The organism is Catellatospora bangladeshensis, assembly GCF_016862575.1.
Lineage (GTDB): Bacteria > Actinomycetota > Actinomycetes > Mycobacteriales > Micromonosporaceae > Catellatospora > Catellatospora bangladeshensis.
In genome coordinates, this window is the sequence record NZ_BONF01000030.1 from 1 (window position 1) to 55,615 (window position 55,615).

The window sequence follows — 55,615 nt, forward strand, 5'->3', positions numbered from 1 at the left end:
GGCGCAACCCCGTAAACGGACTACAACCCCTCAGCAACCGAAGCAGCAATACGCAGCCACGCATCCTGGGACTCCTCGCTGAGGCGCGCGTAGTCGATCGGTTCGCCGGAGTCGAGCATGCGCTCGTAGGGGGCGATGAGGACGGCTCGGGTGCGGGCGGCGAAGTGGCGTTCGATGGCGGGGATGTCGAGTTCGCGGCGGCTCGGGGGGAGGCTGACGATGGTCACTGCCTGGCGTACGAGTCTGCTGCGGCCTGTCTGCTCCAGGTGGTCGAGCATGCGTGCGGCTGTCTCCGCGGAGTCGTTTCTGGCCGACATGGTGACTACGAGCTGGTCTGTGGCGTCTATTGCCGCCTGCCAGTTCTCTGCTCGTACGTTGTTGCCGGTGTCGACCATGATCAGTTTGTAGAAGCGGCTGACGACTTCGCGGATCTCGGCGAAGGCGTGGGCGGTCAGCATCTCGCCCGCTGTCGCTGATTCGTCGGAGGCCAGTACCTCGAACATGCCGTCGCCTTGTGCGCGGACGTACTGGGAGAGGTCGCCTACGCGGCTCTGGGCGCCCTGGAACTGGTGCAGGTCGCGGAGCAGGTCGCGGACGGTGCGGGAGTGGAAGTCCTGCTGGGAACGCATGCCGAGGGTGCCCTGGGTCTCGTTGTTGTCCCAGGCGAGGACGTAGCCGCCGCGTTTGCGGCCGAAGGTCATGGCGAGCAGGAGGACGGCGACGGTCTTGCCGGCGCCGCCCTTGGGGTTGACGACGGTGATCTGGCGCAGGCCGCCGAAGTTGCGGCGGACCAGGTCGGTGGCGCGGCGGACCTCCTGCTCGCGCTGGCCGGGGCTGAGGTTGACCAGGCCGAACGTGGTCTTGCGCAGCGCTGCCTGGATGCCCATGTGGGCGACGGGGTCGGCGGGGCGCTGGGCGCGGCGGCGGGCGAACTCCTCGGCGGTGGGCAGGTAGACCTCGCCTGCGGCGGTGGGCTGCTGCGGGTTGCCGAACTGTGGTGCCTGCTGCGGGGTGGGGGTGGCCGGCATGGGAGGCAGCGGCGGGACGTGCGGGTTCTGCTGGGAGGCGACGGGCCATACGCCGGGGGCGGTCTGTGGCGGCGGCACGGCGGTGACGGGCGGGCGCTGCGGCGCGGGGGTGGCCGGCGGGGCCGGGACCGGCGGCAGGCCGCCCTGCTGGTCGGCGGGGCGCTGGGGCGGGGCCGGGATGGCGCCGCTCTGCGGGGCGGGGACCGGGGGCGCGGGGATCGGCGCGGAGCCGGTCTGCGGCAGCGGGATCGGGGCGCTGTGCGGCTGGACCGGCACGGCGGTCGGTGGCAGCGGCACGGGCACCGAGCTCTGGCCGCGTGGCGGCAGCGGCACGGGCATGGTGGCGGTCAGGTCGGCACCGCCCGCCACGGGCTGCGGCCCGGCCAGCGGGATGCCCGCCTGCGGGGCCGGCACCGCGATGGGCACCCCGGCCATCGGCTGGTCCGGGCGCGGGACGGGGGCGGACGCCCGGGTCCCCTGGCCGCGCGCGGCCGGCTTGCTGTCCTCGCCAGGGCCGCTGATCTCGTCCGGCGGCCACTCCCAGTCCGTCATCGCCCTCTCCCCAGTGCGGTGTGCCCTGCAGCCTAGTCAGTGTGTACGAGCCGTGGCTCCTCCGCGATGGCCCGCTCTCGCTACGGCCGGCCGCGGCCGATCACGTTCCCGCAGGTGTCACCCGGTGTAGACGGCCCAGGCGGCGGGCTCGATCCACCAGGAGCGCTTGCGGCTCAGCTCACCCGATACCCCGTCGTCGGTGAACGGCACCTCGGTTTCGCGGGGCGTGACGGAGACCGCACGGCCCCGCGCCCGCCGCACCTCGATGCGCAGCCGCGCGGCGCCGAACAGTGGTTTGTGGCGTACCGGCACGGCGACCGCGACGTCGATCACACCGTCGGCCGGGTCGGCCGCGGCGACCAGCGGCAGGCCGTCCAGGGTGGTCGCGCCGGCCGCGTTGGCCACGGCCACGGCGAGCAGCGGCTCGCTGCCGTCGGCGAGCAGCGCGTCGTCGACCTCGACCCGGCCCTGCCACTGCACGGGCCGCCCGTCCTCGGTCGCCCCGGCGAGCAGTACGCCGTCGAGCGTCACCGAGCCGCCGTCGTGGCGCAGCAGGTCCAGCCGGCGTACGGCGTCGCCGAGCACGGCCGCGGCCACGGCGGCGGGCTCGCGGGGCAGGCCGAGCTGGGCGGCCAGGTCGCCCTGCCCGGCGGCGTCGAGGGGGAGCACCGCCAGCGGCGGCAGGTCCGGCACGGTACGCCCGGCGGGCAGGTCGGCGGGGCGCTTCGACGGCGCGGGGGCGTAGCGGCGGACCAGCCGGCGCAGCACGTGGCGCAGCTGCGCGTCACCGGTGACGGCGATCACGAGCCGGGTCTTGCCGTCCGCGTCCGGCCAGCTCAGGCCGTCCTCGCGGGGCGGCGCGTCGAGCCGGGCCAGCGCGCCGTCGATCTCGGCGTCGGTGCAGGCCACCACCGTCTCCACGCGGGCCCCCGCGGCGCGCAGCGCGTCCGCGCAGTGCAGCACCGGCACCCGGGGACGCGGCGTGGCCGGGGCGTCCGCGTGGCCGGTGCCGCAACCGCCGCTGCCGCAGCAGCCGTCTTCGTCGGGCTCCGTCATGCTCAGCAGCACCACGTCGTACAACTGTGTCCTCCTGGGTTCCGGGAAAGCCCCGCCATGGGCCCCCGATCAAGCTGTTAGCCTGGCACCCCGGGGTCACCACAGCCGTGGGCGGCCCGCGGCTCGCCTAGGAGGCGAAGGAAAGATGCCAGCGATCGTGCTTCTCGGCGCCCAGTGGGGCGACGAGGGCAAAGGCAAGGTTACCGACCTGCTCGGATCACGAGTGGACTACGTCGTCCGCTTCTCCGGGGGCAACAACGCCGGCCACACCGTGGTCACGCCGGACGGCCAGAAGTTCGCCCTCCACCTGATGCCCAGCGGGGCGCTGCACCCCAACGCCGAGATCGTCCTCGGCAACGGCGTGGTGATCGACCCCAAGGTGCTGCTCGCGGAGATCGACGGGCTCGCCGAGCGCGGCGTCGACGTCTCCCGGCTGCTCATCTCCGCCGACGCGCACCTGGTCATGCCGCACCACCGCGCGCTGGACCGGGTCGTCGAGCGTTACCTCGGCACCGCCCGCATCGGCACCACGGGCCGCGGCATCGGCCCCGCGTACGGCGACAAGGTCGCCCGCATGGGCATCCGCGTGCAGGACCTGCTCGACCCGGGCATCCTCCGGCAGAAGCTGGAGCTGGTGCTGCGCGAGAAGAACCAGATCCTGTTCAAGGTCTACAACCGCAAGGGCTTCGACGTCGACGCCGTGGTCGAGGAGTACCTCACCTACGCCGAGCGGCTCAAGCCGTTCATCGCCGACACCCGCCTCCTGCTCAATAAGGCGCTGGAAGAGGGCAAGACCGTGTTCATGGAGGGCGCGCAGGCCACCCTGCTCGACCTCGACCACGGCACGTACCCGTTCGTGACCTCGTCGAACCCCACCGCGGGCGGCGCCTGCGTGGGCGCGGGCATCGCCCCCACCCGCATCACCTCGGTCATCGGCGTCATCAAGGCGTACACCACCCGCGTCGGCGCGGGCCCGTTCCCGACCGAGCTGCACGACGACATGGGCGAGCACCTGCGCAAGACCGGCGGCGAGTACGGCACCACCACCGGCCGCCCGCGCCGCTGCGGCTGGTTCGACACCGTCATCGCCCGCTACGCCGTCCGCGTCAACGGCATCACCGACCTCGTCGTCACCAAGCTCGACATCCTGTCCGGCCTGGACCAGGTCCCCATCTGCGTGGGCTACGAGGTCGACGGCGAACACCTCGACGAGATGCCCATGACCCAGACCGCCTTCCACCACGCCAAGCCGGTCTACGAATACCTCCCCGGCTGGTTCGAGGACATCTCCAAGGCCCGCGACTTCGCCGACCTCCCCCTGAACGCCCAGCGCTACATCGAACGCCTCGAAGAGCTCTGCGGCACCCGCATCTCCATGATCGGCGTAGGCCCCGGCCGCGACGAAAACGTAGTCCGCCACAACATGCTCCCCTGACCCGCTTCACTGCGTTGATCATGAACTTATGGCACGGCTCGACGGCGTGTTCTGGCCGTAAGTTCATGATCGACGAGGGGGCCGCCGTGGTTGTCCACAGGGGTTGTCCACAGGGGTTGTGAGCGGGGGCGGCGCGGCGGAGGCTGGCGGCCGTGCTTGCTGTGCAACGACTGGCCGAGCGCCAGGACGGGCTGATCACCGCGGCCCAGTGCCGGGAGCTGAGACTGTCCGCAGCCACGGTGAAGGGGTTCATCCGGCAGGGTGTGTGGCGAGCGCTCAGCCGCGGCGTCTATCTGGTGGATGCCGATCTGCGGGGCGTGCCCGACTCACCTCGGGCGCTGGTCCGGGCCGCGTTGCTGAGTTCCGGGCCGAACGCCGTCGCCGTGCTGGAGAGCGCGGCCGCCGTGCACGGCCTGCACGGATTGCGGCCGCAGACGCGGTTGCACGTCAGCCTGCCGGGCAAGCTGGCCGTGCCGCGCCGCCTCACTGAGGCGACGGTGGTGCCACACCAGCTCACGCTCGCGCCCGAGGACGTGATGGTCGTCGAAGGGATCGCGGTCACGACGCCGCTGCGTACCCTCGCTGATCTGCTTTTGCGGGTGGACCGCCTGGCCGCGGTATCGGTGCTCGACTCGGCGCTCCACCAGCGATTGATCACGGAGGAGGAGCTGGCGGAGTTGCCGCGCCTGATGCGCGGCCGCCGTGGCGCGGTGGTCGCGCGGACCTGGATCGAGCAGGCGGACGGCCGCGCCGAATCGCCGTTGGAGACCAGGTCCCGGCTGCGCTGCACCGACGCCGGAGTGACTCCCGACGATCTTCAGGCGGAGATCGTCGACGATGCCGGTCGGCTGCTGGCACGTGTCGACATGCTCTGGCGCGCCGCCCGGCTGATTGCGGAGGCCGACGGCGGCGAGGTCCACGACCGCCCCGAGGCGGTCTTCCGGGACCGCCAACGGCAGAACGACCTGACCAACGCCGGCTACCGCATCATCCGCTTCACCTGGCCCGACACCCTCGACCCAGCCACCATCCCCCGCGTCGTCCGCCGCGCCCTGGCCCGGTCCGCTGGAGTCGATCAGGAAGCTCTGGACATGAAACACCGTCGACCCGTGCCATAAGTTCATGATCAACGGGGAGGGTAGGGTGGGGGCGTGCGGGTACTGGTGGTCGGGAGTGGGGGGCGGGAGCACGCCCTGGTGCTGGGGTTGGTGCGGGATCCTGGGGTCGGCGCGGTGATTGCGGCGCCGGGGAATCCGGGGATTGCCGGGGTGGCGGCTGAGGTGCGGGATGTGGACATCCTGTCGCCGGAGGCGGTGGCGGCCCTGGCTGTTGAGGTTGAGGCCGATCTCGTGGTGGTGGGGCCGGAGGCGCCGCTGGTCGCGGGGGTCGCGGATGCGGTACGCGCGAAGGGTGTGCCCTGTTTCGGGCCGTCGGGCAGCGCGGCTCGGCTGGAGGGGTCCAAGGACTTCGCGAAGCAGGTCATGAACGCGGCGAAGGTGCCGACGGCACGGGCGTTCACGTGCACCACTCCGGAGGAGGCGGCACGGGCGCTGGACGCGTTCGGTGCGCCGTACGTGGTGAAGAACGACGGGCTCGCCGCGGGCAAGGGTGTCGTGGTGACCGACGACCGGGACGCCGCGCTGCGGCACGCCGCCGACTGCGGCCGGGTGGTGATCGAGGAGTACCTCGACGGGCCCGAGGTGTCGCTGTTCGTGGTGACGGACGGGGAGACGGCGCTGCCGCTGCTGCCCGCGCAGGACTTCAAGCGGATCGGCGACGGCGACAGCGGCCCGAACACCGGCGGCATGGGTGCGTACGCGCCGCTGCCGTGGGCGCCGCCGCAGCTGGTCGAGCACGTGATGGCGACGGTGGTGCACCCGACGCTGCAGGCGATGCGCGACGCGGGCAACCCGTTCGCGGGGCTGCTGTACGTCGGCCTGGCGATCACCGCCGACGGCCCGAAGGTGATCGAGTTCAACGCGCGCTTCGGCGACCCGGAGACGCAGTCGGTGCTGTCGCTGCTGGAGACGCCGCTGGGCGGGCTGCTGTACGCGGCCGCGACCGGCAAGCTGGCCGAGCACCCGGAGCTGCAGTGGGAGGACGCGTACTCGGTGACGGTGGTGCTGGCCAGCGCCGGCTACCCGGCGAGCGCGCGGACCGGCGACGAGATCACCGGGGCCGAGGGGCTGATCCACTCCGGCACGAAGCGGGACGCCGACGGGGTGCTGCGCTCGGCCGGCGGCCGGGTGCTGTGTGCCACCGCGAACGGGCGTGACCTGCACGCGGCGCGGGCGGCGGCGTACGAGCTGGTGTCGCACGTGGAGCTGGCCGGTTCGCAGCACCGCACGGACATCGCGCTGGCCGCCGAGGAAGGTCGCGTCGTCTCCCCCTGGCGCTGACGCTCCGGCATCGGCCTCGCGCCGGGCCACCAGTGCGAGCACGTCGTGAGGCGGCCGCTCCACCTGCGAGACGTTAAGAAGGGCACCTTCTACAACGCATAGCGTTAAGAAGGTGCCCTTCCTTTCACATTGGGTGGAGGAGGCGGGGGATCACCTTGCCGGTGGCGGTGCGGGGGAGTTCGGGCAGGAAGTGGACGTCGCGGGGGACGCTGAAGCGGGCCAGGTAGTGGCGGACGTACTCGCGGACCTCGTCGGCGTCTAGGGTCTGGCCGGGGTGCAGGACCAGGTAGGCGGCGAGGCGCTGGCCGTACTGGGCGTCGGGGACGCCGACCACGGCGACCTCGCGTACCTGGGGTAGCTGGGCGAGCAGTTCCTCCAGGGGGCGGGGGAAGACGTTCTCGCCGCCGGAGACGACCATGTCGTCGGCGCGTCCGTCCACGTGGAGCAGGCCGTCCGCGTCGAGGTGGCCGAGGTCGCCGGTGCCGAGCAGGCCGCCGCGCAGGTCGGCCGCGGACGGGTCGCCGGGGCCGCGGGTGTACCCCTCGAACAGCATCTCGTTGCCGACGTGGATCTCGCCGATCTCGCCGCGGGCCACGGGGCGGCCGGTGGGGTCGAGGATCGCGATGCGGGTGCCGTGCGGCGGGCGGCCCGCGGTGCGGTGGTCGCGGCGCAGGTCGGCCGGGGTGGCGATGGACGCCCAGGACGCCTCGGTGGAGCCGTACAGGTTGTACAGGCAGTCGCCCCAGGCGTTCATGAACAGGGTGGCCAGGCCGCCGGGCAGCGCCGAGCCGCTGACCGCGGTGATCCGGGGCGGCCGGGCGGGCACGGCGCCAGCCTCGACCAGGCGCTGCAGCATGACGGGCACGGCGAACAGGGCCGTGCACCCGTGCGTGTCGACGGCCTGCACGGTGGCCGTGGGCTCGAAGCGGCGCTGGAGCACCACGGTGGCGCGCATGGCCAGGGCGAGCTGGAGCGCCGCGTACCCCCAGGTGTGGAACAGCGGGGCGGAGATCAGGATGCGCTCGCCGACGTGCAGCGGGATGCGGTCGATGATGGAGACGAGGGGGCCGAAGCCCTTCGGGGTGGGCCGCCGGGCGCCCTTGGGCGCGCCGGTGGTGCCGGAGGTGAGCACGATGGTCCGCCCGGCCCGGTTCACCTCGTGCCGGCGCTGCTGCGGTGTCTCCGCGAGCAGCGCCTCTACCGAGGACTCGTCCAGGCGCTCGCAAGCGGCCGCGGCGGCGGTCGGCGCGAACTCCCGGTCGTGCAGGAGCAGGCGGAGTTGCTGCTGCTCGGCCACGGCGGCGAGCTGCGGAGCGGACAGGGCGGTGTTGACCAGGACCGCGTCCGCGCCCAGCAGCGAGCAGGCGACCATGGCCTCGACCAGGCCGGCGTGGTTGCGGCACATCAGGCCGACGCGTACGCCGGGACCGACGCCCCGGGTCGCGCCGAGCGCCGTGGCCAGGCGCTGCGCCCGGCGCATGAGCTGGCGGTAGGTGATCGGGCCGCGGTGCTCGTCGATGATCGCGATCCGGTGCGGGTCGCGGGCCTCGGCGGCGCGCAGCTCGCCGGCGAGCGTGAAGCCCCACCGGCGCAGCGCGTTGAGCTGGTCGGCCACGCGGTTGGGGCTGCCCGGCTTGAGCAGCCCGCGGCGGGCGAGGGTGCGGACAATGAAGAGCAGGTCCACGGGGTGAGCCTCTCTCTGTCAACGTCAGGTGTCCCGCATATTACTCATCGGTAACCATGATGTGAAGACGGCGGCCCACCGTAAGGGTGGACCGCCGTCGATGAGGTAACGGTTCAGCGCAGCGACGCGCCGGTGATCGCCCGTGCCACGACCAGCCGCTGGATCTCGCTGGTGCCCTCGAAGATGGTGTAGATCTTGGCGTCGCGGTACCACCGCTCCACCGGGTGCTCGCGCAGGTAGCCGGCGCCGCCGAGGATCTGCAGCGCCTTCTCGGTCACCGAGACCGCGACCTCGCCCGCCTTGAGCTTGGACATCGAGCCCTCGCCCGCGGTGAACGGCCGGTTGTTGCGGCCCATCCACGCCGCCCGGTAGACCAGCAGCCGGGCCGCGTCGATCTCCATCCGCATGTCGGCCAGCGCGAACGCGACCGCCTGGTTCTCCACGATGGGCCGGCCGAACTGCACCCGCGTCTTCGCGTACTCCAGGGCGTACTCGTACGCCGCCCGCGCGATGCCCAGCGCCTGCGCGCCGACCGCAGGGCGGGACAGCTCGAACGTGCGCATCGAGGCCTGCCCCGACGAGCGCTGCCCGGAGCGGGCCCGCGCCAGCCGCGCGTCCAGCGCGTCCTTGCCGCCCAGCAGGCAGCGGCCGGGCACGCGCACCTCGTCCAGGAACACGTCCGCGGTGTGCGAGGCCCGGATGCCGAGCTTGCGCAGCTTGCGGGCGGTGTGCAGGCCCGCGGTGCCGGGCGGCACGATGAACCCGGCCTGGCCGCGCGAGCCCAGCTCGGGGTCGACGACCGCCGTCACCACGTGCACGTTGGCGATGCCGCCGTTGGTGGCGTACGCCTTCTGGCCGGTGAGCACCCACTCGTCGGTGGCCGCGTCGTACACCGCGCGGGTGCGCATGGCGCCCACGTCGGAGCCCGCCTCCGGCTCGGTCGAGCAGAACGCGGCGACCTTCGGGTCGTCCTTGGTGCCGAAGCACTGCGGCACCCACTCGGCCATCTGCTCCGGGGTGCCCGAGCCGAAGATGCCCGCGACCGCCAGCGAGGTGCCCATGATGGCCAGGCCGATGCCGGCGTCGCCCCAGAACAGCTCCTCGCTGGCGATGCACATGGACAGGCCGCTCGGATCCGCCCACAGGTTGGCCAGGAACTCGAAGTCGTAGAGGCCGATCTTGGCGGCCTCCTGGATGACGGGCCAGGGAGTCTCCTCCCGCTCGTCCCACTCCGCCGCGGCCGGGCGCACGACCTGCTCCGCGAAGCCGTGCACCCAGTCGCGCAGATCCCGCTGCTCCTCGTTGAGGTCGAGGGAGAACTCCAACGAGGACATGACTAGGCCTTCGGGATGTTGAACAGGTTCGCGATGTTGGCGGCCAGCGCCAGGTCGCCCTTGGCCTTCAGCTTGCCGGTCATGAACATCATCACCGGGTTGCCGTTGCCGGAGACGACCTTGAGGAAGTCGGCCGGGCCGACCGTGACGGCGAGCTTCGGCTCGTTGGCCGGCTTCTCCGACAGGGTGCAGGCGCCGTTGGCGATGACCAGCTCGTACGTGTCCGAGCCGCCGTCCGGGGCACCGGTGATGATCCAGTGGATCACCGCTTCGGTGTTGCCGGCGCGCTCCGGGCGGAACAGGCCGGGCATCCGGCGGAAGATCTCGTCCAGCACCTTGGTGCGCAGGTCGCCGCTGAGCACCTCGGTCAGCTGGGCGTCCGAGGCGTTCTTGACCAGCGACGCGAACTGCGCCGGGTCGAGCGAGCTGAAGTCGGACAGGTCGAGCTCGGCCATGATGTCCTCCGTAATACCTGGAAACTTACTCGTGCGTAACATTACGGCGGAGTAGGTAGGCTGGCAAGGTGCAGAGCAGTCCACTCACTCCAGGTGACCCCGCCGCGGCCCGTGCGGACGGCGGCCGGACCGGCCGGGTGCCGCGCGCGGAACGCGAGCAGCAGATGCTCGACGCCGCCGTGCTGGTCTTCTCCCGCCGCGGCTTCCACCACGCCAACATGGACGAGATCGCCGAACTCTCCGGCGTGTCCAAGCCGATGGTGTACGCGTACCTCGGCACCAAGGAGGAACTCTTCATCGCCTGCCTGCGCCGCGAGTCGGCCCGCCTGGTCAGCGGCCTGGCCGCGGCGGCCGATCCCACTCTCCCTCCGGACCAGCAACTGTGGCGGGGACTCAAAGGTTTCTTCGAGTTCGTCGGCGCACACCGCGACGGCTGGTCCGTGCTCTACCGGCAGGCCCGCACGCAGCAGCCGTTCTCGGCCGAGATCAGCCGGATGCGGGAGGCCGTCGTCGAGGTGATCACCGATCGGCTGGACGGCGCGCTGCGCCAGGAGGGGCGGCAGGTCAAGCCGGACGATCTCACCGCGATGGCGCTGACCCTGGTCGGCGCGAGCGAGTCGCTGGCCGACTGGCTGGCCGACCACCCCGACGAGGATCCCGGCCGCACCGCCACCCGGCTCATGAACGCCGTCTGGCTCGGCGCCGACCAGCTCATGCGCGGCTCGACCTGGCGCCCGCCCACCCCCTGACCGCGCCGCGGCCCGATCTTGCCCACCCGGGCGGAGACCCCGCCACGCAGGGAGCCGGCCCCAGGGGCACCGCACGGGGGAACGGCGCACACCGGGGCCGGCTCGGTCCACCGAACCCGCCGGGAGAGATGCGGTCAGCTCACCGCCGGGCTCGGCGTGGCGGGCCGCAGCACGGCACATGCCTGCAGCGCCTCCGCCACCTTCGGATCGGCGGTGGCGAGCTGCTGCCCGGGTGTGAAGTCCACACCTCGTTCAGCCAGGCAGTTGCGGTACGCCGCGTTGGCGCCGTTCTCGCCTCGGTTACCGCCGAAGCCGCCCGGGCCACCGCTGGGGCGCACCGCTGCGCAAGCCTGCTGTGCCTGCTGCCATTGCTCGGCCGTCACGCCTTCCGGCAGGCGCATACCCCCGCCGGGGCCGCCGAAACCACCGGGCTGACCGCTGGGGCGTACCGTCGGCCGGTTCGTCGGCATGCCGGAGGGCCGGGCCGTCGGCCGCCCGGACGGGCCACCGCGGCCGAAGGTGTCCCCCAGGTCGATGCCCTGCTCCTTGAGGCAGGCGCTGTACGCGGCGAACCCGTCCGCGGCGCCGCCGCTGCCGGTGTTCTGGCCGGTGTCGCCCTCGTCGGCGGCGCCGCAGGCTGCGGCGAGGCCGAGCACGGCGACGGCCACGGTCGCGGTGAGCGCGGCGCGGAAGTTTCTCATCGGCGTCTTCACCTGCGCGAGCCTGCGCGAGCGGCCTCGGTGCCCGCTCGACCGGACCTCAGGATGAGCTGGGAGTGCGCGGGCGCCCCCCGGCTTTGAGGTGGCTCCGAGGTGGTGTGAAGCGATCGCCGAGCGGCGCCCGCGAGACTCCCCGGCCATGACGTTCGTGGTGCGCGGAAGACGGCGCCGGTGGCTGGCTGCGGGCTCGGTGGTGCTGGTCGGCGCCGTGGTGGCGACGGTGCTCGGGTTGCGGGGCGGTGATCCGGCCCCGGCGGCCGCGGCGACGACGGCCGTGCAGCGTGGCGAGGTCACCTACTCCGTGGCCGCCTCCGGGAAGGTGGCCCCGGTCGCCACCCGTGAGCTGGCGTTCTCCGTGTCGGGCACGCTGACCTCGGTGAAGGTGAAGCCCGGCGACGAGGTGCTCCCGGGTGAGGAGCTGGCCGCGATCGACGACGCCGACGCGCGGGAGGCCCGCGACGAGGCCGCCAACGCGCTCGCCGAGGCGGAGCAGGCCCTCACCGATGCCGAGTCCGCGGACGGCGACACCAGCTGCGACACGGCGGTACGGGCGGCCGCGGCGGCTTACCCCGGATCCCCGGCGGCCGCCGAACCGGCCGCCTTCGCCGCGGCAGGCTCGTCGAGCGCTTCGCCGAGCAGCTCACCCAGCGCCGCCCCGAGCCCGAGCGCGAGCCCGTCGGCCGGCCCGTCGCCCTCGCGGACCCCGGGCGCCCGGCCCTCCCCGTCGCCGACCGCGGGCGCGGGCGGTGGCTGCCAGGGTAGCGGTGGCAGCTCCGGCGGGCGCGGCGGCGCGGGCGGAGACGCGATCTACTCCGCGCAGGTCGCGGTGAACCGGGCCGTGGCCGACCTGGCCCGCGCCGAGCGGGAGCTGGCCGGCACGGTCATCACGGCGCCCGTCGCGGCGAAGGTGCTCGCGGTCGAGGGCCGGGCCGGGGACGCGGTGGGCACGGCGACGTTCATCAAGCTCGGGGTGACCGCCACGATGATGGTCGAGGCCGAGTTCGCCGAGGCCGATGCGGTGAGCCTGGCGGTGGGCCAGCCGGCCACGGTGACCCTGGCCAACCGCCCCGATGAGACGCTCGCCGCGACCATCGCCGAGGTCGCCGCGACCGGCACGGCCAGCGGCACGCTGGTGCGCTACCGGGTGCTGCTGGCGTTCGACGGCTCGCCGGAGGGGCTGCTGATCGGGCAGAGCGCCACCGCGGGCGTCGTGCTGAACCGAGCCGAGAGCGTGCTGCTGCTGCCCCAGTCGGCGGTGCGCATGACCGGCGACACCGAGGGCGAGGTCAAGCTGCCGGACGGCACGGCCCGCCAGGTCAAGGTCGGGCTGCGCGGTGACGGTGACGTCGAGATCGTGGCGGGGCTCACCGAGGGCGACAGCGTACGCGTCAACGCCCGCTCGTGAACTGAGCCTCTTCCATGCTTCTCTCACCCGGCTCCGAGGAAACTCCGAGGCAGGATGGATACAACCAGCTCACAGCTTGCTTTGAGCGAAGGGGGAGCCGGTGACGCAGCAGGAGCGGCCGCGGACCAGGGTGCTGGTGGTCGACGACGAGACGAACATCTGTGCGCTGCTGTCGGCGACGCTGCGCCTGGTCGAGTTCGACGTGCGGGTCGCGCACACCGGACGGGACGCGCTGATCGCGGCCGAGGAGTTCCAGCCTGACCTGGTCGTGCTCGACGTGATGCTGCCCGACCTGGACGGCTTCGAGGTGGCCCGGCGGTTGCGCGCCGACGGCCGCGGCCCGGAGAACGCCCTGGTGCCGGTGCTGTTCCTGACCGCCCGCCACTCCGTGGAGGACCGCATCTCCGGTCTGACCGTCGGCGCCGACGACTACGTCACCAAGCCGTTCAGCCTGGAGGAGGTCGTGCTGCGGATCCGGGCCATCCTGCGCCGCAGCCGCCCCGGCGGCGAGCCCGCCGACAGCGGGGTGCTGCGCTACGCCGACCTGGAGCTGCACGAGGACGCGCACGAGGTGCGCCGCGGCGGCAAGCTCGTCGACCTGTCCCCGACCGAGTTCAACCTGCTGCGCTACCTGCTCGTCAACGCGGGCCGGGTGGTGTCCAAGGCGCAGATCCTGGACCGGGTGTGGAGCTACGACTTCGGCGGCGACGGCCGCATCGTCGAGTCGTACGTCTACTACCTGCGCAAGAAGGTCGACAAGTGGGACCCGCCGCTGATCCACACGGTGCGCGGCGTCGGGTACGCGCTGCGCCTGCCCCGGGGTGATCAGGAATGATCCGGCCACCGTGGCGGCGGTGGACCCTGCGTACCCGGATGGTGGTCGCGGTGGTGGCCCTGGCCGGAGTCGCCCTGCTCATCACCGACTTCGTCGCCGCCACCACGCTGCGCCACTACCTGGTCCAGCGCTTGGACGAGGACGTGCTCCGGCTCAGTGGCCCGCGCGGCAACGGCGGCAACTGGTTCGGCTCCGGCCAGCCCGCGCAGCCGGGCACCGTCCCGCAGCCGAGCGCGAGCGCCGCGCCGTCGGCGACGGCCCCGGCCGAGGTCGTCTGCTCGTGGCCGGAGTTCGCCACCGGGCGGTTCGGCGCACCACCCGGGCCCACCGACGCCATCCTGCTGACCTACGACGCCGCGGGCGACGTCATCTCCTGCAACTCCAGTGACATCAGCTACACCGAGCGGCCACGGCTGACTTTCGACGAGATCAAGGCGCATGCCGACACTAAGCCGGGGCCCGGCCGCCCGTTCAGCGCCAGCAGCCTCTCCGGCCAGGAGTTCCGAGTGGCGGTCAGCCGCGCGCCCGAGGAGCGAGGCGGTGGGTACCGCGTCTCGGCGATCTCGACCGCGCGAGACGACACCACCGCGAACCTGATGCTCATGATCGTTCTCGGTGTCGGCGCGGCGGTGCTGCTGGTGCTCGGCTTCGTGGCGTACAGCGTGGTCCGAGTGGGGTTGCGGCCGCTGACGAACATGGAGCACGCCGCCGCGCAGATCGCGGGCGGTGATCTCACCGCCCGGGTGCCCGATCCCGACCCGCACACCGAGCCCGGCCGGCTCGGTCTCGCGCTCAACACCATGCTGTCCCGCATCGAGGCGGCGGTGACCGCGCGTGCCGCGTCCGAGCAGCGGCTGCGTCAGTTCCTCGCGGACGCCTCGCACGAGCTGCGCACCCCGCTCACCTCGATCCGTGGCTTCGCCGAGCTGTACCGGCGCGGCGGTGCGCCGCCCGGCCCGGAGCTGGACGAGACGATGTCCCGCATCGAGCAGGAGGCGGGCCGGATGGGTCTGCTGGTCGAGGACCTGCTGCTGCTGGCCGCGCTGGACGAGGAGCGCCCGCTGCAGCAGTCCCGGGTGGACCTGCTCGCCGTCGCGGCCGACACGGTCCGCGACGCGCACGTGCGCAACCCGCAGCGCACCGTGGAGCTGGCCGGGTTCGAGCCGGTCTGCGTGCTGGGCGACGAGCATCGGCTGCGCCAGGTCGCCACGAACCTCGTCGCCAACGCGCTCCAGCACACGCCCGCCGACGCCCGGGTGACCCTGCGTATCAGCCACCGGGGCGGCGAACCCGCCGACGAGCCGTTCGAGCTGCCGGTGGCCCGGGACAGCGGCCCGGTGGTGGCCGCGGTCGGCGCCGAGCTGGACCCGGAGCTGCCGGTCGCGGTGGTCGAGGTCAGCGACACCGGGCCGGGGGTGCCGCCGGAGCACGCGTCACGCATCTTCGAGCGGCTGTACCGCGCCGACCCGCACCGGGCGCGCAGCCACGGCGGCGCGGGCCTGGGCCTGGCCATCGCCTCGGCGATCGTGAAGGCGCACGGCGGCCGGATCGAGCTGGCCACGGCACCGGGCGCGGGCTCGACGTTCCGGGTCCTGCTGCCGCTGGCCGCCTGACGCACTCGTCGGCCCGGTCTGACGCTGCACGCGCTTGCTACTTTATGCACAACGCGGCCGTTGTTTGATACTTCAAGGCCTCTAGGTATCAAACAACGGCTCCTTTGATACCGAAGAACCCCGCAGGTATCAAGGGAGTGGCAGTGCGGCGTGACCAGTTCCTCCCCGCTCAGCAGGCCCACGTGGTGCGGGCGGAGCGAAACTACCTTGCCTTCCTGCCGCCCCCGCTGCCACCGGAGATCGTCCTCGACAGCTCCTTGCTAACCCGGCTCTCGGCGGCGGTCCGGTGGCACCGGGCCCCGACCCCGGCCCGGATCGCCCTGGTCAAGCCGTAACCGGCGCGCCGACGGCACCTCCCAGCTTCCTCCGAGGTCGGCCGGAGGTCCCGTCGAGGGCGTGCCGCCACGATGCTCGCCATGCGATTGCGGCGAGCCATCCCGCTCGGGCGCACCGCCCTGCTGAACAGCGCCCTCGGGGTGCTGCTCGCGGGCGGCGGCACCTGGGCGTACTTCATGATCAGCGGCGACGCGGAGCCGGCCCAGGGCAGCACGGTGCGCACCGTGGCGGTGGCGCAGGGCACGGTGACCGCGACGGTGACCGCCGACGGCACGATCGAGTCGGCGAACACCATGTCGGCCGACTTCACCACCGGCGGCACCGTCACCGCGATCAAGGTCAAGGTCGGTGACAAGGTCAAGAAGGGCGCGGTGCTCGCCACGGTCGACGCGACCGAGGTGAACGAGTCCCTGGACACCGCCGAGCGCAACCTCGACGCCGCGCGCGACGCGCTGGACCGGGCCGAGGACGGCGGTGACGACAGCACCGTCGCCAACGCCGAGAACCAGGTGGACCAGGCCGAGTCGGCGGTGGCCGCGGCCAAGCGGGCGGTGAACGGCACCGTGCTCAAGGCGCCCATGGCGGGCACGGTGGTGGCGATCAGCGGCGCGGTGGGCGGCTCCTCCGGCGGCTCGTCGGGCGGCGGCAACGGCTCGTCGTCCTCGTCCTCCTCCTCGGGCTTCATACAGCTCGCCGACCTGACGAAGCTCCAGGTCGCGGCGGGGGTCGCCGAGGCGGACGCGACCCGGCTCAAGACCGGGCAGAACGCGACCGTGGCGTGGAACGCGCTGACCGGCGCGACCGCGACCGGCAAGGTGTCGGCGATCTCGCCGACCGCGTCCGACGGCAACACCGTGACGTACCCGATCGAGGTGCTGCTCGACAGCATCCCGGAGGGCGTCCGGCTGGGGCAGACGGTGAGCCTGACGGTGACCGTGGACGAGGTCGCCGACGCGGTCTACGTGCCGGCCGCCGCGGTGCGCACGGCGGGCGGGCGGACCACGGTGACCGTGGTGAAGGAGGGCGTGCAGGAGACCCGGTCGGTGGAGATCGGGCTCAAGGGCGACGCGTACACCGTGATCGTGTCCGGGGTCGAGGTGGGCGAGCAGGTCGTGCTGGCCACCGTCACCGGCGGCACGAACAACCAGCAGCAGTTCCCGGGCGGGCCGGGCGGCCTGACCGGCGGCGGCTTCGGCGGGGGCGGCTTCGGCGGCAACGGCGGCAACCGTCCCGCGGGCGGGGGCCGGTGATGGCGGCGTACGGCAGGGACGGCCGCCCGGTCCTGGAGGTGACGGACCTGGTCAAGACGTACGGCGAGGGCGAGACGGCGGTGCACGCGCTGGCCGGGGTCAGCCTCGTCGTCGAGCCCGGCGACTACGTCGCGATCATGGGCTCGTCGGGCTCCGGCAAGTCCACCCTGATGAACATCCTCGGCTGCCTGGACGTGCCCACGTCGGGCACCTACCGGCTGGACGGGGTGGACGTCAGCGAGCTGAACGAGTCGCAGCTGGCGCTGGTGCGCAACCGCCGGATCGGGTTCGTGTTCCAGTCCTTCAACCTCATCGCCCGCACCAGCGCGCTGGCCAACGTGGAGCTGCCGCTCGCGTATGCCGGGGTGAGCCGGGCCGAGCGGCGCGAGCGGGCGCTGGCCGCGCTGGACATGGTCGGCCTGGCCAACCGGGCCGACCACGACCCGAACCAGCTCTCCGGCGGCCAGCAGCAGCGGGTCGCGGTGGCCCGCGCGCTGGTGAGCCGGCCCGCGCTGCTGCTGGCCGACGAGCCCACCGGCAACCTGGACAGCCGCTCCACCCGCGACGTGCTCGGCATCCTGGACGGGCTCAACGCCCAGGGCCGCACCATCGTGCTGATCACGCACGAGGACGAGGTGGCCGAGCACGCCCACCGCACGATCCGGCTGGTCGACGGGCAGATCGTCACGGACGAGCGCCGCCGCTCCATCGACCGGCAGGCGGTGGCCGTATGAGCGTCTTCGAGGTCTTCGGCTTCGCGCTGCGCGGCGTCGCGGCGAACAAGCTGCGCTCCGGGCTGACCGTGCTCGGCATCCTGATCGGCGTGGCCGCGGTGATCCTGCTGGTCGCGGTCGGCAACGGCTCTGCCAAGCAGGTCGAGGACAGCCTGGCCGCGCTCGGCACCAACACGCTGACCGTGCAGGGCGGCCGCGGCGGCGACACCGGCTACCGTACCGACCTGACCCTCGACATCGTCAAGGCGCTGCAGGACAGGGACTCCGCACCGGACGTGAAGAGCGTCTCGCCGGTCGTCAGCTCGTCCCAGACGCTGACCTTCGGCGACGCGTCGTACGACGTGAACTCGGTGATCGGCACGTACCCGTCGTACTTCTCCGCGTCGAACAGCGTGGTGGAGCGCGGGTCGGGCTTCACCGAGGAGGACGTCGACCAGGCCGCCCGGGTGGTGGTGCTCGGGCCGACCACGGCCGAGGAGCTGTTCGGCACCGTGGACCCGGTCGGGCAGCGGGTCGGCATCGGCGGGCAGATCTTCTCGGTCATCGGCGTGCTGGCCAAGAAGGGCTCGACCGGCTTCAACGACCCGGACGACGTGGCCATCGCGCCGCTGCCCGCGGTCCAGCGCGCGCTCACCGGCTACGGCCCCGTCTCGTCGATCACCATCGAGGCGGTGAACGCCGACGCGGTGGCCGCCGCCAAGGCCGAGATCACGTCGATCCTGAACGCGAAGATGCACGTCGCGGACGGTGCCAGCAGCACCCCGTACCAGATCCGGGACGCCTCGCAGCTGCTGGAGACGCGCACCGCGACCGCGGAGACGTTCACCGTGCTGCTGGGCGCGGTGGCCGGGATCTCGCTGGTGGTGGGAGGCATCGGCATCACCAACATCATGATGGTGTCGGTGACCGAGCGGACCCGGGAGATCGGCATCCGCAAGGCGCTGGGCGCCCCGCGCCGGATCATCCTCACCCAGTTCCTGATCGAGGCGACGCTGCTCAGCCTCGCCGGCGGTGGGTTGGGCGTGGCGGCGGCGCTGATCGGCGCCAACTTCGAGATCGTCGGCATCAAACCGGTGATCATGCCGGACTCGGTCGCGCTGGCGCTCGGCGTGTGCGTCGCGATCGGCCTGTTCTTCGGCAGCTACCCGGCCAGCCGCGCCGCCGGACTGCGCCCCATCGACGCCCTGCGGTACGAGTGAGGAGCCCGACCCCGATGAAGCACGCGATCCGTAACCCGGACACTGCGCCCACCGACGCCGCCGCGCCCATGGACGACCTGGTCGCGGGCCTGGCCAAGGCGAAACGCGGGCCGTGGCTCACCCGCAGCACCGGCATCCTGCTGGCGCTCGTGCTGACCTGCGGCGGCTTCCTGGCCGGCGTCCAGGTGCAGCAGCGCTTCGGCACCGGCTCCGGCACGGCGGCCGGGTCCGCGACGGGCAACCGCCCCGCCAACGGCTACCGCGGCAACTTCGGCGGCGGGCAGTTCCCCGGCGGCCTGCCCGGCGCGCAGCAGGGCCAGAACGGCGGCCAGCAGACCGCCGCCGCACCGATCACCGGCAAGATCAAGCTCGTCGACGGCACCACCGTCTACATCGAGACCACCGACGGCCGCGTCCTCACCATCAAGACCGGCGACACCACCACCGTCCAGGCCACCGAGAAGATCACCCTCAAGGACCTGGCCGCCGGCACCGCCATCACCGTCCAGGGCACCACCCAGGACACCACCGTCACCGCCACCTCCATCACCGCCGGCTGACGCCTAGATCATCCGACTTGCCAGGCAATCGGGCGTATCTTGCGCTCGCATACCCCCATGTGCCTGGCAAGTCGGACGATCAACGACGCGGCCGCGGCGGGTCAGAGGGTCACGGTGAGGGTGAGGCCGCCGCCGGGGCGGGGGGTGGCGGTGGCGGTGCCGTGGTGGGCCTGGGCGATGGCGCGGACGATGGACAGGCCCAGGCCGAGGCCGCGGGCCGGGCTCGCGGTCCGCTCGCGGCCCAGGCGGCGGAAGGGCTGGAAGATCGATTCCATCTCGTACGCCGGCACGACCGGCCCGCTGTTCGTCACCACCAGCCGGGCCCGCCCGCCCACCGTGGCGGTCTCCACCCGCAGCCAGCCGTCCTCGGGCACGTTGTGCCGGACCGCGTTCTCGACCAGGTTCTGCACCAGGCGTTCCAGCAGCACGGGGTCGCCGGTGACCGGCGCCGCATCGAGCAGCCTGGTCACCGCCGGGCCGCCCGGCGGCAGCGCCTCCAGCACGTACTCGGCGATGTCGGCCAGGTCGACCGGGGTCCGCTCGGTGAGCTCGTTCTCGCTGTCGGCGAGCGTGAGCAGCCCGTCGATGAGCCGCTCGTGCCGCTCGTTCACCCTCAGCAGCGCCTCGCCGAGCTGCCGCGCGTCGGGGCTCGCGTCCGGGCGGGTGACGGCCAGCTCGACCAGGGCCCGGTTCAGCGCCAGCGGCGTACGCAGCTCGTGTGAGGCGTTGGCGACGAAGCGGCGCTGCCCGTCGAAGGAGCGGTCGAGCCGCCCGACCATCGCGTCGAACGTGTCGGCGAGCTGCTTCACCTCGTCCTTCGGCCCGTCCAGCGCGATGCGCTCGTGCAGCCCGCGGCCGCCCGTGCCGGCCGCGATCCGCCCGGCGGTGGCGGTGATCCGGTGCAGCGGCTGCAGCGCCCGCCCGGACAGTGCCCAGGCCAGCGCGGTCGCGGCGGCCAGCACCAGGCCGAGGGCGACCCCGCCCTGAGTGATGATCGTGGTGAGGGTGTCCTGGCGGGACTGCTCGGCCTTCTCCTGGAGCAGCTCCTTGAGCTTGGTGATGTCGCCGCCGGTCTTGAGCAGGTCGGTCACGGCCATCCGGGTGTCGATCGGCTTGGTGTTGAGCTGCCACTTGACCAGGAAGTACGTGATGGCCAGCAGGGACAGCCCGGCCACGGTGAACAGCACCACGTAGAGCAGGGTCAGCCGGACGCGCAGGGTCAGCCTGTTCACGGGAGGCGATACCCCACTCCGGCGACGGTCTCGATCGGCTGCGGCTCGCCGAGTTTGCGCCGCAGCTTCATCACGGTCACCCGGACCACGTTGGTGAACGGGTCGATGTGCTCGTCCCAGGCCCGTTCGAGCAGCTGCTCGGCGGAGACGACCGTGCCGTCGGCGCGCAGCAGCTCGGCGAGCACGGCGAACTCCTTGCGGGCCAGGCCGAGGTCGCGGCCGTCGCGCTCGGCGGTGCGCCGGGCGGGGTCGAGCACGATCCCGGAGCGCTGCAGCACCGCCGGGTTCCGCAGCACGGCCCGGCGGGCCAGCGCGTGTACCCGGGCCGCCAGCTCGACCATGGCGAACGGCTTGGTGAGGTAGTCGTCGGCGCCGAGCGCCAGCCCGGCCACCCGCTCCCGCACCGCCGCGGCGGCGGTCAGCATCAGCACCCTGGTCTGCGGCAGCGTGTCGGAGATCTCCCGGCACAGCTCGTCCCCGGGCCGCCCCGGCAGGTCACGATCCAGGACCACGACGTCGTACGGGTGCACGGCGAGCCGCTCGTGCGCGGCGTCCCCGTCGTACGCCACGTCCACCGCGAACGCCTCCCGCCGCAGCCACTCCGCGACGGCGTCCGCCAGCACGTCCTCGTCCTCCACCACCAGCACTCGCACGCAGCAATGATGCCCGCCCACCGGGTAACCCCGGCATAACCAAGATCCGCCGACTTGCCAGGCAAGTGGGCGTATGCGCGTTCATGATTCGCCAGGTGCCAGGCAGGTCCGACGATCATGAGGCGGTTTATGCCGGGGATACGCGCCCGCCGGTCTGATGGGGTCATGAGGACGAGAACGTGGGCCGTCGCGGCCGGGCTGGCGGGAGTGCTGGCGCTGGCGGCGTGTGGTGGGCAGGCGGACGAGGGCGTGGCGACGGCGGGCGGGGCCCGGCCGGACGCGAGCGCCTCCGCCGCCCCGGAGGACAAGACGGAGCAGGGGCGCCGGTTCGCCGCCTGCATGCGGGAGCACGGCGTGGACATGCCCGACCCGGAGCCGGGCGAGGCGATGCGCGCCGAGATGAGCAAGCTGCCCAAGGACAAGCTGGCGCCCGCGCTGGAGGCGTGCAAGACGCTGCTGCCCGGCGGCGGCGACGCGCTTCAGCTCGACCCGCAGCAGGTGGAGCAGTTGCGGGCGCTGTCGAAGTGCATGCGGGAGAACGGCGTCGAGGAGTTCCCCGAGCCGGACGACACCGGCAAGCTGCGCCTGGAGGGCAACCTGGCGGACCTGCGTACCAGCCCGAGGTTCCAGCAGGCGCTGGAGAAGTGCCGCGGCCTGATGCCGGCGTTCAAGGGCGGCGGTGGCAAGTGAGGGCGCGTTACCTCGTCGGCGGCGTCACCGTGCTGGCCGCCGTCGCGGCGGCCGGGCTGGCCGCGGGCCTGCCGACGTTCACCGGCGGCGACGAGGCGACCGCCTCGGGTCCGGTGCGGACCGCCACGGTGACCCGGCAGGACCTGGCCGACACCGAGACCAAGACCGGCATCCTGGGGTACGGCACCGAGTACACCGTCGCGGCGCGCGCCTCGGGCACGGTGACCTGGCTGCCCGCCGAGAACGCGCTGGTGGACAGAGGTAAGCCGCTCTATCGCGTGGACGATCAGCCGGTGGTGCTGCTGTACGGCACCATGCCCGCGTACCGGCAGCTGCGCAGCGGGAGCGAGGGACCCGACGTGAAGCAGCTGGAGCAGAACCTGAAAGCCCTCGGGTACGGCGGCTTCACGGTGGACCGGGAGTATACCGGCGCGACCGCCGACGCGGTGCGGCGCTGGCAAGAGGATCTCGGCCTGCCGGAGACCGGCACGGTCGAGCCGGGCCGGGTCGTGTACGCCGCGGGGCAGGTGCGCGTCGACGCGCGCAGCGCCGCGGTCGGCGACCTGGTGCAGCCGGGCACCCCGCTGCTCACCCGCACCGGCGTGGACCGGGCGGTGGTGGTCGAGCTGGAGGTCGCCGACGAGCGGCTGGCCGAGACGGGCGCCGCGGTCGAGGTCGAGCTGCCGGACGGCAGGCGGGTGCCCGGCAAGGTCGGCGCCGTGCAGACGGTCATCACCCCCGGCGGCAACGGCGCCGAGCCGGCCACCAGCCTGGAGGTGACCGTGACGCTGGCCGGCAAGGAGGCGGTGCGCGGGTTCGACCAGGCGGCCGTCGACGTCGGTTTCACCGCGGACACCAGGGAAGGGGTGCTGACCGTGCCGGTCGCCGCGCTGCTCGCGCTCGCCGAGGGCGGCTACGGGCTGGAGCTGGTGGAGGGCGGGAGCACCCGGATCACGGCCGTGGAGACCGGGCTGTTCGCCGCGGGCCGCGTCGAGGTGAGCGGGGACGGCCTGGCCGAGGGCGCCGTCGTCGGGATGCCGTCGTGACGGCGCCGATGGTCGCCCTGCACGGCGTCACCAAGGTCTACGCGCAACGCGGCGAGTCGCACGGCGGGCCGTTCCTGCGGCGGCGCGCCGGGACGAGCCCGGTGGCCTCCGGCGCGGTGATCGCGCTGGCCGGGGTGAGCCTGCGGATCGAGCGCGGGGAGCTGGCCGCCGTGGTCGGCCCGTCCGGGTCGGGCAAGTCGACCATGCTGCACATGATCGGGGCGCTGGACCGGCCCACCGAGGGTCGCGTCGAGATCGACGGGTACGACCTGGCGGCGCTGTCCGACGGGCAGCTGTCGGCGCTGCGCGGCAGCCGGATCGGGTTCGTGTTCCAGCAGTTCCACCTGGCCGGGGGCACGTCCTGCGTGGACAACGTCGCCGACGGCCTGCTCTACGCCGGGGTCCCGCTGCGCGAACGCCGCGAGCGCGCGGTCGCCGCGCTGGAGCGGGTCGGCCTGGCGCACCGGCTGGCCCACCGCCCGCACGAGCTGTCCGGCGGCGAGCGGCAGCGGGTCGCGATCGCCCGCGCGGTGGTGGGCGACCCGCCGCTGCTGCTGGCCGACGAGCCCACCGGCAACCTGGACTCGCACTCCGGCGCCGTGGTGCTGGACCTGCTTCGCGAGCTGCACGCCGCCGGCACCACCCTCATCGTGATCACCCACGACCGCGAGATCGCCGCCGGCTTCCCCCGCGCCGTCACCATGCGCGACGGCCGCCTCGCCACGGAGGTCCCCGCATGACCACCCCACCGCCCCCCGCCCCACCCTCCCCCACCCCGCCCGCCCCAAGATCGGCCGACTTGCCAGGCAGACGGGTGAATGAGGGGGCAAGATACGCCCGGTTGCCAGGCAAGTCGGACGATCATGGCGGCCCGGCCCCGGCCACGGCCCCGGCACCGAGTCCGCCGCGGATGCGGGTGGGGGATCTGCTGCGGGTGGGGGCGGTCGGGTTGCGTACGCGGCCCACGCGCGCGTTCCTCTCCGCGCTCGGTATCGCGATCGGGATCGCGGCGATGGTGGCCGTGGTCGGGATCTCGGCGTCGTCGCGGGCCGAGCTGGACCGGACGCTGGACCGGCTGGGCACCAACCTGCTCACCGTCACCCCGGGCAGCAGCCTGTTCGGGCAGGACGCGCAGCTGCCGCTGGACGCGGTCGCGATGATCGAGCGGATCGGCCCGGTCACCGACGTGTCCGCCGTGGGCCGGATCGAGGCGAAGGTGTACCGCACCGACCGCATCCCGGCGGCGGAGAGCGGCAGCCTCGGCGTACGCGCCGCCGACCTGGACCTGCCCGCGACGGTCGGCGCCGAGCTGGCCGACGGCGTGTGGCTCAACGCGGCGACCGGCCGCTACCCGGCGGTGGTGCTCGGGGCCACCGCGGCGAGCCGGCTCGGCGTGCCCGAGGCCGGGCCGGACCGGCAGGTGTGGCTGGGCGGGCAGTGGTTCACCGTGATCGGCGTGCTGCGGCCGGTGCCGCTGGCCGCCGAGCTGGACACGGCGGCACTGGTCGGCTGGCCTGCCGCACAGGCGTACCTCGGCTTCGACGGCCACGCCACCACGGTCTACACCCGCTCGGCGGAGTCGCGGGTGGAGGCGGTGCGCGACGTGCTCGCCGCCACCGCGAACCCCGAGGCCCCGAACGAGGTCAAGGTGTCCCGGCCGTCCGACGCGCTCGCCGCGCAGCAGGCCACCGACGACGCGTTCACCGGGCTGCTGCTGGGCCTGGGCGCGGTCGCGCTGCTGGTCGGCGGGGTGGGCGTGGCCAACACGATGGTCATCTCGGTGCTGGAGCGGCGGGCCGAGATCGGGCTGCGGCGCTCGCTGGGCGCGACCCGGGGGCAGGTGCGCGGGCAGTTCCTGACCGAGTCGCTGCTGCTCGCGCTGCTCGGCGGGGTGGGCGGGGTGCTGCTCGGTGGGCTGGTGACGGCCGGCTATGCGCTGCTCCAGGGCTGGCCGGGGGTGGTGCCTGCCTGGGCGACGCTCGGCGGCTTGGGCGCGACCCTGCTGATCGGCGGTGTCGCGGGCCTCTATCCGGCGGTGCGCGCCTCCCGCCTGTCCCCGACGGAGGCGCTCGCCACGCCGTGACGCTTTCCTGATCGACGTCGGCCTGTCGCATCGAAAGTATCGGTGATCGAAGTCGGTGTGATAGGCCAGCGTCAATGCGAGCGCGGGGTGCGTGAGACCTGGCGACGTCGGGTGACCTGTGTGCCTGTGGCGTTAAGAAGGGCACCTTCCTATACGCAGAGCGTTAAGAAGGTGCCCTTCCTTCGTATGTCAGAGGCGGGCGAGGGCCTTGCGGAGGGGGTCGAGGCCCAGCGAGCCGAGGTCGAGCGCGTCGGAGTGGAACCTGCGCAGGTCGAACGCGGCGCCCTGGCGGGCCTTGGCCTCGTCGCGGGCCTGGAGCCAGATGCGCTCGCCGACCTTGTACGACGGCGCCTGGCCGGGCCAGCCCAGGTAGCGGTTCAGCTCGAAGCGCAGCATCTCGTCGCCCACGCGGCAGTGCGCGCGCAGGAACTCCCAGCCCAGCTCGGGCGTCCACCGCTCACCGGGGTGGAAGCCGAACGGGTTGTCCCGCGGGATCTCCAGCTCCAGGTGCATGCCGATGTCGACGATGACCCGCGCGGCCCGGAACGCCTGGCCGTCGAGCATGCCGAGCTTGTCGGCCGGGTCGGCGAGGTAGCCGAGGTCGTCCATGAGCCGCTCGGCGTACAGGGCCCAGCCCTCGCCGTGGCCGGAGGACCAGCTCAGCAGCCGCTGCCAGCGGTTCAGCTTCTCCGCCTGGTACGCCGCCTGTGCGACCTGAAGGTGGTGGCCGGGGGCGCCTTCGTGGTAGACCGTGGTCACCTCGCGCCAGGTGGAGAACTCCTCGACGCCCTGCGGCACGGCCCACCACATGCGGCCGGGACGGGTGAAGTCCTCGCTGGGGCCGGTGTAGTAGATGCCGCCGTCGCTGGTCGGGGCCAGGCGGCACTCGATGCGCTGGATCTTCTCGGCGATGTCGAAGTGGGTGCCGTTCAGGTCGCTGATCGCCTTCTCGGCCAGCTCCTGCATCCAGACCCGGAAGTTCTCCTTGCCCTGGACCTTGTACTTCGGGTCCGCGTCGAGCTTGGCGACCGCGTCGTCGATCGAGGCGCCCGGCCCGGCGATGATCGCCGACACCGCCCGCATCTCGGTCTCCAGCCGGTGCAGCTCCTCGAAGCCCCAGGCGTACGTCTCGTCCAGGTCGACGCGGGCGCCGAGGAAGTACTGCGAGGCCAGCTCGTAGCGCTCGCGGCCGGCGGCCTCCTTCTCACGGCCCAGCGGGGCCAGCTCGGTGCGCAGGAAGCTCGCGAAGTCGGCGGTGGCCTCGTTCGCGGCCGCCGCGCCCCGGTCCAGCTCGGTGCGCAGCGCGCCATCGGCCTCCAGGCGCCGGGCCAGGCCGAGGTAGAAGTCGTCGCCGTCCGCGCTGGTCCAGATGTCGCACTGCTTGGCGACCTCTTCCAGCTGGCGGCGGGCGCTGACCTTGCCTCCGCGCGCCGAGTCGAGCAGCGTCTGCCGGTACTGCGCGAGCGCGGCAGGGAAGGCGTTGAGCCGGGCGGCGATGTTGGCGACCGCCTCCTCGCCGTCGGCCGGCATCAGGTCGAACGCGCCGCGCATGGTGTGCAGCGCGCTGGAGATCACGTTCAGCTCGCTGGTCACCTCGCCCGCGTCGTACCGGGCGACGCTCAGCTCGAGGCGCTCGATCATGGCCTCCTTGGCCACGAACTCGCGGTCGTCGGCGGGTTCGATCGCGCGCAGCTCGGCCAGGGTGCGGCGGTCCAGCTCGTCGGCCGCGGCGTACCCTGCCGCGGACAGGTCGTCGAGTTTGTCGTCGTAGCCGCTGATACCGACGAAGGTGGCGCCGATGGGGCTCAGCGGGGCCCATTCGTCGACATAGCGGTCAGCCAGGTCATCAACACGTCCCATGCGTGGAAACCTAGCCGAACGTCCGGGCGGCGCGCAGGCGACTTAGTCGTGGCGCGATCCTGCCGTTCGATGTCCGGAAGTCGCTGGTGCGCGGGGCCGCCCCTCTGGCAGTGTGTCAGGGGTGACCACCACCATCGCTCCTGACACCACCGCGGCCGGGACCAGGTCCGCCTGGCTGCCCGCGTTCGCCGCGAACGCCGTCATCTGGGGATCGAGCTTCATCTTCATCAAGATCGGCGTACGGGAGCTGCACCCCACCTGGGTGGCCGCCGGGCGGATCACCGTCGGCGCGCTCACCCTGCTCGCGCTGCTGGTGGTGGCCGGGCAGCGGGTGCCCACCGACCGGCGGCTCTGGGGGCACATGCTGCTGCCGGGCGTGTTGGGCGTGGCGCTGCCGTTCACCCTCTTCGCGTACGGCGAGGAGCGGGTGGACAGCCTGGTCGCGGGCATCTGGAACGCGACCACGGCGCTGTGGGTGCTGCCGTTCGCGGTCGTCGTCTTCCGCACCGAGAAGTTCACCGCGCGCTCGGCGGGCGGCCTGCTGCTCGGCTTCGCCGGGGTGCTGACCGTGCTCGGCTTCTGGCACACCGACGGGGCGTCCTCGCTGTCCGGCCAGCTCATGTGCGGCGCGGCCGCCGCCTGCTACGGCGTGTCCATCCCGTACATCAAGCGCTTCGTCACCGGGCGCGGTTTCACGGGCAACCCGTCCGGCGTCTCGCTGGCCTTCGCGCAGACCGTCGTCGCCACGGCCGCCTCGGTGCTCGCCGCGCTGCTGGTGTCGGGTGCGCCGCCCGCGGTCACCGGGCTGTCCTGGCCGGTCATCGGCTCGGTCGTGGCGCTCGGCGTGTTCGGCAGCGGCATAGCGTTCGCGCTCAACATGCGGGTGATCGCGGTGGCCGGCGCCTCCATGGCCGCCTTCGTGACGTACCTGGTGCCCGTGGTCGCGACCCTGCTCGGCATCCTCGTCCTGGACGAGTCCCTGCACTGGAACCAGCCCGTCGGCGCACTGATCGTCCTGCTCGGCGTCGCCGTCGCCCAGGGCGCCCTCTCCCGCCGCCGCCCCGCCTGACCCGCGGCCCGGCGCGGCCCGCGGGCCGCAAGATCCGCCGACTTGCCTGGCACATGGGCGAATGCGCGCCCAAGATACGCCCGGGTGCCAGGCAAGTCGGACGATCAAGGCCCGCGGCCTGGCGCGGCCGGCGGGTGGTCAGGAGGCCGGGGCGTGGGTATGGGTCCAGGCGAGCAGGTCCTCCACGGGCCAGGTGTTGACGATCCGGTCGGCGGTGAGGCCGGCGGTCTCGGCGCGGGAGCAGCCGTTGACCAGCCAGTCGAGCTGCGCCACGGCGTGCGCGTCGGTGTTGACGGCGAACCGGAGGCCGTCCACCTTCACCGCCTTGCGCAGCAGGTTGGAGGGCGGGTCGAGGCGGTCGGGGCGTGAGTTGATCTCCAGGGCCTTGTCGTGGCGGGCCGCGGCGGCGAAGACCGCGTCCGCGTCGAAGCTGCTCGGCGCGCGCCGCCGCAGCGTGCCGCCCCGGCCGGCGTGCCGTGCGTCGGTGGCGACCGGCAGCTTGCGGCCGGTGCAGTGGCCGAGCACGTCCAGGTGCGGGTCGGCCAGCGCGGTGAGCATGCGCCGGGTCATCTTCGCCCTGTCCATACGCAGCTCGCTGTGCACCGAGCCGACCACCACGTCCAGCCGGGCCAGCAGCTCCGGCTCCTGGTCCAGCGAGCCGTCGGGCAGGATGTCCACCTCGATGCCGGTGAGCACGCGGAACCCGGTGCCCGCCAGCGCCTCGTTCACGGTGGCGATCGCGTCGAGCTGGCGGTGCAGCCGGGCGGCGGACAGGCCGTGCGCGATGGTCAGCCGGGGCGAGTGGTCGGTGATCGCCAGGTAGTCGTGGCTTTGCGCGGCCGCGGCGGCGACCATGGCCTCGAGCGGATCGCCGCCGTCCGACCAGTCGGTATGCGTGTGCAGGTCACCACGCAGCAGCTCACGCAGGCTCGTCATGCCGCCAGGCTAACCGTGCGGGCCGGGGCGCGGATCGCCGATCGGCCGGGGTGCTTCCGGTGGCCCGTAAGAGGATTGTCGGCGTCATGGGGCCGCGATAGCCTCCGCACGCTGTTGCAACAGGTGCACGGGGAGGAAACACCATGACCGCGGGCGTACGCGCGCTGCTGAGCGTGCTGATGCTGATCGGCTTCTACATACTCGCGCTGGTGGAGCTGGCGGCGGCGCTGGCCTTCGCGGTCTGGCTCGCCTCGGTGGCGCCGGCCGCGGTCGCCGTCAAGCTCAGCGCGCCGCTGTTCATCGCCATCGTCGGCGGTGTCGGCTGGGCGATGTGGCAGGCGATCCGGGCCAAGAACGAGCCGATGCCGGGCGTGGTGCTCGCCCCGGACCAGGCGCCGCAGCTGTGGGCCGAGGTGCGCCGGCTGGCCGAGGGCGTCGGCACCCGCGCCCCCGACGAGCTGCGCATCGTGCCCGAGGTCAACGCGGCGGTGTCGGAGCACGCCAAGCTGCTCGGCCTGATCCCTGGCCGCCGCTACCTCTACATCGGGCTGCCGCTGCTGCAGGCGATGACCGTGGACCAGATGCGCGCGGTGCTCGCCCACGAGCTGGGCCACTACTCCGGCGCGCACACGCGGCTCGGTGCGGTGGCCTACCGGGGCCGGATCGCCATCGCGGGCGCGGTCAGCCGGATCGGCACGTGGAACGTGGCGGGCTGGCCGTTCCGCCTGTACGCCCGGCTCTACCTGCTGGTCGACAGCGCGGCCTCGCGCCGCCAGGAGCTGGAGGCCGACGCCGCCGCGGTACGGCTGGCCGGCAAGCAGGCCGCCGTCGCCGCGCTGACCGAGGTCACCGTCGTGGACCTGGCGTACGACTTCTACCTGGGCCGCTACGTGGCGCCGGGCGCCGAGCTGGGCCTGCTGCCCGACGACGTGTTCGCCGGGTTCGGCGACCTGCTGGCCGCCCGCGAGGAGGAGCTGGCGGGCCTGCGCGAGCGCGCCGCCGAGCAGGAGCAGGGCTCGGTGTGGGACACCCACCCGCCGCTGCCGGTGCGCATCGCCGCCATCAACGCCCTGCCCGAGGGCTCGCCAAGCAACGACCGCCGCCGCGCCACCGACCTGATCCCGTACCTGCCGCAGGTGAGCGGGCGGCTGCACCAGCTCGCGATCAACGTGAACGGCCGTGAGGTGCTGCCCTGGCCGCAGTTCACCGCCGCGACGGAGAGCCGGCGCCTGCAGGGCGCGGCCGACAACATCTTCCGCGAGATCGCGCGCCGGCTTAACCGCCCGATGGTGGGCCTGGCCGAGGTGCTCGATGCGCTGGCGGCGGGCCGGGCCGGTGAGCTGGGCGAGGCGTTCTTCGACGACGTCACCCGCAAGGAGGCGGCGGTGAAGTTCGCGCAGCCGCTGGAGGTGCTGCTGATGCTGGCGGCGCTGCGCTCGGAGCGGCTGTCCTGGCGTTCGTCGTGGACCGGCTCGTCGACCCTGGTGGACGCCGACGGCAAGGAGCTGGACCTCGCCCCGGTGGCCGAGCTGGCGGTCGACCCGGCGACGCTGCCGCAGGCGCGCGCCCGGCTGCTGGAGCTGGGCATCGAGGTCGCCGCCGCGATGGCGGTGGAGACGACGGCCACCGCGCGCGGCGGCGACGTGATCGCCGGGTTCGGCAACGTCACCTTCGACGGCATCGAGTCGGACCTGCTGGTGCTGGACAACGGCCTGATCGCGATCGCGACCAAGGGCGACAAGGACGAGGGCGCCGACCGGATGAAGGCGCTGGTGTCCGCGGTGCCGCTGACGAAGCTCGCCGAGCAGCACCGCTTCCTGCCGTACGAGGAGTTCCGCAAGGTCACCATCACCAAGCAGGTGCCGATCCGCGCCGTCATCGAGCTGCACGGCGGGCGGACGGTCGAGCTCAAGGAATCGTGGACCGGCGACGAGCTGCACAAGGGCAGCCGCGACGTGCTCCACAAGGTGTTCGCACAGTTCACCGGGGAATGAGGCCATGCCGGTCGAGCCACTGCCGACGGGAGAGTATCGCGTGATCCAGCAACGACACCCCGACCCGCACCAGCCCGGTGCGCCGGTGCACCCGTCCGGCGGCCCGGCCGGTGTCCTGGGGTACACCGAGCCGGACCGGGCCGCCGCCCACGGCGGGGTGGTGGCCGCGGCCGCCGCCGCCGAGGCGCGGGAGGAGAGCAACTGGTCCATCGGCGACTTCCGCCTGGCGACCATGCTGGTCGGCACGGTCGTCGGGGGCGGCATCGCGCTGACCAACGGCAGCAGGGACGATCGGCTGGTCTTCGTCATCGTGGCCGCGCTGCTCGGCGCGGCCTCCGGCGAGGCGTTCGGCTTCGGTCTGTCCCGCTGGGTCGAGGTGCGCCGGATGCACCGGATCGTGAAGCGGCGGGTGTGGTTCTCGGTGCTCACCGTGATCGCGGTCGCGGCAGCCCTGGTCGCGGCGACGCCGGTGCTGCTGCCCGAGGTGGCCGGGGGTGTCGGCCAGGGCTTCATCGACGCCAAGAATCTGACCGAGCGCGGCATCGCGCTGTCCGCCTTGGCGATCATCGGCGGTCTGCCCAGCGCCGCGACGCTGGCGGCGGTCAAGCAGGTGGCCGCCGATCCGCTGTCGGGCACGCCGGGTCAGCAGCTCGACGCGCTGCTGCGGCTGCGGCGGATGTGCGCCCGGATGCTCAGCCAGCTCGGCATCCTGGTGCTGCTGGTGATGGGGGTCAACGCCGCCGCGCGCACGGTCGGTACCGTCGAGCTCGATCCGGGAGTGGTCATCTTCTCGGGCGTGGTGGCGTCGTTCGTGGTCGGGACCATGTACGCGCCCACCGCCGCCACGCTGCGCCGACGCGGCCAGATCTTCGTGGAGCGGCACTTCGCCCTGGACCACGTGCCGGTCGCCGAGCTGGTCGATGCCGCCGAGAACAAGGGCAAGCTGGAGAAGCTGCTCAGCCTCGACCAGACCACGTTCGGCGAGCTGAAGGCCGGTCTGGTCGTGCTCTCCCCGGTCGTCGCCGGCGCCGTGGCCCTGATGATCCAGAACCTGAAGTAGCCCCCGCACGAGTGAAGCTCCCGTCCCGCGAGAACCGCGGGGCGGGAGCTTCACTGTGGAGACAGGCGGCGGTTACCAGCCCGTGTCGATGAAGCCGGGCCGGTTGACCAGGTTGAACAGGGCGAACCGGCGCTGCGCGCTGCCGTTGATGGCGGTGTACGCGCCACCCGCCACCAGCTGCCCCAGCTCCGGGTTGGTGCTGAGGGTGTTCACGCCGACCGAGCCGTTGCCGTTGGCGGTCCACGGCAGCAGCTCCCCGCCCAGGGTGACCGCGGCCAGCTTGACCCGCCGGTTGGAGCCGTCGAGACAGACGCCCTTCACGCCGACGTTGGCGCTCTTGCACACGTTGTCGAAGTGCCCGCCGAGGTAGACGATGCCGTCCAGCACCGCCACCGCCTGCACGTCGCCGTCCGTGGTGATGGTCCACTTCGCGTTGCCGGCCAGGTCCATCGCGGTGGCCCGGCCGCCGGCGCCGTCGATGCCGGCGTACAGGGTGCCGCCGCTGAGCGCCAGGTCGTGCACCATCGCCGTGACGTGGGACCAGAAGCCGAGGTCGACGTCGCCCCGCGCCGGGTCGACCGCGGCGATCTTGCCGGTGCCCTTGAGGTAGTTCACCGCGTTGAAGCGCCCGGCGAGGTAGACCCGGTCGGACGAGACGAGCAGCGCGCGCACGATGTCGTTGACGTGCGGCCGCCAGTTCGGGTCGAGCGCGCCGGTGCTGCTGTCGAACGCCGCGGCGCGGGCGCGTTCCTGCCCGTTCACGCTGGTGATCGAGCCGCCGACGTAGAGCCGGTCGTGCCCCACGGCCAGCGCGTACGGCGTACCCGAGATGGCGTGCTTGAACCCGCTGTGCAGCACGCCGTCGGCGTCGACCTTCGCGAGGTTGTCGCGGCTCACGCCGTTGATCTTGTGGAACGAGCCGGCCAGGTAGATCCCGGACCCGTCCGCGGCGAGTGCGGTGATCCGCCCGTCGGCGACCGGGGCCCAGGGCAGCAGGGCGCCGGTGCGCGCGTCGACCGCGGCCAGCCCCGCGCGCTTCACCGACTTCCCGTTGCTGGTGACCGAGGTGAAGTCACCGCCGACGTAGATGGTGCTCCCCCGGTACACGGTGGCGTGCACCTCGCCGTTGAAGGTCACCGAGGGCGCCGGAGCCGGGTTCACCGGGCCGGCGAGAGCGGCCGAACCGGCCGAAGCGGAGGCGAGCACGCTCACGACGGCCGCCACCGCGATATCCCGCAATCTTGTACATTTCAGCACGTCATACCCAACGAGGCACCCACCGGGCCGACGCTCCCGCGCGCGGTGTGTGGCAGGCTGCGCGTGTGAACATCGCGGTGATCGGACTCGGGCTCATCGGCGGATCGCTGATGCGCGCGCTGGCGGCCGCCGGGCACCGCGTGCTCGGCTTCGACGCCGACCCTGAGGTGCGCGCGACCGCCCGCAGCGCGGCGGCCCGGGTGCCCGCGGCGCAGCGCTGGCAGATCACCGCGACGATCCGCGACGCCGCGGCCGACGCCGACCTGGTCGCGCTGGCCGTGCCGCTGCCCGCGCTGGACGACGTGCTGGACGCGCTGGTCGCCAGCGGCTTCCACGGCCTGATCACCGACGTCACCTCGGTGAAGGGCCCGGTGCGCGAGGCGGTCGCCCGGCGGCTGCGCGGCGCGGCCAACCCGCTGGCCGGGTTCGTCGGCGGGCACCCGATGGCGGGCAAGGAGACCTCGGGTTTCGCCGCCGCCGACCCGGCGCTGTTCACCGGCTGCGCCTGGGTGCTGTGCCTGGACGAGCCGGGGGTGCTCGACGACTGGCTGACCCTGGCCGGGCTGGTCACCTCGCTCGGCGCGCGGGTGGTGCCGTCGACCAGCGACGAGCACGACCGCGCGGTGGCCGCGATCAGCCACGTGCCGCACCTGCTCGCCCTGGCCCTGGCCGCGGCCGCCGCAACCGACCCGCTCGCGCTCACCCTGGCCGCGGGCTCGTTCCGGGACGGCAGCCGGGTCGCGGGCAGCCGCCCCGAGCTGGTCGCGGCGATGTGCGGCGGCAACGCGGCGGCGGTGCTGCCCGCCCTCGCCGACGTGCAGTCCCGGCTGGACGAGGCGGCCAAGGCGCTGGAGGGACGTGACCCGATCCGCGCGGTGCGCGACTGGGCGCAGGACGGCCACACCGCGCGCCGGGCCTGGCCGCCCGCGCCTGGCCGCCCCGAGCAGGTGCCCGCCCGGACCGAGACGCTGCTGCGGCTGGGCCGGGCCGGGGGCTGGATCACCGAGGTGGCCCCGGACCGCCGTACCGTGACCGCGTTCCTGCCGGTTGAAGGTGCGTGAGCCGACGCCGTCCCACCCTGCGTGAGCCCCACCCGGTACGCCCGTGGGCGGTGGTGGCGGGCGCGCTGGCCGCGGGGGTGTGGCTGCTGTCGTTCGGCATGTTCGGGGTGACCCTCGGCGGCTACGTGGCCTGGACCCTGCTGGCCGGCCTGCTCGCCTGGGCCGCGGCGCACGCGCTGGCCCGGTACGGAGACCGGGGGGTGGCCGCCGGGGTGGCCGCCGCGACCGGGGTCGCCTGGACCGCTGCCGCACTCTCCGTAGTCATGGAGTGGATTCGCCGAGGAGCGTGGCCACTATGAGTGACCTTGTGTTAAGACTCCGCGACGGTCGCGGCGGCGGTACGGTGCTGAGGAGCACCGGTCACGAAGCGTCATGGATCGACCGCGTTCCCGGACTTGACGGAGGTCACACTCGCGCGGCACTCTCGGCTGTATGTGGACGCCCCAGCAGCCAGATCCGGACCGGTGCCGCCGGCGCCTGCAGTTGCTGGCCGAGCTGTCCGGAGGCACGGGCCGGGAGCGTCTGCTCCCCGTCGTGGGCAGCACCCGGGCCGGCCGGGGGGCGGGCAGGGGTGTCGCGGCGGAGAAACTCCGCGAGCTGATCGCGATGCGTCGGCGACTGGCGGGCTGACGGGTCGTTGTCTGATCAGGGCCGTCAGTCCGCAAGAGCCGCCGGATGACCAGCCCTCGCCGGTGACCCGCGAGGTCGCCCGGCGCCCATATCGACACTATTTGGGGGGACCGTGTCGTACTTCGCCGCCGCGGTGGTCCGGGGCCGGTCCGGCTGGGCCGCCACCGAACTCGACCTGCACGACGCCGCAGACGTGGACGAGGTCGCGGACCTGCTGCGCGACACCGATCCCGGGGCGGACGTGTCCCTGATGTTCGTTGAGTCCGACGACGCCTACCTCGTGGTGATGCGCCTCGACGAGGGCGAGGACCTGCGGATCTTCGGGTCCGACTCGGCCTTCGCCGACGAGTCCCGGCTGGGCAAGCTGCTGCTGAGCGACGTGGAGGTCCCGGTCGTCGAGATCGACGAGGCGGAGCCCACGGACGACGACGAGGACCGCCCCGCCGCCGACCCCGCCGCGGATCCGGTGGGCGACGCCGACCTGCTGGCCGATCTCGGTGTGTCCGCGCACAAGCTGCTGGCCCTGTGCGCCACCGACGGCCTGCTGCCCGCCGACGTGACCGCCGAGGTGTGCCAGGCCATCGGCTGCGGTGACGAGGTCGAGGAGCTGCGCGAGTCTTGAGAGCCAGGCCGCGGCACGAGGAGTGGATGCGCCGCGCCCTCGCCGTCGCGGCAGGCTGCCACGACAGCGCCGACGTGCCGGTCGGTGCGGTGGTGTACGCCCCCGACGGCACCGAGCTGGCGATCGGGCGCAACGAGCGGGAGGCCACCGGCGACCCCACCGCGCATGCCGAGATCCTCGCGCTGCGCGCCGCCGCCGCCCGCTGGGGCGAGTGGCGGCTGGAGGGCTGCACGATCGTGGTGACGCTGGAGCCGTGCACCATGTGCGCGGGCGCGATCGTGCTGGCCCGCATCGGCACCGTGGTGTTCGGCGCCTGGGAGCCCAAGACCGGCGCGGCCGGCTCGCTGTGGGACGTGCTGCGCGACCGCCGCCTCAACCACCGCCCCGAGGTCTACTCCGGGGTGCTAGCCGACGAGTCCGCCACCCTCCTGCGCACCTTCTTCGACCGGCGTCCCGGCCCCGCCGCAGGCTGAGGCGCCGCCGCGACGGGGTCCGGTCAACGGGTGACCGTGCCGGCCAGGTAGGGCTTGCCGGAGCGGGCGTCGCGCAGGCCGAACTCCCGGCCGGTCCAGGTGAACCCGACCGTCGCGGGCAGCAGCATCGGCAGCTTGAAGGACACGTCGACCGTGTACACGTCCGGCAGACGGCCCTCCAGCGCGGCCAGGCAGCGGGCCTTGCTCCACATGCCGTGCGCGATGGGGCGCGGGAAGCCGAACAGCCGCGCGCCCAGCCACGAGGTGTGGATCGGGTTGTGGTCGCCGGAGGCGTCCGCGTAGGCCGTGCCGGTCGAGGTGGGCACCCGCCAGGTCGCGTGCGGCGGCGCCCCGGGCGCGGGCTCGCGGGCCGGGCGCTCCTCGCGCGGCCCCGCCGACGGCCCGCGCCGCAGGTACGTCGACACGTCCCGCCACACCACGGCCCCGTCCACCGACGCGGTGGTGATCACGTCGTACTGCCGTCCGCGCGGATGGTCGCGCAGGTCCTGGGCGTGTACCGCCAGCTCCAGCACGTCGTCGGCGGTCAGCGGCCGGGTCTGCTCGATGCGGTTCGCCACGTGCACCCCGCCGACCACCGGGAACGGGAAGTCGCGCCGGGTCATCAGGTCCAGCTGCAGGCCGAAGCCCAGGACGTGCGGGTACGTCACCGGCAGCCGGTCGCTCAGCCGGAACCCGCACACCCGCTGGTAGCGGGCCAGGTGCGCGCGGTCCACGACGGCCGTGCTGGTCAGCGTGTCCTCGGGCAGCGTGCTGGGCCGCGGGAACGGCACCACGGACAGCGCCGCGCGCAGCATGCTCGGCATGTCAGGCCCCCAGCAGCGACTGGCCGCAGACCCGCACCACGTTCCCGGTCACCGCGGCCGAGCCCGGCGCGGCGAACCAGGCCACGGTCTCGGCGACGTCCACCGGCAGGCCACCCTGGGACATGCTGTTCATGCGCCGCCCGGCCTCGCGGATGAACAGCGGCAGCTTCGCGGTCATCGCGGTCTCGATGAAGCCCGGCGCGACCGCGTTCACGGTGATGCCCCGCGCCGCGAGCACCGGGGCCAGCGCGTGCACCCAGCCGATGACGCCGGCCTTGCTGGCGGCGTAGTTGGTCTGGCCGCGGTTGCCCGCGATGCCCGCGATCGAGGCGACGCCCACGATGCGGCCGCCGTCCGGGATCAGGCCCGCGTCCAGCAGCACCTGGGTGACCTGCGCCGGGGCGATCAGGTTGACCTTGAGCACGGCGTCCCAGCGGGCCGGGTCCATGTTCGCCAAGGTCTTGTCGCGGGTGATGCCCGCGTTGTGCACCAGCACGTCCAGGCGGCCGTGCCGCTCCCGCAGGTGGCCGGCCAGCCGCTGCGCGGCGCCCTCCCCGGTCAGGTCCAGCTGGTACGCCTCGCCGCGCACCTCGTTGGCGACCTTGGCCAGGTCGTCCCCGGCCGCGGGCACGTCCAGGCAGACCACGTGGGCGCCGTCGCGCGCCAGCACCCGGGCCATGGCCGCGCCGATGCCCCGCGCCGCGCCGGTGACCAGCGCGACCTTGCCCCGCAGATCGCCGCCTTCGGGCGCCGGGACGGCGGCCACCTCGATCGTCTGCCCGCTCACGTACGCCGACTTCGCCGACAGCAGGAAGTCGAGGGTGGAGCGCAGCGCTGCGGTGTCGGCGGCCGGGTGCACCCGGACCAGCTGCGCCGTGGTGCCCCGGCCGAACTCCTTGCCGACGCTGCGTACGAAACCGTCCAGGGCCTGCTGTGCGGCGGCCTGGCCGGGGTCGGCGACCGCGGCGAGCGGCAGGCCCAGCACGACCACGCGGCCGGCGGGGGTGAGCGCCCGCGCGACCGGGTGGAAGAAGTCGTAGAGCGCGCGCAGGCCGGCCGGGCCGGTGATGCCGGTGGCGTCGAAGACCAGCGCGTGGTGCTTACCGGCCTCCTCGCTCGACGCATACAGCTTGGCCAGCTCCTCGAAGCGCGGGCCGTCGGACGGGCCGACGAGCACCGGACCGGGGATGAGCGGGTCGCCCTCGCGGAACCGGGCCAGCTTCGGCGGATCAGGCAGGCCGAGCCGCTTGACTATCGCCCGCCCCGGCCCGGACCTTGCGAAACTTGTGTAACGGTCGCTCATGCGGTAGACCTTACTCGCGAGTAAGGTCGAACACCAGGAGGCTGTTGTGACTCAGAGTGTGCGCAAGGTGGCCGTCATCGGCGGCAACCGGATCCCGTTCGCCCGGTCCAACAGCAAGTACGCCCAGGCTTCCAACCAGGACATGCTCACCGCCGCGCTCGACGGGCTCGTCGCCCGCTACGGACTGTCCGGGCAGCGCCTCGGCGAGGTCGCCGCGGGCGCCGTGCTCAAGCACGCCCGCGACTTCAACCTGACCCGCGAGTCGGTGCTCGGCACCGGCCTCGACCCGGCCACCCCCGCCGTCGACCTGCAGCAGGCCTGCGGCACCGGTCTCCAGGCGATCACCTACCTCGCCAACAAGATCGCGCTGGGCCAGCTGGAGTCCGGCATCGCGGGCGGCGTGGACACCACCTCCGACGCGCCGCTGCAGCTCAACGAGCAGTTCCGCCGCGTGCTGCTGCGCCTCAACAGCGCGAAGAGCACCGGCGAGCGGCTCAAGGCGGCGCTGGCGCTGCGCCCGCTCCAGCCGTTCAAGCCCGAGCTGCCCCGCAACGCCGAGCCGCGCACCGGGCTGTCCATGGGCGAGCACGCCGCGATCACCGCCGAGCGCTGGGGCGTCACCCGCGCCGACCAGGACGAGCTGGCCCTCGACTCGCACCGCAAGCTCGCCGCGGCGTACGAGGCGGGATTCTTCGACGACCTGCTCACGCCGTACCTCGGCCTGACCCGGGACCAGAACCTGCGCCCCGACACCTCGCTGGAGAAGCTCGGCTCGCTCAAGCCCGTGTACGGCCTGCGCGGCAAGAACCCGACCATGACCGCGGGCAACTCCACCCCGCTCACCGACGGCGCCGCCGTCGTGCTGCTCGGCTCCGACGAGTGGGCCGCCGAGCACAGCCTGCCGGTGCTGGCGCACTTCGTCACCGCGCAGACCGCCGCCGTCGACTTCGTGCACGGCGACCCCGAGCCCGAGGGCCTGCTCATGGCCCCGGTGTACGCGGTGCCCCAGCTGCTGTCCCGGCTCGGCCTCAAGCTGCAGGACTTCGACTTCTACGAGATCCACGAGGCGTTCGCGTCGCAGGTGCTGGCGACCCTGGCCGCGTGGGAGTCCAACGGCCTGGGCACCATCGACCGGTCCCGCCTCAACGTGAACGGGTCCTCGCTGGCCGCGGGGCACCCCTTCGCCGCCACCGGCGGCCGTATCGTCGCCACCGCCGCCAAGCTGCTCGCCCAGCGCGGCTCCGGCCGCGCCCTCATCTCCATCTGCGCCGCCGGCGGCCAGGGCGTCGTCGCCGTCCTCGAACGCTGACCCGCCGTGCCCGGGTCCGTGCTGCAGTTTCGGGGAAACTGCAGCATCGGCGGCCTCTGCGAGCGCAGTTTCCCCGAAACTGGGGGCGCTAACGAATGGTGCCGGGTGGGGCGAGCCACTGGGCGGGCTGGCCGGTGGCCTTCTTGATGACGTCGAAGTCGCCGTCGTAGTGCAGGACGGTGAGGCCGTTCAGCTCGGCCGTCGCGGCGACCAGGAGATCTACGGGGCCGGCGCTGCGGTGCTGCCCATGCTGAGTGAGCAGATCCTGCACCTGTGCCGCTCGCTGGTAGACGTCGTCGGGCATCGGGAGCCAGGGGTAGGTCTCGCCGATCAACGCGAGGATCTTCTTGCGGTCGGCATAGGACCGCGCCGTGTGCAGGAACTCCAGCTCGGTGACGGCGCATATGCCCACCAGGCCCTGTTCTACCTGCTGATTCCAGCTGAGCGCCTCGGGCCCGCGCCGTAGCAGCCGGACCAGGGCGCTCGTGTCAACTAAGTAGTCAGCCGTCACGGCTTCGGACGATAGTTCTTCTTGTCCAGCAGCTCGTCGAAGTATCCGGTATCCGCCATCTGCCGCAACTCCTCCAGCGCACGCGCCCGCCGCAGGCTCGCGGCGGACTCCCGCAGGGCGGTGTTGACGGTGTCCTTCTTGGTCTTGGTGCCGAAGACCTCGGCGGCGTCGGCGAGCAGCTCCTCGTCGATGTCGATCAGCATCTTCGCCATCGGCTCCCCCTCGCGTACGCGATATATACGATCTCGCCAAGAAGTATATACGCGCGGCCGCGGGCTGGCCAGGGACGGGGATCGCTGCGTGCGAGAATGAGGCACGTGACGAAGCGCCCGCACGTACCGAATGTCCTGGCCACCCGCTATGCCTCCGCTGAACTGGTGACGCTGTGGTCGCCCGAGGAGAAGGTCCGCGCCGAGCGCCGGCTGTGGCTCGCGGTGCTGCGCGCCCAGCGTGATCTCGGCATCGCGCTGCCCGACGGCGTGATCGAGGCGTACGAGCGGGTGCTGGACCAGGTCGACCTGGACTCGATCGCGGCCCGCGAGCGGGTGACCCGGCACGACGTGAAGGCGCGCATCGAGGAGTTCAGCGAGCTCGCCGGGCACGAGCAGATCCACAAGGGGATGACCTCCCGCGACCTCACCGAGAACGTCGAGCAGCTGCAGATCCGCGACTCCTTGCTGCTGATCCGGGACCGGATCGTCGCCGCGCTGACCCGCATGGCCGCTCGTGCCACCGAGTACGACCAGACGATCATGGCGGGCCGCTCGCACAACGTGCCCGCGCAGGCCACCACGCTGGGCAAGCGCTTCGCGTCGGCCGCGCAGGAGATGCTGATCGCGTACGAGCGCCTCGACGAGCTGATCGCCCGCTACCCGCTGCGCGGCATCAAGGGCCCGGTAGGCACCGCGGCCGACCAGCTCGACCTGTTCGACGGCGACGCCGCGAAGGTCGCCGAGCTGGAGCGCCGGGTCGCCGGGCACCTCGGCTTCCAGCGGGTGCTCGACAGCGTCGGCCAGGTGTACCCGCGCTCGCTCGACTTCGACGTGCTGACCGCGCTGGCCCAGGCGGCGTCCGCGCCGTCGAGCCTGGCCACCACGATCCGGCTGATGGTCGGCCAGGAGCTGGCCACCGAGGGCTTCAAGCCGGGCCAGGTGGGCTCGTCGGCGATGCCGCACAAGATGAATACGCGCTCCAGCGAGCGCGTCAACGGCCTGGCCGTGATCGTGCGCGGCTACGCGAGCATGGCCGGGGAGCTGGCCGGCGACCAGTGGAACGAGGGCGACGTGTCGTGCTCGGTGGTGCGCCGGGTGGCCCTGCCGGACGCGTTCTTCGCGCTGGACGGCCTGTTCCAGACCTTCCTCACGGTGCTCGACGAGTTCGGCGCGTACCCTGCCGTGATCAACCGCGAGCTGGACCGCTACCTGCCCTTCCTCGCCACCACGAAGGTGCTGGTCGGCGCGGTCAAGAAGGGCGTCGGCCGGGAGACCGCGCACGAGGCCATCAAGGAGCACGCGGTCGCCGTGGCGCTGGCCATGCGCGAGCGCGGCCTGGCCGAGAACGACCTCTTCGACCGCCTCGCCGCCGACACCCGCCTGGGCCTGTCCCGCGCCGAGATCGACGCCCTGGTCGCCGACCGCTCCGCGTTCGTCGGCGCCGCCTCCGCCCAGGTCGCCGCCATCGTCGCCCAGGTCGAGAAGATCGCCGCCCAGCACCCCTCCGCCGCCGCCTACACCCCCGCCGCCATCCTCTAACCCCAAGGAAGGGCACCTTCTTAACGCTATGCGTAGAGGAAGGTGCCCTTCTTAACGCTTGCCGACGGCACGCACCCTCGCCCGAAAGCGGGAGGGGACTGCCCGGGCTCTGGCAGGCGCGGCGCGACCACGCCCCTGTCTCGGGCTGAGAGGATCATTTCCGTGGAGTTTCTGGGCGCCCTGCTGGTGGCGTTCGTGGCGATCTTCCCGGTGGAGCTGCCGGACAAGACGTTCGTGGCGACGCTGGTCCTGAGCACCCGCTACCCGCCGCTGCCCACCTGGCTCGGCGTGGTGGCCGCGTTCGGCGTGCAGTGCGTGATCGCGGTGGCCTTCGGCGCGCTGCTGACGAAGCTGCCCACCCAGCCGGTGCAGTTGGTCGCCGCGGCGCTGTTCGCGGTGGGCGCGTTCGTGCTGGCCCGGGGCGCGGGCAAGGCCGACGAGCAGGAGCATGAGCAGGAGGAGGAGTTCGCGGCCAAGGCGGCCGAGCCCAAGCGCGGCTGGCGGGCCGCGGGCGCGAGCTTTCTGGTGCTGTTCACCGCCGAGTGGGGCGACCTGTCCCAGCTGCTGCTGGCCGGGCTGGTCGCCAGCGGGCGGCCGGTGGTGCCCACGTTCCTCGGCGGCTGGCTCGGCCTGGCCACCGTGTCGGGTCTGGCGGTGCTGCTCGGCCGGTGGCTGTTGAAACGGGTGAAGCTGCGAGTCATCCGTTACGTCGGCGCGGGGGTCTGTGCGGTCCTGTCGGTCGTGACCTTGCTCTCAGCTCTGTGAAAGCAGTGAACTTGTGGGAGTTTCGGTGCTCCCCAGAATTCTTGCCGGTTACGCCTGCCGGTAATCTGAACCTGCCCGTGGCGGACAGGCAGACATAGAAAAAGTCAGGAGTTTCCCCGTGGCTCGCGTCGTGGTTGACGTCATGCTTAAGCCCGAGATCCTCGACCCGCAGGGGCAGGCCGTCGCGAACGCGCTGCCCCGCCTGGGCGTCAATGACGTCGCCTCAGTGCGTATCGGTCGCCGTGTCGAGATCGATTTCGCCGGAGAGGCCGACCTGGAGAGGGCCCGCGAGATCGCGGACAAGCTCCTGGCCAACCCGGTCATCGAGGACTACGAGATCCGGGTCGTCGAAGCCGCATGAGCAAGATCGGTGTGGTGACCTTCCCCGGTTCGCTGGACGACGGGGACGCGGCCCGTGCCGCGCGTATCTCCGGAGCCGAGGTCGTACGGCTCTGGCACGCCGACCCCGAGCTGCACGGCGTCGACGCCGTGGTGCTCCCGGGCGGCTTCTCCTACGGTGACTACCTGCGCTGCGGCGCGATCGCCCGGTTCGCGCCGGTGATGGAGGCCGTCGCCGACGCCGCGCGCGGCGGCATGCCGGTCATGGGCATCTGCAACGGCTTCCAGATCCTGTGCGAGGCCCACCTGCTGCCCGGCGCGCTCACCCGCAACCAGCACCTGCACTTCCGCAACCGGGACCAGTGGCTGCGGATGGAGAACACCGACACGGCGTGGACCAACCACTTCACCGACCGGCAGGAGATCCTGATCCCGGTGAAGAACGGCGAGGGCTGCTACGTGGCCGACCAGCGCACGCTGGACGAGCTGGAGGCGAACGGCCAGATCGTGGCGCGCTACATCCGCGGCAACCCGAACGGCTCGACCCGCGACATCGCGGCGATCCGCAACGAGGCCGGCAACGTGCTGGGCATCATGCCGCACCCAGAGCACGCCGTGGAGGCGCTGACCGGCCCCTCGCTGGACGGTCTCGGATTCTTCTCTTCGGTGCTCCGGCACCTGGCGGGGGCAGCAGCATGAGCGACATCACGATCGACACCGTCAAGGACGCCGAGGCGACCCCGGACGACCTCCAGCCGTACCTGGAGCTGGGTCTCAAGGACGACGAGTACCAGCGGATCAAGCAGATCCTGGGCCGCCGCCCCACCCAGTCCGAGCTGGCCATGTACTCGATCATGTGGAGCGAGCACTGCTCGTACAAGTCGAGCAAGGTGCACCTGCGCCAGTTCGGCGAGAAGGCGCCGCAGTCCGACCGCATGCTGGCCGGCATGGGTGAGAACGCGGGCGTCATCCAGGTGAGCGAGAAGCTCGCGGTCACCTTCAAGGTCGAGTCGCACAACCACCCGTCGTTCGTCGAGCCCTACCAGGGTGCGGCGACCGGTGTCGGCGGCATCGTGCGCGACATCCTCGCCATGGGCGCGCGCCCGATCCTGGTGATGGACTCGCTGCGCTTCGGTGCCGCGGACCACCCGGACACCCAGCGCGTGCTGCCCGGCGTGGTGGCCGGCGTCGGCGGCTACGGCAACTGCCTGGGCCTGCCCAACGTCGGCGGCGAGGTCTTCTTCGACGAGTGCTACCAGGGCAACCCGCTGGTCAACGCGCTCAGCCTGGGCGTGCTGCCGGTCGACGGCCTGCAGCGCAAGGAGGCCGACGGCCCCGGCAACATCGTGGTGCTGATGGGCGCCAAGACCGGCCGCGACGGCATCGGCGGCGTGTCGGTGCTGGCCAGTGCCACCTTCGACGACGCGTCGGAGCAGCGCCGGCCGAGCGTGCAGGTGGGCGACCCGTTCACCGAGAAGCTGCTCATCGAGTCCTGCCTGGAGCTGTACCAGGCCAAGCTGATCGTCGGCGTGCAGGACCTCGGCGGCGCGGGCCTGACCTGCGCGCTCACCGAGACCGCGGCGGCGGCCGGCACCGGCATGGACATCCAGCTGGAGAAGGTCCACCTGCGTGAGGCCTCGATGGAGCCGCACGAGATCCTGGCCAGCGAGTCGCAGGAGCGCATGCTCTTCATCGTGGAGCCGGCCAAGCTGGACGCGGTGCTCGGCATCGCCCAGCTGTGGGGCGTCATCGCCACCCCGATCGGCGTCGTCACCGACACCGGCCGGGTGCGGATCACGTTCCACGGCGAGACCGTGGTGGACGTGCCGCCGGGCAGCCTCGCCGACGACGGCCCGGTGTACGCCCGGCCGCTGCGCGAGCCCGCCGACCTGATCCTGCTGCAGGCGGACCGGGCCGAGACGCTGCCCCGCCCGCACCACGACTACCAGCTCAAGGACACGCTGCTCAAGCTCGCCGCGTCGCCGAACCTGTGCGACCGCGCCTGGGTGACCGAGCAGTACGACCGCTACGTGCTCGGCAACACGGTGCTGGCCCAGCCGGAGGACTCCGGCGTGGTCCGCCTCGACGAGGAGACCGGGCTCGGCGTAGCGCTGTCGCTGGACTGCAACTCCCGCTTCGCCCGCCTCGACCCGTACGAGGGTGCCAAGCTGGCCCTGGCCGAGGCGTACCGCAACGTGGCCGTCACCGGCGCGGAGCCGGTCGCGGTCACCGACTGCCTCAACTTCGGCTCGCCGGAGGACCCGGCGGTCATGTGGCAGTTCGCCGAGGCGGTGCGCGGCATCGCCGACGGCTGCCAGGAGCTGGGCATCCCGGTGACCGGCGGCAACGTCAGCTTCTACAACCAGACCGGCGCGATCGCGATCCACCCGACGCCGGTCGTGGGTGTGCTGGGCCTGCTGGAGAACGTGGCGCACCGCGTCCCGATGGGCTTCGCCCACGCCGGTGACGTGCTGGTGCTGCTGGGCGAGACCGGGCTGGAGCTGTCCGGCTCCGAGTGGGCCTGGGTGGCGCACGGCCACCTGGGCGGCCGCCCGCCGAAGGTCGACTTCGGCCGCGAGATGGCCATCGCCGCGTTCATGCAGCGTGCCGCCGAGACCGGCCTGGTCCGCTCGGCGCACGACCTGTCCGATGGCGGCCTGGCCCAGGCGCTGCTGGAGTCGGTGCTGCGCAAGGGCTTCGGCGCCACGGTCACCCTGCCCACCGACCTGGAGCCGTTCGTGTCGCTGTTCAGCGAGTCGGCGGGCCGGGTGCTGCTGACCGTGCCGGTGGGTCACCGCCAGGCGTTCGAGCAGCTGCTCGCCGAGCACGAGCTGCCAGCCACGGTGCTGGGCCAGGTCGACGACGAGGGCGCCGACCTGACGGTCATCGGGCACGGCGAGGCGGGCCGCTTCGCGGTGAGCCAGGCCGAGCTGCGCGAGGCCTTCTCCGGCGCGCTGCCGCGGCTCTTCGGCGCCGGTGAGCCGGGTGCGGCCGAGTCGCCGGTGAGCGCGGGTGCCGTCGCGGCGGCCGTGCTGACCGAGACCGTCGTCGTGGAGACCCCGGCCGAGACGGTCGTGGCGACCGAGTCGGTGCTGCTCGCCGAGGGCGAGCCGGTGGCACAGGCCGGCGAGGCCGGGCAGCCGGAGGGCGAGCAGCCCACCGACCAGCAGTAGGCAGCACCCCGACGGAAACACCTCGGGCGGCCTGCCCGGCGGCGGACACATGATCCGGCACCGGGCGGGCCGCCTTCAGTTTCGGGGAAAGTGCACGAGTCCGAACCGGCGCGGCCGCCAGTTTCGGGGAAAGTGCACGAACCCGAACCGGCGCGGCCGCCAGTTTCGGGGAAAGTGCAGCAATCCGAGCTGACGCGGCCGCAGTTTCGGGGAAAGTGCACGAATCCGAATCGGCGGGGCCGCAGCGTCCCCGAACCACCCCCGGCAGCGGCCTCCGCCCCCGTGCGGGGTGGTTGAGGAAGTTCCGAAAAGATCTTCGCAACCTCTCCCTCGGGTCGGGCGTGATGTCGCGACGGGCCGGACGGGCCCGGACCACCAGGGGAGCGACGGGGACATGGCTTCACAACGAGGCGACACGGGATCGGCCGGCCGCGCCGATTTCGAGGAGTGCTACGCGGCCCACTTCCACAGCCTGACGCTGCAGCTGAACGCGTACCTCGGCAACCTGACCGAGGCGCAGGACATGGTGCAGGAGGCGTTCTGCCGCGCGCTGGCGCGCTGGGACCGCATCGCCGGCTACCACGATCCGGCCGCCTGGGTGCGCCGGGTCGCCTGGAACCTGGCGACCAGCGGCTGGCGCAAGCGGCGCACGACGCTCAACTTCCTGCACCGGCAGCGGGAGGAGCAGGTGGCCGGGCCGAGCCCGGACCGGGTGGCCGTCACCCGTGCGCTGGCGAACCTGCCTGAGGCGCAGCGCCGCGCCTGCATCCTCTTCTACATCGCCCAGCTCTCCATCGCGGAGATCGCCGAGCAGGAGGACGTCGCTGAAGGCACCGTCAAGTCCTGGCTCCACCGCGGCCGCACCGCCCTCGCCGCCCAGCTCACCGAGGCCCGGAAGGAGCCGAACCATGTCTGAGTTCGACGATGACCTGCTCATGTCGGCCTTCGCCGAGTACCGGTCCGAGACCAACCCGCAGATCAAGCCCACCGGTACGGGCGCCGCGTACCAGACCGTGCGCTACCGCAAGCGGGTCCGCACCACCGCCGTGGCGGCCTGCGCGCTGACGGCGGTGCTGGTCGGCGGCGGGGCGTTCGCCTCGTTCACCGGCAACCAGGGCGTCGCGCCGCAGCCGGGCGCCAGCTCGGCCGCCCCGTCGGCAGTCGCGTCGCCCTCGCCGTCCGCCTCGCCGTCGGCGTCACCTTCGCCGTCCGCCTTGCCGAGCCCCGCGATCGCGACGTCCCCGCCGCCGCCCGGCAGCGAGCTGCACGGCCTGGAGGACGCCACGCTCGACCTGCCGGTCCGCAAGGTCGGCCGCGAGCACTGCCCCAGCGGCAGGGTGAAGTTCCGCGACGGCAAGGCCGGGGAGTACACCCGGATCGCCGACGTGATCAGCGTCGACATCGACGGTGACGGCGTGTTCGAAGAGGTCGCGCTGATCACCTGCCGTTCGGGCGAGGGCGCTTTCGGTCAGGTGATCGCGCTGCGCCCCAGCGGCTCCGGCCGGTTCGACACGATCGGCGTCGTGATCGAGATCGAGCCGTCGGTGGGTGCTGGGAGCCAGCGGATCGAGAACGTCAAGCGGATCAAGCCCGGCAAGCCCGGTGAGATCCTGGTCGAGGTCGGCAACCACGAGACCACGTACACGGACGAGAACCGGCTCAAGGGTGTCTTCCAGTGGCGCGGCTACCGCTGGAACGGCACGAAGTTCGCGCAGAGCAGCGGCCCGACGACGTTCGCCTGAGCCGGAACGCGGCGGCCCCGGAAGCCTGGCTTCCGGGGCCGTCTCGCGGGTCAGGCCGGGTAGGTCTGGGCGGCCCGCTCGGCCTGGCTCAGCCAGCCCCGCTCCACCATCGTGTCCAGCACGGACTCCCAGGCCCGGCGCGGATCGGCGTCGGCTTCCGGGGCCAGCGGCACCGCCAGCACGGCGGCCTCGGCGACGGACAGCTGGGCCACCGGCTTGCCGAAGCGCGTCTGCGCCGCGGTGGCGAGGCCGGCCGTGCCGCGGCCGAAGTCGGCGTTGTTCAGGTAGAAGCCCAGCAGCTCGGTGCGGGTGTACCGGTCTTCGAGCTTCGACGCCATGATGCCGACGCGCCAGCTCGACACGTCGTCGCCGGCCACTGCCGCCGCGGCGTAGCGCCGGGTGATCAGGGAGCCCGACCAGGGCCGGAACGGGTCCTCGTAGAAGTCGGGATCGACGGCCGCGACGAAGGTGTTGAGCACCGGCATGGGCACCTCGCGCAGGTCCACGACGGCATGCTGGGGCCGGAGTTCTCCCGGCTCGGGCACGCTGGCGTAGAACTGTACGGCGGCCACCGCGGCGAAGAGCACGATGAACACGTCGATCGCGACGATCGCGGTGATGATCCGGCGGCGCCGGCTCCATCGGGGCGGGGACTCCTGCACCACATCGACCATGGTCATGCGCCCACCCTAGACGCGGCGCGGTGGCGCCGCCGTCCCGTCAGTGGGTGATCTGCTTCGGGAACACCAGCCCGGCGCGGGTCGCGGCGCTCAGCAGGCCGCGCTCCACCATGGTGTCCAGCACCCGGTGCCAGGCCTGCTCGACGTGGGTCGAGCCCGCCCCGACGTGCACCGCGACCAGCGCGGCCTCGGCGAGGGTGAGGTCGCGCGGATCCTTGCCGGCGTACCACCGGGCCGCCTCGGTGAGGCCGGTCGCGCCGGTGTCGAAGCGTGCCGTGGTCAGGTAGAAGCCGAGCAGGTCGGGCTTGGAGTACCAGTCCTCGAGCTTGTGCGCGGCGACGCGCACCCGCCAGCTGTCCAGCTCGGACTCGTCGAGTCCCATCGCGGCCACCGCGTACTTCTTCGTGATCAGCGTGGACGGCCAGATCAGGCCGGTCGCCTGGTCGTGGAAGCCGGGGTCGACGGCCGCGACGAAGGCGTCGGCGACGCCGGGCGGCAGATTCGTCACCCGGATCGGGTGCGTGGTGGCGAAGCGCTCCTTGGGCATCGGCACGTCGGCGTAGTAGTACTGCATCCCGCCGTAGGCGACGCCTGCCAGCAGCACCAGCGCCGCGGCGAGACCGGCGAGCCGGAGCAGGCGGTTCGGCTTCGGCGGCGGCAGCGGCGCCGAGCGCGGAAGGTCGACAATGGACACTCCCACACGGTAAACGTATCGACGGCTGTGCGCAGCCCCGCAGGCTCAGGCCAGCAGTTTCCGCGGTCCGGGGCCCTGCGCGGCCAGCTGGTCGCCCGGGTTGTAGAGCGCGCAGGACTGCAGGGACAGGCAGCCGCAGCCGATGCAGCCGTCCAGGGTGTCGCGCAGGCGCTCCAGCAGCGCGATCCTCGCGTCGAGGTCGGCCCGCCAGCGCGCGGACAGCCGCGTCCAGTCCGCCTTGGTGGGGGTACGCCGTTCCGGCAGCTCGGCCAGCGCCTCCCGGATCCGCTCCAGGGACACGCCGACCTGCTGCGCGATCCGGATGAACGAGACGCGGCGCAGCTCGCTGCGCTCATAGCGGCGCTGGTTGCCGCCGGTGCGCACGGAGTGGATCAGGCCGCGCTCCTCGTAGAAGCGCAGCGCCGACGGGGCCACCCCGCTCCGGGCCGACAGCTCGCCTATCGTCAGCAGCGTCACACCAGGCTTCACGATCCCCCGCCTTGAGTTCAAGTGCACTTTAACTTGCACCCTACTCTCATGGCTGTCATCGAAGTGGAACCGCTGCTCACGCGGTTGACCGGGGACGAGAAGCACGCGCCGAGCGCGTACTCGACCCTGGACGTGCTCTGGGTCCTCTACGACCGGGTGCTGCGGGTGGACCCGGACCGCCCCGACGACCCCGACCGGGACCGTTTCCTGCTCTCCAAGGGCCACGGCCCGGCCGCGTACTACGCCGTGCTGGCCGCCAGGGGCTTCTTCCCGCCGGACTGGCTCGACGACCTGGCCGGGGCGGACAGCCCGCTCGGCCACCACCCGGACCGGCTGCGCGTGCCCGGCGTCGAGATCAGCTCGGGCTCCCTGGGGCACGGGCTCGGCCTCGGCGTGGGCACCGCGCTCGGGCTGCGGGCCCAGGGCCGCCTGGCACCGCGGGTGTACGTCCTGCTCGGCGACGCGGAGCTGGACGAGGGCAGCAACCACGAGGCCATCGCGTACGCCGGCGCGACCGGCCTGGACACCGTCACCGCGCTCGTGATCGACAACCAGTCGGCCTCGCACGGCTGGCCGGGCGGCATCGCGTCCCGGTTCACGGTGCACGGCTGGACCGCGGTCACCGTGGACGGCCGCGACCACGACGCCATCGCCGCCGGGCTGGCGCAGGCACGGGAGGGCGCGCCGCACGTCGTCGTGGCGCGCGTCGAGCAGAAGGGGATCTGATCATGCGAGAGGCGTTCGTCGACACCATGTCCCGGCTGATCGAGGAGGACCCGCGCACCGCGCTGGTGCTGGCCGACATCTCGGCCGCCGCGTTCGAGCCGGTCGCCCTCAAGCACCCCGACCGGGTGCGCAACGTGGGCATCCGCGAGCAGCTCATGATCGGCGTGGCGGGCGGGCTGGCCCTCACCGGGCTTCGGCCGGTCGCGCACTCCTACGCCACGTTCCTGATCGACCGGGCGTACGAGCAGATCAAGCTCGACCTGGCTCACCAGGGCGTCGGCGCGGTGCTGGTCAGCGTGGGGGCCTCCTACGACGGCTCGACCGCGGGCTACACGCACATGTCACCGATGGACGTGCAGCTCATCGACACGCTGCCCGGCTGGACCGTGCACGTGCCCGGCCATTCGGGCGAGGTCGCGCCGCTGCTGGCGGCCGCGATGCCCCACGACGACCCCGTCTACCTGCGGCTGTCGACCCAGGTCAACGACATCGCGTACGCCGACGCGCACCTGCTGCGGCCGGTGCGCCACGGCTCGCGGGCGCTGGTCGTGGCGGTCGGGCCGATGCTGGCGCCGGTGCTGGAGGCGACGCGGGGGCTGGACGTCACGGTGGCGTACACCCACACCCCCCGCCCCTTCGACACCACCGGCCTGCGCGCCCTGGCCGGCTCCGGCAACGTGGCCCTGGTCGAGCCGTACCTGGCCGGCACCTCGGCCCACGTGGTCAGCGAGGCCCTGTCCGACCGCGCCCATCGCCTGCTCAGCCTCGGCGTGGGCCGGGTCGATCTCCACGCCTACGGCACACCGGCCGACCACGCCCGGCGCCACGGCCTCGACCCGACGGGCCTCCGCGCCGCCCTGACCACCTGGCTCTGAACCGGCTGATCCGCCGACGCCAACCCCGGCCCGGCTCCATCCCCGCCCGGTTCGGCGCCGGTCGGTTCCACCCGGCCTGGCTCCACCGCGGTCTGGCTCCACCGCGGTCTGGCTCCACCCGCGGCCGGGTTTCGCCGCCGTCCCTGCCAAGATCGGTGGTTCGTGTCCAAAACTGCGGTTGGGCCGCACTTTTGGACACGAAAGCCCGATCTTGACCACCACCGGCGGGCCGCATCTCGCTCCCCGCGAGCGACCGCAAAGCAAGATCGCGACGATCTTGCGCGAACTGTTAGGGATATGCCCGATAAGGGCGTGTCATCCCCACAGTCCATGCAAGATCGCCGCGATCTTGGTGGTGGGTGCGGGCGGGTCAGCCGCGGGTGTGGTGGCCGAGCATGTGGACCTGGCCGGTGCCTTCGACGATGTCGCCGACGTGCCAGCATTCGACGCCGCGGCCGGTCAGGAGGGCCATGGCGCGGTCGGCGTCGGCGGCGGAGACCACCGCGAACATGCCGACGCCCATGTTGAAGGTCGACTCCAGGTCGGCGGTGTCGATGCGGCCCTTGCGCTGGATGAGGTCGAAGATGGGCTGGGGGGCCCAGGTGGAGCGGTTGACGATGGCGTCGACGTGCTTGGGAAGCACGCGGACCAGGTTGCCGGGGATGCCGCCGCCGGTGACGTGCACGAGTGCGTGCACCTCGCACTCGGCGATCAGGGTCAGGCAGTCCTTGGCGTAGATCTTGGTCGGGGTGAGCAGCTCCTCGCCGAGGGTGCGCTGGTCGCCCAGGTCCTCGATGACCGAGTCGAGCTTGAGCCGGGCCTGGCCGAGCAGCACGTGGCGGACCAGCGAGTAGCCGTTGGAGTGCAGGCCGGAGGAGCGCATCGCGATGACCGCGTCGCCGACCTGGACCCGCTCGGCGCCCAGGATCGCGTCCTCCTCGACGACGCCCACGCCGTTGGCGGAGAGGTCGTACTCGTCCGGGCGCATCAGGCCGGGGTGCTCGGCGGTCTCGCCGCCCAGCAGCGCGCAGCCGGCGTACCGGCAGCCGTCGGCGATGCCCGCGCCGATCTCGGCGATGCGGTCCGGCACGACCTCGCCGCAGGCGATGTAGTCGAGCAGGAACAGCGGCTCCGCGCCGCACGCGACCAGGTCGTCGACGACCATCGCGACCAGGTCGATGCCGACCGTGTCGTGGATGTTCATCTGCTGCGCGATGGCCAGCTTGGTGCCCACGCCGTCGGTCGACGAGGCCAGCACCGGGCTCTTGTACTTCGACGTGTCGAGCTTGAACAGGCCGGAGAAGCCGCCGAGGCCGCCCAGCACCTCGGGGCGGTGCGTACGCGCGACCTTGTCCTTCAGCATCTCCACGGCCCGGTCGCCGGCGTGGATGGACACGCCCGCGTCGGCGTAGGTGACGGTGCGCCGCCGGTTGGTGCTGCCCTCCGCCGTCCACAGCTGACGGTTGCCGTTCTCCGGCTGCCCGGAGACGGGGCGCTCGGTCACGTGCGTCACGGTTCTTCTCCTCTTTGTGCGCGGCACCGGCTTTTCAGGGAAGGGTGTCGGTGCCGTGACGAGTGGTGCTTTAGGACCGGCTCAGTTCCGTCGTCGGCGCTGAGGGCTGGTCGCCGGTGCGCTCCTCGGGCCCGACGCGGCGGCCGACCCCTTCGAGCACGTGCTTGCCGATGAGGTTGGCGGCCGGCAGCTTGATCGGGTACTCCCCGTCGAAGCAGGCCCGGCACAGGCGGTTCTTCGGCTGCTCGGAGGCGGCGATGAGCCCCTCGAGCGACACGTAGCCGAGCGAGTCGGCACCGATGGAGCGGCGGATGCCCTCCAGGTCCGTGCCGTTCGCCAGCAGTTCGGCGCCGGTGGCGAAGTCGATGCCGTAGAAACACGGCCACTTCACCGGCGGAGAGGAGATGCGTACGTGAACCTCCAGCGCGCCCGCCTCGCGCAGCATGCGCACGATGGCGCGCTGCGTGTTGCCGCGCACGATGGAGTCGTCGACCACGACGAGGCGCTTGCCCCGCACGTTGTCGCGCAGCGGGTTCAGCTTGAGCCGGATGCCCAGCTGACGGATGGTCTGCGAGGGCTGGATGAAGGTCCGCCCGACGTAGGCGTTCTTCACCAGGCCCATCCCGTACGGGATGCCGGAGGCCTCGGCGTAGCCGATCGCGGCCGGCGTGCCCGACTCGGGGCTCGGGATGACCAGGTCGGCCTCGACCGGGTGCTCCTTGGCCAGGCGACGGCCGATCTCCACCCGGGTCGAGTAGACGTTGCGGCCGGAGATGGTCGCGTCCGGCCGGGCCAGGTAGACGTACTCGAACAGGCAGCCCTTGGGGTCCGGCGCGGCGAAGCGCTGCGAGCGCAGCCCGTACTCGTCGATGGCGATCAGCTCGCCGGGCTCGACCTCGCGGACCACGGACGCGCCGACGATGTCCAGCGCGGCCTGCTCGCTCGCGACGACCCAGCCGCGCTCCAGGCGGCCGAGCATCAGCGGGCGCACGCCGTGCGGGTCGCGCGCCGCGTAGAGGGTGTTCTCGTCCATGAAGACGAAGCTGAAGGCGCCCTCGACGGTCGGCAGCACCTCCATCGCGGCGGCCTCGACGGACAGGTCGGGCCGGCCCGCCAGCAGCATGGTGACCAGGCCGGTGTCGTTGGTCGAGCCCTGCCGGTCCATGCCCAGCTCGTCGGCGCGGCGGGCCAGGTCGGCGGTGTTCACCAGGTTGCCGTTGTGGGCCAGCGCGATGGTGGTGCCGGCGCTGGTCGACTGCAGCGTCGGCTGGGAGTTCTCCCAGGTCGAGTCGCCGGTGGTCGAGTAGCGCGCGTGCCCGATCGCGAGGTGCCCGCGCAGGCTGGCCAGGGTCGGCTCGTCGAAGACCTGGGCGACCAGGCCGATGTCCTTGTAGACCACGACTCCGGAACCGTCGCTGACCGCGATCCCCGCCGCCTCCTGGCCGCGGTGCTGCAGTGCGTACAGGCCGAAGTAGGTGAGCTTCGCGACCTCTTCACCAGGGGCCCAGACACCGAAGACGCCGCATGCGTCTTGCGGGCCTGGCCGGTGGGGGTCGAGTTCGTGGCTCAACCGGCCGTCGCCTCGGGGCACCTGCTGCTCCTTGCGCTTGTCGCTTCAGTAGCTGGTTGATGCCCTGCTCGCCAAAGCCGGCATCGATGGTGTGTGTCGGCGTCGGGCGGCGATTGCCGCCGCAGCTCAGTGTACGTGACCGGCAGGGGTGGACACCCCGGTGCCCGGCCCGCGCGACACGTGACTGAATCCAGGGTTACCAGTCTGCCAGGCCTAGACGATCGGGAAAAGAGCCCCGATATCGGAGCGAATGCCACTGGCCCGAATCCGCCCATCGGCCACCGCCGCCGCCCAATCCACGCGTCCGGCGGCTAGCTGAAGAAACGTGACCGGATCGGTCTCGACCAGGTTCGGGGGCGTACCACGGGTGTGCCTTGGCCCTTCGACGCACTGAATCGCACCGTATGGGGGAACCCGCACCTCCACCGAACGGCCAGGAGCGGTCGTCGCAAGATGTGCCAAGAGTGCCCTAACCGCATCGCGAAGCGTCAAACGTTCCGGGACCCGGCCTGTGGCCAGGGAGTCGAGGGCTTCGGCCACCGCCGGGGATATATCAGGCGAGGGGGACATAAGCGGACGATACAAGATGACTTTTACTCATTATGTACGGGCCCTGGGTCGCGCAATCCTTCCTTCGCAAGGCATAGTTGCGGGCGGTGTATTCCCGCAGCGCCCCCCACACCCCGCTCGCTGTGGGATATCGAGGAGCTTGGAAGGCGGTGGCCGTGACTACCCAGCGACGGTCCTGGTTGGCACGCGTCGGAGTGGTAGCGATGGTGTCGCTCGGCACACTCGTCGGCGTCTCCGCTCCCGCTTCGGCGGCCACCACGGTCACGGCAGGCTCGGTCTCCGTCGAGGCCGGCGGCAGTGAGAAGTCGGTCACCGTCACGGTGACGGTCGGCAACGACGGCCCGGACCAGGATCTGACGAACGTCGAGATCAAGATCGATAACCTGCCTGGCGGAGTGAGCTGCACCTCCGGTTGCAACACGCCTTTCACTGTGGTCAAGGGCTCAAGCGCCCCGCGCGTGGTCAAGATCAAGGCCAGCTCCAGTGCCGCTGCCGGTAGCTCGTCGGCGTCGGTGCGGGTCGGCGATCTGACTACCAACATGCAGATCACCGTGACCGAGAAGCAGGCCGAGACGACCGGCGAGATCGCCGGGCAGGTGGTGGACGTCTCCACGGGCAAGACCATCGGTGGGGCGATCGTGATGCTCTCGGACGGTGACTCCAAGGAGTTCACCAAGACGGCCGACAGCGCGGGCCGCTTCAGCTTCAAGCCGACCGCCAGCAACCCGATCGCGCCCGGCATGATCGTGATCACCGCGCAGAAGGACCCGTA

At 72.4% G+C, this 55,615-nt stretch carries 54 protein-coding genes and 1 pseudogene (1 of these 55 cut by a window edge); 34 read left to right on the plus strand and 21 right to left on the minus strand.

Going from position 1 to position 55,615, the window contains the following annotated elements; genetic code table 11:
- Positions 1–20 precede the first annotated feature (20 nt).
- The gene (locus Cba03nite_RS40000; protein ID WP_239125992.1) at positions 21–1,580 is read right to left on the minus strand and encodes a MinD/ParA family ATP-binding protein; all 1,560 of its coding nucleotides are present in this window, start codon (positions 1,578–1,580) and stop codon (positions 21–23) included.
- Between the two features lie 117 nt (positions 1,581–1,697).
- A complete protein-coding gene (locus tag Cba03nite_RS24440) occupies positions 1,698–2,660 on the minus strand; it encodes a hypothetical protein (protein WP_203750630.1) in 963 nt (320 codons plus the stop codon).
- A gap of 121 nt (positions 2,661–2,781) precedes the next feature.
- On the opposite strand from Cba03nite_RS24440, the gene Cba03nite_RS24445 reads away from it, so the two are divergent.
- The 3 genes from Cba03nite_RS24445 to purD all read left to right on the plus strand — a co-directional run bounded on the left by Cba03nite_RS24445 (position 2,782) and on the right by purD (position 6,470).
- The gene (locus Cba03nite_RS24445; protein WP_203750633.1) at positions 2,782–4,071 is read left to right on the plus strand and encodes an adenylosuccinate synthase; all 1,290 of its coding nucleotides are present in this window, start codon (positions 2,782–2,784) and stop codon (positions 4,069–4,071) included.
- 152 nt (positions 4,072–4,223) lie between these two features.
- Positions 4,224–5,189 carry a type IV toxin-antitoxin system AbiEi family antitoxin gene (locus Cba03nite_RS24450; protein WP_239125993.1) on the plus strand — a complete coding sequence of 322 codons (966 nt, stop codon included), beginning with the start codon at positions 4,224–4,226 and terminating at the stop codon, positions 5,187–5,189.
- 33 nt (positions 5,190–5,222) lie between these two features.
- A complete protein-coding gene (gene purD, locus Cba03nite_RS24455) occupies positions 5,223–6,470 on the plus strand; it encodes a phosphoribosylamine--glycine ligase (protein ID WP_203750636.1) in 1,248 nt (415 codons plus the stop codon).
- Positions 6,471–6,594: 124 nt separating this feature from the next.
- Here the strand turns inward: purD and Cba03nite_RS24460 are convergent, their stop codons facing one another.
- The 3 genes from Cba03nite_RS24460 to Cba03nite_RS24470 form a co-directional block, all read right to left on the minus strand.
- Complete coding sequence (locus tag Cba03nite_RS24460; protein WP_203750639.1) at positions 6,595–8,154, minus strand: AMP-binding protein; 1,560 nt, start codon at positions 8,152–8,154, stop codon at positions 6,595–6,597.
- A gap of 113 nt (positions 8,155–8,267) precedes the next feature.
- Complete coding sequence (locus Cba03nite_RS24465; protein ID WP_203750641.1) at positions 8,268–9,488, minus strand: acyl-CoA dehydrogenase family protein; 1,221 nt, start codon at positions 9,486–9,488, stop codon at positions 8,268–8,270.
- A gap of 2 nt (positions 9,489–9,490) precedes the next feature.
- Complete coding sequence (locus Cba03nite_RS24470; protein ID WP_203750644.1) at positions 9,491–9,943, minus strand: SCP2 sterol-binding domain-containing protein; 453 nt, start codon at positions 9,941–9,943, stop codon at positions 9,491–9,493.
- Between the two features lie 164 nt (positions 9,944–10,107).
- Between Cba03nite_RS24470 and Cba03nite_RS24475 the strand changes: the two genes are divergently transcribed.
- Positions 10,108–10,692, plus strand: coding sequence for a TetR/AcrR family transcriptional regulator (locus Cba03nite_RS24475; protein WP_203750900.1), 585 nt, complete (start codon positions 10,108–10,110; stop codon positions 10,690–10,692).
- A gap of 134 nt (positions 10,693–10,826) precedes the next feature.
- On the opposite strand, the gene Cba03nite_RS24480 is transcribed toward Cba03nite_RS24475, so the two are convergent.
- On the minus strand, positions 10,827–11,393 hold the full coding sequence (locus Cba03nite_RS24480; protein ID WP_203750646.1) for a hypothetical protein: 567 nt from the start codon (positions 11,391–11,393) through the stop codon (positions 10,827–10,829).
- 157 nt (positions 11,394–11,550) lie between these two features.
- Here Cba03nite_RS24480 and Cba03nite_RS24485 point away from each other — a divergent pair, with 157 nt between their 5' ends.
- From Cba03nite_RS24485 to Cba03nite_RS24520, 8 genes are all read left to right on the plus strand, one after another.
- The gene (locus Cba03nite_RS24485) at positions 11,551–12,816 is read left to right on the plus strand and encodes an efflux RND transporter periplasmic adaptor subunit (protein WP_203750648.1); all 1,266 of its coding nucleotides are present in this window, start codon (positions 11,551–11,553) and stop codon (positions 12,814–12,816) included.
- Between the two features lie 100 nt (positions 12,817–12,916).
- Complete coding sequence (locus Cba03nite_RS24490) at positions 12,917–13,651, plus strand: response regulator transcription factor (RefSeq protein WP_203750650.1); 735 nt, start codon at positions 12,917–12,919, stop codon at positions 13,649–13,651.
- The gene (locus Cba03nite_RS24495; protein ID WP_239125994.1) at positions 13,648–15,264 is read left to right on the plus strand and encodes a sensor histidine kinase; all 1,617 of its coding nucleotides are present in this window, start codon (positions 13,648–13,650) and stop codon (positions 15,262–15,264) included. Before Cba03nite_RS24490 ends, Cba03nite_RS24495 begins: the two co-directional genes overlap by 4 nt.
- Positions 15,265–15,407: 143 nt before the next feature.
- Positions 15,408–15,599: a hypothetical protein gene (locus Cba03nite_RS24500; RefSeq protein WP_203750652.1), complete on the plus strand. Its 192-nt coding sequence runs from the start codon at positions 15,408–15,410 to the stop codon at positions 15,597–15,599.
- 81 nt (positions 15,600–15,680) lie between these two features.
- Positions 15,681–16,850, plus strand: coding sequence for an efflux RND transporter periplasmic adaptor subunit (locus tag Cba03nite_RS24505; RefSeq protein WP_203750655.1), 1,170 nt, complete (start codon positions 15,681–15,683; stop codon positions 16,848–16,850).
- Complete coding sequence (locus Cba03nite_RS24510; RefSeq protein ID WP_203750658.1) at positions 16,850–17,584, plus strand: ABC transporter ATP-binding protein; 735 nt, start codon at positions 16,850–16,852, stop codon at positions 17,582–17,584. Before Cba03nite_RS24505 ends, Cba03nite_RS24510 begins: the two co-directional genes overlap by 1 nt.
- Positions 17,581–18,783, plus strand: a complete 1,203-nt coding sequence (locus tag Cba03nite_RS24515; protein WP_203750660.1) for an ABC transporter permease — start codon at positions 17,581–17,583, stop codon at positions 18,781–18,783. Before Cba03nite_RS24510 ends, Cba03nite_RS24515 begins: the two co-directional genes overlap by 4 nt.
- Before the next feature lie 14 nt (positions 18,784–18,797).
- Entirely contained in the window at positions 18,798–19,343 is a 546-nt protein-coding gene (locus Cba03nite_RS24520) for a hypothetical protein (RefSeq protein WP_203750662.1), read from the plus strand.
- A 101-nt stretch (positions 19,344–19,444) separates the two neighbouring features.
- On the opposite strand, the gene Cba03nite_RS24525 is transcribed toward Cba03nite_RS24520, so the two are convergent.
- Both Cba03nite_RS24525 and Cba03nite_RS24530 read right to left on the minus strand, forming a co-directional pair.
- Positions 19,445–20,575: a sensor histidine kinase gene (locus tag Cba03nite_RS24525; RefSeq protein ID WP_203750663.1), complete on the minus strand. Its 1,131-nt coding sequence runs from the start codon at positions 20,573–20,575 to the stop codon at positions 19,445–19,447.
- Positions 20,572–21,228: a response regulator transcription factor gene (locus Cba03nite_RS24530; RefSeq protein WP_203750665.1), complete on the minus strand. Its 657-nt coding sequence runs from the start codon at positions 21,226–21,228 to the stop codon at positions 20,572–20,574. Before Cba03nite_RS24530 ends, Cba03nite_RS24525 begins: the two co-directional genes overlap by 4 nt.
- A 165-nt stretch (positions 21,229–21,393) precedes the next feature.
- Here Cba03nite_RS24530 and Cba03nite_RS24535 point away from each other — a divergent pair, with 165 nt between their 5' ends.
- The 4 genes from Cba03nite_RS24535 to Cba03nite_RS24550 all read left to right on the plus strand — a co-directional run bounded on the left by Cba03nite_RS24535 (position 21,394) and on the right by Cba03nite_RS24550 (position 25,047).
- Positions 21,394–21,918 carry a hypothetical protein gene (locus tag Cba03nite_RS24535; protein WP_203750667.1) on the plus strand — a complete coding sequence of 175 codons (525 nt, stop codon included), beginning with the start codon at positions 21,394–21,396 and terminating at the stop codon, positions 21,916–21,918.
- Positions 21,915–22,964 carry a peptidoglycan-binding protein gene (locus Cba03nite_RS24540; RefSeq protein WP_203750669.1) on the plus strand — a complete coding sequence of 350 codons (1,050 nt, stop codon included), beginning with the start codon at positions 21,915–21,917 and terminating at the stop codon, positions 22,962–22,964. Before Cba03nite_RS24535 ends, Cba03nite_RS24540 begins: the two co-directional genes overlap by 4 nt.
- 8 nt (positions 22,965–22,972) lie before the next feature.
- Positions 22,973–23,704, plus strand: coding sequence for an ABC transporter ATP-binding protein (locus tag Cba03nite_RS24545; protein ID WP_203750906.1), 732 nt, complete (start codon positions 22,973–22,975; stop codon positions 23,702–23,704).
- Positions 23,705–23,874: 170 nt separating this feature from the next.
- Positions 23,875–25,047 (plus strand): ABC transporter permease, encoded by a 1,173-nt coding sequence (locus tag Cba03nite_RS24550; protein WP_203750672.1) that lies wholly within the window; start codon positions 23,875–23,877, stop codon positions 25,045–25,047.
- A gap of 189 nt (positions 25,048–25,236) precedes the next feature.
- On the opposite strand, the gene Cba03nite_RS24555 is transcribed toward Cba03nite_RS24550, so the two are convergent.
- Positions 25,237–26,907: a DUF885 domain-containing protein gene (locus tag Cba03nite_RS24555; RefSeq protein WP_203750675.1), complete on the minus strand. Its 1,671-nt coding sequence runs from the start codon at positions 26,905–26,907 to the stop codon at positions 25,237–25,239.
- Between the two features lie 121 nt (positions 26,908–27,028).
- Between Cba03nite_RS24555 and Cba03nite_RS24560 the strand changes: the two genes are divergently transcribed.
- The gene (locus Cba03nite_RS24560) at positions 27,029–27,976 is read left to right on the plus strand and encodes a DMT family transporter (RefSeq protein WP_239125995.1); all 948 of its coding nucleotides are present in this window, start codon (positions 27,029–27,031) and stop codon (positions 27,974–27,976) included.
- 138 nt (positions 27,977–28,114) lie between these two features.
- On the opposite strand, the pseudogene Cba03nite_RS24565 reads toward Cba03nite_RS24560, so the two are convergent.
- Positions 28,115–28,909, minus strand: a pseudogene (locus Cba03nite_RS24565) (PHP domain-containing protein); the annotation flags it as partial.
- A gap of 146 nt (positions 28,910–29,055) precedes the next feature.
- Between Cba03nite_RS24565 and Cba03nite_RS24570 the strand changes: the two are divergent.
- Together Cba03nite_RS24570 and Cba03nite_RS24575 are read left to right on the plus strand one after the other, a co-directional pair.
- On the plus strand, positions 29,056–30,906 hold the full coding sequence (locus Cba03nite_RS24570; RefSeq protein WP_203750681.1) for a M48 family metallopeptidase: 1,851 nt from the start codon (positions 29,056–29,058) through the stop codon (positions 30,904–30,906).
- Between the two features lie 40 nt (positions 30,907–30,946).
- Entirely contained in the window at positions 30,947–31,966 is a 1,020-nt protein-coding gene (locus tag Cba03nite_RS24575) for a hypothetical protein (protein ID WP_203750684.1), read from the plus strand.
- A gap of 72 nt (positions 31,967–32,038) precedes the next feature.
- Here the strand turns inward: Cba03nite_RS24575 and Cba03nite_RS24580 are convergent, their stop codons facing one another.
- Positions 32,039–33,190 carry a delta-60 repeat domain-containing protein gene (locus Cba03nite_RS24580; RefSeq protein ID WP_203750687.1) on the minus strand — a complete coding sequence of 384 codons (1,152 nt, stop codon included), beginning with the start codon at positions 33,188–33,190 and terminating at the stop codon, positions 32,039–32,041.
- Between the two features lie 80 nt (positions 33,191–33,270).
- On the opposite strand from Cba03nite_RS24580, the gene Cba03nite_RS24585 reads away from it, so the two are divergent.
- From Cba03nite_RS24585 to tadA, 4 genes are all read left to right on the plus strand, one after another.
- The gene (locus tag Cba03nite_RS24585) at positions 33,271–34,284 is read left to right on the plus strand and encodes a prephenate dehydrogenase/arogenate dehydrogenase family protein (protein ID WP_373315767.1); all 1,014 of its coding nucleotides are present in this window, start codon (positions 33,271–33,273) and stop codon (positions 34,282–34,284) included.
- Positions 34,281–34,583 (plus strand): hypothetical protein, encoded by a 303-nt coding sequence (locus tag Cba03nite_RS24590; protein WP_203750693.1) that lies wholly within the window; start codon positions 34,281–34,283, stop codon positions 34,581–34,583. The genes Cba03nite_RS24585 and Cba03nite_RS24590 overlap by 4 nt, the downstream gene beginning before the upstream one ends.
- Before the next feature lie 443 nt (positions 34,584–35,026).
- Complete coding sequence (locus Cba03nite_RS24595) at positions 35,027–35,536, plus strand: tRNA adenosine deaminase-associated protein (RefSeq protein WP_203750696.1); 510 nt, start codon at positions 35,027–35,029, stop codon at positions 35,534–35,536.
- Positions 35,533–36,009, plus strand: coding sequence for a tRNA adenosine(34) deaminase TadA (tadA, locus tag Cba03nite_RS24600; RefSeq protein ID WP_275411617.1), 477 nt, complete (start codon positions 35,533–35,535; stop codon positions 36,007–36,009). Before Cba03nite_RS24595 ends, tadA begins: the two co-directional genes overlap by 4 nt.
- A 23-nt stretch (positions 36,010–36,032) precedes the next feature.
- On the opposite strand, the gene Cba03nite_RS24605 is transcribed toward tadA, so the two are convergent.
- On the minus strand, positions 36,033–36,833 hold the full coding sequence (locus tag Cba03nite_RS24605) for a MaoC/PaaZ C-terminal domain-containing protein (RefSeq protein WP_203750699.1): 801 nt from the start codon (positions 36,831–36,833) through the stop codon (positions 36,033–36,035).
- 1 nt (position 36,834) lies between these two features.
- Positions 36,835–38,136, minus strand: a complete 1,302-nt coding sequence (locus Cba03nite_RS24610; protein WP_203750702.1) for a 3-oxoacyl-ACP reductase — start codon at positions 38,134–38,136, stop codon at positions 36,835–36,837.
- Between the two features lie 46 nt (positions 38,137–38,182).
- On the opposite strand from Cba03nite_RS24610, the gene Cba03nite_RS24615 reads away from it, so the two are divergent.
- Positions 38,183–39,445 (plus strand): acetyl-CoA C-acetyltransferase, encoded by a 1,263-nt coding sequence (locus Cba03nite_RS24615; RefSeq protein WP_203750705.1) that lies wholly within the window; start codon positions 38,183–38,185, stop codon positions 39,443–39,445.
- Positions 39,446–39,533: 88 nt separating this feature from the next.
- On the opposite strand, the gene Cba03nite_RS24620 is transcribed toward Cba03nite_RS24615, so the two are convergent.
- Together Cba03nite_RS24620 and Cba03nite_RS24625 are read right to left on the minus strand one after the other, a co-directional pair.
- Positions 39,534–39,956: a PIN domain nuclease gene (locus tag Cba03nite_RS24620; RefSeq protein WP_203750708.1), complete on the minus strand. Its 423-nt coding sequence runs from the start codon at positions 39,954–39,956 to the stop codon at positions 39,534–39,536.
- Positions 39,953–40,168 (minus strand): type II toxin-antitoxin system VapB family antitoxin, encoded by a 216-nt coding sequence (locus Cba03nite_RS24625; protein WP_203750710.1) that lies wholly within the window; start codon positions 40,166–40,168, stop codon positions 39,953–39,955. The genes Cba03nite_RS24620 and Cba03nite_RS24625 overlap by 4 nt, the downstream gene beginning before the upstream one ends.
- Before the next feature lie 96 nt (positions 40,169–40,264).
- Between Cba03nite_RS24625 and purB the strand changes: the two genes are divergently transcribed.
- The 7 genes from purB (at position 40,265) to Cba03nite_RS24660 (ending at position 47,726) form a co-directional block, all read left to right on the plus strand.
- Positions 40,265–41,707: an adenylosuccinate lyase gene (gene purB, locus Cba03nite_RS24630; protein WP_203750712.1), complete on the plus strand. Its 1,443-nt coding sequence runs from the start codon at positions 40,265–40,267 to the stop codon at positions 41,705–41,707.
- A gap of 162 nt (positions 41,708–41,869) precedes the next feature.
- On the plus strand, positions 41,870–42,472 hold the full coding sequence (locus Cba03nite_RS24635; protein ID WP_203750715.1) for a TMEM165/GDT1 family protein: 603 nt from the start codon (positions 41,870–41,872) through the stop codon (positions 42,470–42,472).
- Positions 42,473–42,590: 118 nt separating this feature from the next.
- Entirely contained in the window at positions 42,591–42,833 is a 243-nt protein-coding gene (purS, locus tag Cba03nite_RS24640) for a phosphoribosylformylglycinamidine synthase subunit PurS (protein WP_203750717.1), read from the plus strand.
- Positions 42,830–43,510 carry a phosphoribosylformylglycinamidine synthase subunit PurQ gene (gene purQ, locus Cba03nite_RS24645; RefSeq protein ID WP_203750719.1) on the plus strand — a complete coding sequence of 227 codons (681 nt, stop codon included), beginning with the start codon at positions 42,830–42,832 and terminating at the stop codon, positions 43,508–43,510. The genes purS and purQ overlap by 4 nt, the downstream gene beginning before the upstream one ends.
- Positions 43,507–45,984 (plus strand): phosphoribosylformylglycinamidine synthase subunit PurL, encoded by a 2,478-nt coding sequence (gene purL, locus Cba03nite_RS24650; protein ID WP_203750722.1) that lies wholly within the window; start codon positions 43,507–43,509, stop codon positions 45,982–45,984. Before purQ ends, purL begins: the two co-directional genes overlap by 4 nt.
- 394 nt (positions 45,985–46,378) lie before the next feature.
- Complete coding sequence (locus Cba03nite_RS24655; protein ID WP_203750724.1) at positions 46,379–46,900, plus strand: RNA polymerase sigma factor; 522 nt, start codon at positions 46,379–46,381, stop codon at positions 46,898–46,900.
- Positions 46,893–47,726, plus strand: a complete 834-nt coding sequence (locus Cba03nite_RS24660) for a hypothetical protein (protein ID WP_203750727.1) — start codon at positions 46,893–46,895, stop codon at positions 47,724–47,726. Before Cba03nite_RS24655 ends, Cba03nite_RS24660 begins: the two co-directional genes overlap by 8 nt.
- A 50-nt stretch (positions 47,727–47,776) precedes the next feature.
- On the opposite strand, the gene Cba03nite_RS24665 is transcribed toward Cba03nite_RS24660, so the two are convergent.
- The 3 genes from Cba03nite_RS24665 to soxR are packed head-to-tail and all read right to left on the minus strand — an operon-like array spanning position 47,777 to position 49,577.
- A complete protein-coding gene (locus tag Cba03nite_RS24665; RefSeq protein ID WP_203750730.1) occupies positions 47,777–48,406 on the minus strand; it encodes a transglycosylase domain-containing protein in 630 nt (209 codons plus the stop codon).
- Positions 48,407–48,446: 40 nt separating this feature from the next.
- A complete protein-coding gene (locus Cba03nite_RS24670; RefSeq protein ID WP_203750732.1) occupies positions 48,447–49,100 on the minus strand; it encodes a transglycosylase domain-containing protein in 654 nt (217 codons plus the stop codon).
- Between the two features lie 45 nt (positions 49,101–49,145).
- Entirely contained in the window at positions 49,146–49,577 is a 432-nt protein-coding gene (gene soxR / locus Cba03nite_RS24675; protein ID WP_203750733.1) for a redox-sensitive transcriptional activator SoxR, read from the minus strand.
- Positions 49,578–49,637: 60 nt separating this feature from the next.
- Here soxR and Cba03nite_RS24680 point away from each other — a divergent pair, with 60 nt between their 5' ends.
- Together Cba03nite_RS24680 and Cba03nite_RS24685 are read left to right on the plus strand one after the other, a co-directional pair.
- Positions 49,638–50,315, plus strand: coding sequence for a thiamine pyrophosphate-binding protein (locus Cba03nite_RS24680; protein WP_203750734.1), 678 nt, complete (start codon positions 49,638–49,640; stop codon positions 50,313–50,315).
- Positions 50,316–50,317: 2 nt separating this feature from the next.
- A complete protein-coding gene (locus Cba03nite_RS24685; RefSeq protein WP_203750735.1) occupies positions 50,318–51,190 on the plus strand; it encodes a transketolase family protein in 873 nt (290 codons plus the stop codon).
- Between the two features lie 370 nt (positions 51,191–51,560).
- On the opposite strand, the gene purM is transcribed toward Cba03nite_RS24685, so the two are convergent.
- The 3 genes from purM to Cba03nite_RS24700 all read right to left on the minus strand — a co-directional run bounded on the left by purM (position 51,561) and on the right by Cba03nite_RS24700 (position 54,843).
- Entirely contained in the window at positions 51,561–52,703 is a 1,143-nt protein-coding gene (gene purM / locus Cba03nite_RS24690) for a phosphoribosylformylglycinamidine cyclo-ligase (protein WP_203750736.1), read from the minus strand.
- 70 nt (positions 52,704–52,773) lie between these two features.
- Positions 52,774–54,294 (minus strand): amidophosphoribosyltransferase, encoded by a 1,521-nt coding sequence (purF, locus tag Cba03nite_RS24695; protein WP_203750737.1) that lies wholly within the window; start codon positions 54,292–54,294, stop codon positions 52,774–52,776.
- 192 nt (positions 54,295–54,486) lie between these two features.
- Positions 54,487–54,843: a sterol carrier family protein gene (locus tag Cba03nite_RS24700; protein WP_203750739.1), complete on the minus strand. Its 357-nt coding sequence runs from the start codon at positions 54,841–54,843 to the stop codon at positions 54,487–54,489.
- 203 nt (positions 54,844–55,046) lie between these two features.
- Between Cba03nite_RS24700 and Cba03nite_RS24705 the strand changes: the two genes are divergently transcribed.
- A protein-coding gene (locus Cba03nite_RS24705; protein ID WP_203750740.1) for a hypothetical protein crosses the window boundary here: on the plus strand, positions 55,047–55,615 show its start. The gene runs 1,384 nt beyond the window's last position; only the first 569 of its 1,953 coding nucleotides appear in the window; it begins with the start codon at positions 55,047–55,049; its stop codon lies beyond the right edge, outside the window.

Bases quoted from the DNA above. Each gene is read 5' to 3' on its own strand.
- Cba03nite_RS40000 (WP_239125992.1), bottom strand. From the start codon at position 1,580: ATGACGGACTGGGAGTGGCCGCCGGACGAGATCAGCGGCCCTGGCGAG.
- Cba03nite_RS24445 (WP_203750633.1), top strand. From the start codon at position 2,782: ATGCCAGCGATCGTGCTTCTCGGCGCCCAGTGGGGCGACGAGGGCAAA.
- Cba03nite_RS24465 (WP_203750641.1), bottom strand. From the start codon at position 9,488: ATGTCCTCGTTGGAGTTCTCCCTCGACCTCAACGAGGAGCAGCGGGAT.
- Cba03nite_RS24470 (WP_203750644.1), bottom strand. From the start codon at position 9,943: ATGGCCGAGCTCGACCTGTCCGACTTCAGCTCGCTCGACCCGGCGCAG.
- Cba03nite_RS24475 (WP_203750900.1), top strand. From the start codon at position 10,108: ATGCTCGACGCCGCCGTGCTGGTCTTCTCCCGCCGCGGCTTCCACCAC.
- Cba03nite_RS24480 (WP_203750646.1), bottom strand. From the start codon at position 11,393: ATGAGAAACTTCCGCGCCGCGCTCACCGCGACCGTGGCCGTCGCCGTG.
- Cba03nite_RS24485 (WP_203750648.1), top strand. From the start codon at position 11,551: ATGACGTTCGTGGTGCGCGGAAGACGGCGCCGGTGGCTGGCTGCGGGC.
- Cba03nite_RS24495 (WP_239125994.1), top strand. From the start codon at position 13,648: ATGATCCGGCCACCGTGGCGGCGGTGGACCCTGCGTACCCGGATGGTG.
- Cba03nite_RS24505 (WP_203750655.1), top strand. From the start codon at position 15,681: ATGCGATTGCGGCGAGCCATCCCGCTCGGGCGCACCGCCCTGCTGAAC.
- Cba03nite_RS24510 (WP_203750658.1), top strand. From the start codon at position 16,850: ATGGCGGCGTACGGCAGGGACGGCCGCCCGGTCCTGGAGGTGACGGAC.
- Cba03nite_RS24515 (WP_203750660.1), top strand. From the start codon at position 17,581: ATGAGCGTCTTCGAGGTCTTCGGCTTCGCGCTGCGCGGCGTCGCGGCG.
- Cba03nite_RS24520 (WP_203750662.1), top strand. From the start codon at position 18,798: ATGAAGCACGCGATCCGTAACCCGGACACTGCGCCCACCGACGCCGCC.
- Cba03nite_RS24535 (WP_203750667.1), top strand. From the start codon at position 21,394: ATGAGGACGAGAACGTGGGCCGTCGCGGCCGGGCTGGCGGGAGTGCTG.
- Cba03nite_RS24545 (WP_203750906.1), top strand. From the start codon at position 22,973: ATGGTCGCCCTGCACGGCGTCACCAAGGTCTACGCGCAACGCGGCGAG.
- Cba03nite_RS24550 (WP_203750672.1), top strand. From the start codon at position 23,875: ATGCGGGTGGGGGATCTGCTGCGGGTGGGGGCGGTCGGGTTGCGTACG.
- Cba03nite_RS24555 (WP_203750675.1), bottom strand. From the start codon at position 26,907: ATGGGACGTGTTGATGACCTGGCTGACCGCTATGTCGACGAATGGGCC.
- Cba03nite_RS24570 (WP_203750681.1), top strand. From the start codon at position 29,056: ATGACCGCGGGCGTACGCGCGCTGCTGAGCGTGCTGATGCTGATCGGC.
- Cba03nite_RS24605 (WP_203750699.1), bottom strand. From the start codon at position 36,833: ATGCCGAGCATGCTGCGCGCGGCGCTGTCCGTGGTGCCGTTCCCGCGG.
- Cba03nite_RS24610 (WP_203750702.1), bottom strand. From the start codon at position 38,136: ATGAGCGACCGTTACACAAGTTTCGCAAGGTCCGGGCCGGGGCGGGCG.
- Cba03nite_RS24625 (WP_203750710.1), bottom strand. From the start codon at position 40,168: ATGGCGAAGATGCTGATCGACATCGACGAGGAGCTGCTCGCCGACGCC.
- purB (WP_203750712.1), top strand. From the start codon at position 40,265: ATGAGGCACGTGACGAAGCGCCCGCACGTACCGAATGTCCTGGCCACC.
- purQ (WP_203750719.1), top strand. From the start codon at position 42,830: ATGAGCAAGATCGGTGTGGTGACCTTCCCCGGTTCGCTGGACGACGGG.
- purL (WP_203750722.1), top strand. From the start codon at position 43,507: ATGAGCGACATCACGATCGACACCGTCAAGGACGCCGAGGCGACCCCG.
- Cba03nite_RS24655 (WP_203750724.1), top strand. From the start codon at position 46,379: ATGGCTTCACAACGAGGCGACACGGGATCGGCCGGCCGCGCCGATTTC.
- Cba03nite_RS24660 (WP_203750727.1), top strand. From the start codon at position 46,893: ATGTCTGAGTTCGACGATGACCTGCTCATGTCGGCCTTCGCCGAGTAC.
- Cba03nite_RS24665 (WP_203750730.1), bottom strand. From the start codon at position 48,406: ATGACCATGGTCGATGTGGTGCAGGAGTCCCCGCCCCGATGGAGCCGG.
- Cba03nite_RS24680 (WP_203750734.1), top strand. From the start codon at position 49,638: ATGGCTGTCATCGAAGTGGAACCGCTGCTCACGCGGTTGACCGGGGAC.
- Cba03nite_RS24685 (WP_203750735.1), top strand. From the start codon at position 50,318: ATGCGAGAGGCGTTCGTCGACACCATGTCCCGGCTGATCGAGGAGGAC.
- Cba03nite_RS24700 (WP_203750739.1), bottom strand. From the start codon at position 54,843: ATGTCCCCCTCGCCTGATATATCCCCGGCGGTGGCCGAAGCCCTCGAC.